The sequence below is a fragment of the Arthrobacter ipis genome (assembly GCF_014694315.1).
In the GTDB taxonomy this organism is placed as follows: Bacteria; Actinomycetota; Actinomycetes; order Actinomycetales; family Micrococcaceae; genus Arthrobacter; species Arthrobacter ipis.
The window spans coordinates 759831-816151 of record NZ_JAAOXD010000003.1 but is presented as its reverse complement, the minus strand read 5'-3'; the positions used below and the strand labels follow the sequence as shown (position 1 = coordinate 816151).

At 66.3% G+C, this 56321-nt stretch carries 50 protein-coding genes (2 of these 50 cut by a window edge); 12 read left to right on the top strand and 38 right to left on the bottom strand.

The genetic code is table 11. From position 1 onward, the window contains the following. From hisH to G9E11_RS10810, 4 genes are all read right to left on the bottom strand, one after another. Nucleotides 1–625: the 5' portion of an imidazole glycerol phosphate synthase subunit HisH gene (gene hisH, locus G9E11_RS10825; protein WP_190605473.1), read on the bottom strand. Its footprint begins 113 nt before the window's first position; 625 of the gene's 738 nt are visible here — the first part of the coding sequence; its start codon is at nt 623–625; its stop codon lies beyond the left edge, outside the window. Further along, the gene (gene hisB, locus G9E11_RS10820) at nt 622–1248 is read right to left on the bottom strand and encodes an imidazoleglycerol-phosphate dehydratase HisB (RefSeq protein WP_003798736.1); all 627 of its coding nucleotides are present in this window, start codon (nt 1246–1248) and stop codon (nt 622–624) included. Before hisB ends, hisH begins: the two co-directional genes overlap by 4 nt. 59 nt (nt 1249–1307) lie before the next feature. After that, on the bottom strand, nt 1308–2426 hold the full coding sequence (locus G9E11_RS10815; RefSeq protein WP_190605471.1) for a histidinol-phosphate transaminase: 1119 nt from the start codon (nt 2424–2426) through the stop codon (nt 1308–1310). Nucleotides 2427–2504: 78 nt separating this feature from the next. Next, nucleotides 2505–2870 (bottom strand): LysM peptidoglycan-binding domain-containing protein, encoded by a 366-nt coding sequence (locus tag G9E11_RS10810; RefSeq protein WP_190605469.1) that lies wholly within the window; start codon nt 2868–2870, stop codon nt 2505–2507. Between the two features lie 308 nt (nt 2871–3178). On the opposite strand from G9E11_RS10810, the gene lexA reads away from it, so the two are divergent. After that, on the top strand, nt 3179–3925 hold the full coding sequence (gene lexA / locus G9E11_RS10805; RefSeq protein ID WP_190605467.1) for a transcriptional repressor LexA: 747 nt from the start codon (nt 3179–3181) through the stop codon (nt 3923–3925). A 44-nt stretch (nt 3926–3969) separates the two neighbouring features. Here lexA and G9E11_RS10800 read toward each other — a convergent pair whose 3' ends face one another. Together G9E11_RS10800 and hflX are read right to left on the bottom strand one after the other, a co-directional pair. Further along, on the bottom strand, nt 3970–6030 hold the full coding sequence (locus G9E11_RS10800; protein ID WP_190605465.1) for an ATP-dependent DNA helicase: 2061 nt from the start codon (nt 6028–6030) through the stop codon (nt 3970–3972). Continuing rightward, nucleotides 6023–7600, bottom strand: a complete 1578-nt coding sequence (gene hflX / locus G9E11_RS10795; RefSeq protein WP_246468850.1) for a GTPase HflX — start codon at nt 7598–7600, stop codon at nt 6023–6025. Before hflX ends, G9E11_RS10800 begins: the two co-directional genes overlap by 8 nt. A 381-nt stretch (nt 7601–7981) precedes the next feature. Here hflX and G9E11_RS10790 point away from each other — a divergent pair, with 381 nt between their 5' ends. Next, on the top strand, nt 7982–8596 hold the full coding sequence (locus G9E11_RS10790; RefSeq protein ID WP_190605460.1) for a class I SAM-dependent methyltransferase: 615 nt from the start codon (nt 7982–7984) through the stop codon (nt 8594–8596). Here G9E11_RS10790 and dapF read toward each other — a convergent pair. Then, nucleotides 8577–9521, bottom strand: coding sequence for a diaminopimelate epimerase (gene dapF / locus G9E11_RS10785; protein ID WP_190605458.1), 945 nt, complete (start codon nt 9519–9521; stop codon nt 8577–8579). The two genes, G9E11_RS10790 and dapF, sit on opposite strands and share 20 nt — an antisense overlap. Between dapF and G9E11_RS10780 the strand changes: the two genes are divergently transcribed. Continuing rightward, nucleotides 9520–9723, top strand: coding sequence for a hypothetical protein (locus G9E11_RS10780; protein ID WP_190605456.1), 204 nt, complete (start codon nt 9520–9522; stop codon nt 9721–9723). The two genes, dapF and G9E11_RS10780, sit on opposite strands and share 2 nt — an antisense overlap. 16 nt (nt 9724–9739) lie before the next feature. Here the strand turns inward: G9E11_RS10780 and miaA are convergent, their stop codons facing one another. The 5 genes from miaA to G9E11_RS10755 form a co-directional block, all read right to left on the bottom strand. After that, a complete protein-coding gene (gene miaA, locus G9E11_RS10775) occupies nt 9740–10639 on the bottom strand; it encodes a tRNA (adenosine(37)-N6)-dimethylallyltransferase MiaA (protein ID WP_190605454.1) in 900 nt (299 codons plus the stop codon). Nucleotides 10640–10643: 4 nt separating this feature from the next. Beyond that, nucleotides 10644–12191, bottom strand: coding sequence for a tRNA (N6-isopentenyl adenosine(37)-C2)-methylthiotransferase MiaB (gene miaB, locus G9E11_RS10770; RefSeq protein WP_414635188.1), 1548 nt, complete (start codon nt 12189–12191; stop codon nt 10644–10646). 55 nt (nt 12192–12246) lie between these two features. Further along, a complete protein-coding gene (locus G9E11_RS10765) occupies nt 12247–12762 on the bottom strand; it encodes a regulatory protein RecX (protein WP_190606007.1) in 516 nt (171 codons plus the stop codon). Nucleotides 12763–12862: 100 nt separating this feature from the next. Then, a complete protein-coding gene (recA, locus tag G9E11_RS10760) occupies nt 12863–13915 on the bottom strand; it encodes a recombinase RecA (RefSeq protein WP_190605452.1) in 1053 nt (350 codons plus the stop codon). A 208-nt stretch (nt 13916–14123) separates the two neighbouring features. Then, nucleotides 14124–14363, bottom strand: coding sequence for a DUF3046 domain-containing protein (locus G9E11_RS10755; protein ID WP_190605450.1), 240 nt, complete (start codon nt 14361–14363; stop codon nt 14124–14126). A gap of 42 nt (nt 14364–14405) precedes the next feature. Between G9E11_RS10755 and G9E11_RS10750 the strand changes: the two genes are divergently transcribed. After that, nucleotides 14406–14912 carry a MarR family winged helix-turn-helix transcriptional regulator gene (locus G9E11_RS10750; protein WP_190605448.1) on the top strand — a complete coding sequence of 169 codons (507 nt, stop codon included), beginning with the start codon at nt 14406–14408 and terminating at the stop codon, nt 14910–14912. Between the two features lie 90 nt (nt 14913–15002). On the opposite strand, the gene G9E11_RS10745 is transcribed toward G9E11_RS10750, so the two are convergent. The 8 genes from G9E11_RS10745 to G9E11_RS21090 all read right to left on the bottom strand — a co-directional run bounded on the left by G9E11_RS10745 (nt 15003) and on the right by G9E11_RS21090 (nt 23751). Beyond that, nucleotides 15003–15455: a helix-turn-helix domain-containing protein gene (locus G9E11_RS10745; protein WP_003798764.1), complete on the bottom strand. Its 453-nt coding sequence runs from the start codon at nt 15453–15455 to the stop codon at nt 15003–15005. A gap of 191 nt (nt 15456–15646) precedes the next feature. Beyond that, on the bottom strand, nt 15647–16132 hold the full coding sequence (locus tag G9E11_RS10740) for a CinA family protein (RefSeq protein ID WP_190605446.1): 486 nt from the start codon (nt 16130–16132) through the stop codon (nt 15647–15649). Next, nucleotides 16129–16788, bottom strand: a complete 660-nt coding sequence (gene pgsA, locus G9E11_RS10735) for a CDP-diacylglycerol--glycerol-3-phosphate 3-phosphatidyltransferase (RefSeq protein ID WP_190605444.1) — start codon at nt 16786–16788, stop codon at nt 16129–16131. Before pgsA ends, G9E11_RS10740 begins: the two co-directional genes overlap by 4 nt. Before the next feature lie 54 nt (nt 16789–16842). Further along, on the bottom strand, nt 16843–19731 hold the full coding sequence (locus tag G9E11_RS10730) for an FtsK/SpoIIIE family DNA translocase (RefSeq protein ID WP_190605442.1): 2889 nt from the start codon (nt 19729–19731) through the stop codon (nt 16843–16845). A gap of 85 nt (nt 19732–19816) precedes the next feature. Then, nucleotides 19817–21508 (bottom strand): ribonuclease J, encoded by a 1692-nt coding sequence (locus tag G9E11_RS10725; protein ID WP_190605439.1) that lies wholly within the window; start codon nt 21506–21508, stop codon nt 19817–19819. Between the two features lie 42 nt (nt 21509–21550). After that, nucleotides 21551–22459 (bottom strand): 4-hydroxy-tetrahydrodipicolinate synthase, encoded by a 909-nt coding sequence (dapA, locus tag G9E11_RS10720; RefSeq protein ID WP_102970876.1) that lies wholly within the window; start codon nt 22457–22459, stop codon nt 21551–21553. Between the two features lie 98 nt (nt 22460–22557). After that, a complete protein-coding gene (locus G9E11_RS10715) occupies nt 22558–23322 on the bottom strand; it encodes a carbon-nitrogen hydrolase family protein (protein WP_190605438.1) in 765 nt (254 codons plus the stop codon). A 9-nt stretch (nt 23323–23331) separates the two neighbouring features. Continuing rightward, nucleotides 23332–23751: a hypothetical protein gene (locus G9E11_RS21090; RefSeq protein WP_246468849.1), complete on the bottom strand. Its 420-nt coding sequence runs from the start codon at nt 23749–23751 to the stop codon at nt 23332–23334. Nucleotides 23752–23917: 166 nt separating this feature from the next. On the opposite strand from G9E11_RS21090, the gene G9E11_RS10705 reads away from it, so the two are divergent. Next, nucleotides 23918–25102, top strand: a complete 1185-nt coding sequence (locus tag G9E11_RS10705) for an integrase catalytic domain-containing protein (protein ID WP_190605435.1) — start codon at nt 23918–23920, stop codon at nt 25100–25102. Nucleotides 25103–25349: 247 nt separating this feature from the next. On the opposite strand, the gene G9E11_RS10700 is transcribed toward G9E11_RS10705, so the two are convergent. Both G9E11_RS10700 and glgC read right to left on the bottom strand, forming a co-directional pair. After that, complete coding sequence (locus G9E11_RS10700; RefSeq protein WP_190605433.1) at nt 25350–26801, bottom strand: SDR family NAD(P)-dependent oxidoreductase; 1452 nt, start codon at nt 26799–26801, stop codon at nt 25350–25352. Nucleotides 26802–26864: 63 nt separating this feature from the next. Then, nucleotides 26865–28280 (bottom strand): glucose-1-phosphate adenylyltransferase, encoded by a 1416-nt coding sequence (glgC, locus tag G9E11_RS10695; RefSeq protein WP_190605431.1) that lies wholly within the window; start codon nt 28278–28280, stop codon nt 26865–26867. A gap of 99 nt (nt 28281–28379) precedes the next feature. Here glgC and glgA point away from each other — a divergent pair, with 99 nt between their 5' ends. Further along, nucleotides 28380–29576 carry a glycogen synthase gene (glgA, locus tag G9E11_RS10690; protein ID WP_311764344.1) on the top strand — a complete coding sequence of 399 codons (1197 nt, stop codon included), beginning with the start codon at nt 28380–28382 and terminating at the stop codon, nt 29574–29576. A 70-nt stretch (nt 29577–29646) separates the two neighbouring features. Here glgA and G9E11_RS10685 read toward each other — a convergent pair whose 3' ends face one another. Both G9E11_RS10685 and G9E11_RS10680 read right to left on the bottom strand, forming a co-directional pair. After that, nucleotides 29647–31743, bottom strand: coding sequence for an acyl-CoA dehydrogenase family protein (locus G9E11_RS10685; RefSeq protein WP_190605427.1), 2097 nt, complete (start codon nt 31741–31743; stop codon nt 29647–29649). Between the two features lie 69 nt (nt 31744–31812). After that, complete coding sequence (locus tag G9E11_RS10680; RefSeq protein WP_311764343.1) at nt 31813–32499, bottom strand: TetR family transcriptional regulator; 687 nt, start codon at nt 32497–32499, stop codon at nt 31813–31815. Nucleotides 32500–32560: 61 nt separating this feature from the next. Between G9E11_RS10680 and G9E11_RS10675 the strand changes: the two genes are divergently transcribed. The 3 genes from G9E11_RS10675 to G9E11_RS10665 are packed head-to-tail and all read left to right on the top strand — an operon-like array spanning nt 32561 to nt 36148. After that, nucleotides 32561–33913 carry an acetyl-CoA C-acetyltransferase gene (locus G9E11_RS10675; protein WP_190605424.1) on the top strand — a complete coding sequence of 451 codons (1353 nt, stop codon included), beginning with the start codon at nt 32561–32563 and terminating at the stop codon, nt 33911–33913. Further along, nucleotides 33906–35240, top strand: coding sequence for a 3-oxoacyl-ACP reductase (locus G9E11_RS10670; RefSeq protein WP_190605423.1), 1335 nt, complete (start codon nt 33906–33908; stop codon nt 35238–35240). Before G9E11_RS10675 ends, G9E11_RS10670 begins: the two co-directional genes overlap by 8 nt. Then, the gene (locus G9E11_RS10665) at nt 35237–36148 is read left to right on the top strand and encodes a MaoC/PaaZ C-terminal domain-containing protein (protein WP_190605421.1); all 912 of its coding nucleotides are present in this window, start codon (nt 35237–35239) and stop codon (nt 36146–36148) included. Before G9E11_RS10670 ends, G9E11_RS10665 begins: the two co-directional genes overlap by 4 nt. Nucleotides 36149–36202: 54 nt before the next feature. Here G9E11_RS10665 and G9E11_RS10660 read toward each other — a convergent pair whose 3' ends face one another. Genes G9E11_RS10660 through G9E11_RS10645 form a run of 4 tightly spaced genes read right to left on the bottom strand, consistent with a single transcriptional unit; the run spans nt 36203 to nt 39430 of the window. Then, the gene (locus tag G9E11_RS10660) at nt 36203–37297 is read right to left on the bottom strand and encodes an FUSC family protein (protein ID WP_190605419.1); all 1095 of its coding nucleotides are present in this window, start codon (nt 37295–37297) and stop codon (nt 36203–36205) included. 25 nt (nt 37298–37322) lie between these two features. Continuing rightward, entirely contained in the window at nt 37323–38459 is a 1137-nt protein-coding gene (locus tag G9E11_RS10655) for a glutathione S-transferase family protein (RefSeq protein ID WP_190605417.1), read from the bottom strand. A gap of 9 nt (nt 38460–38468) precedes the next feature. Then, nucleotides 38469–39233 (bottom strand): M50 family metallopeptidase, encoded by a 765-nt coding sequence (locus G9E11_RS10650; RefSeq protein ID WP_190605415.1) that lies wholly within the window; start codon nt 39231–39233, stop codon nt 38469–38471. Nucleotides 39234–39271: 38 nt separating this feature from the next. Beyond that, the gene (locus G9E11_RS10645; RefSeq protein ID WP_190243154.1) at nt 39272–39430 is read right to left on the bottom strand and encodes a hypothetical protein; all 159 of its coding nucleotides are present in this window, start codon (nt 39428–39430) and stop codon (nt 39272–39274) included. A gap of 191 nt (nt 39431–39621) precedes the next feature. Between G9E11_RS10645 and G9E11_RS10640 the strand changes: the two genes are divergently transcribed. Both G9E11_RS10640 and G9E11_RS10635 read left to right on the top strand, forming a co-directional pair. Beyond that, on the top strand, nt 39622–40086 hold the full coding sequence (locus G9E11_RS10640) for a GatB/YqeY domain-containing protein (RefSeq protein ID WP_190605413.1): 465 nt from the start codon (nt 39622–39624) through the stop codon (nt 40084–40086). A 140-nt stretch (nt 40087–40226) separates the two neighbouring features. Beyond that, nucleotides 40227–40418: a hypothetical protein gene (locus G9E11_RS10635; RefSeq protein ID WP_190605411.1), complete on the top strand. Its 192-nt coding sequence runs from the start codon at nt 40227–40229 to the stop codon at nt 40416–40418. 85 nt (nt 40419–40503) lie between these two features. Here G9E11_RS10635 and G9E11_RS10630 read toward each other — a convergent pair whose 3' ends face one another. From G9E11_RS10630 to G9E11_RS10615, 4 genes are all read right to left on the bottom strand, one after another. Beyond that, nucleotides 40504–41667 carry a glycerate kinase gene (locus tag G9E11_RS10630; RefSeq protein WP_190605409.1) on the bottom strand — a complete coding sequence of 388 codons (1164 nt, stop codon included), beginning with the start codon at nt 41665–41667 and terminating at the stop codon, nt 40504–40506. A 1-nt stretch (nt 41668) separates the two neighbouring features. Then, nucleotides 41669–43153: a C4-dicarboxylate transporter DctA gene (dctA, locus tag G9E11_RS10625; protein WP_190605408.1), complete on the bottom strand. Its 1485-nt coding sequence runs from the start codon at nt 43151–43153 to the stop codon at nt 41669–41671. A 210-nt stretch (nt 43154–43363) separates the two neighbouring features. Further along, nucleotides 43364–44461 (bottom strand): tartrate dehydrogenase, encoded by a 1098-nt coding sequence (locus G9E11_RS10620; protein WP_190605406.1) that lies wholly within the window; start codon nt 44459–44461, stop codon nt 43364–43366. Between the two features lie 136 nt (nt 44462–44597). After that, nucleotides 44598–45515, bottom strand: coding sequence for a LysR family transcriptional regulator (locus G9E11_RS10615; RefSeq protein ID WP_190605404.1), 918 nt, complete (start codon nt 45513–45515; stop codon nt 44598–44600). A 237-nt stretch (nt 45516–45752) separates the two neighbouring features. On the opposite strand from G9E11_RS10615, the gene G9E11_RS10610 reads away from it, so the two are divergent. Further along, the gene (locus tag G9E11_RS10610) at nt 45753–46208 is read left to right on the top strand and encodes an SRPBCC family protein (protein ID WP_190605402.1); all 456 of its coding nucleotides are present in this window, start codon (nt 45753–45755) and stop codon (nt 46206–46208) included. A gap of 30 nt (nt 46209–46238) precedes the next feature. On the opposite strand, the gene G9E11_RS10605 is transcribed toward G9E11_RS10610, so the two are convergent. From G9E11_RS10605 to G9E11_RS21480, 6 genes are all read right to left on the bottom strand, one after another. After that, entirely contained in the window at nt 46239–49388 is a 3150-nt protein-coding gene (locus G9E11_RS10605; protein WP_190605400.1) for an efflux RND transporter permease subunit, read from the bottom strand. Between the two features lies 1 nt (nt 49389). Further along, nucleotides 49390–49845, bottom strand: a complete 456-nt coding sequence (locus G9E11_RS10600) for an efflux RND transporter periplasmic adaptor subunit (protein WP_194717999.1) — start codon at nt 49843–49845, stop codon at nt 49390–49392. Nucleotides 49846–49860: 15 nt separating this feature from the next. After that, entirely contained in the window at nt 49861–53016 is a 3156-nt protein-coding gene (locus tag G9E11_RS10595; protein ID WP_246468848.1) for an efflux RND transporter permease subunit, read from the bottom strand. 357 nt (nt 53017–53373) lie between these two features. Continuing rightward, nucleotides 53374–54492, bottom strand: coding sequence for an aminotransferase class V-fold PLP-dependent enzyme (locus G9E11_RS10590; protein ID WP_190605398.1), 1119 nt, complete (start codon nt 54490–54492; stop codon nt 53374–53376). 19 nt (nt 54493–54511) lie between these two features. Further along, on the bottom strand, nt 54512–56188 hold the full coding sequence (gene mctP, locus G9E11_RS10585) for a monocarboxylate uptake permease MctP (protein WP_190605396.1): 1677 nt from the start codon (nt 56186–56188) through the stop codon (nt 54512–54514). Beyond that, on the bottom strand, nt 56185–56321 hold the final stretch of the coding sequence (locus tag G9E11_RS21480) for a DUF3311 domain-containing protein (RefSeq protein WP_311764342.1). Its footprint extends 235 nt past the window's final position; the window shows 137 of its 372 coding nt (coding positions 236–372); its start codon lies beyond the right edge, outside the window — the gene reads right to left on this strand; its stop codon occupies nt 56185–56187. The genes mctP and G9E11_RS21480 overlap by 4 nt, the downstream gene beginning before the upstream one ends.

The following is a 56321-nucleotide window of genomic DNA, read 5'->3' as shown; positions in this document are numbered from 1 at the left end:
GGGGGCCGTTTTCCACAGCGGCAATAAACGGGCCACCGTGCTCGGACCACGTGACCAGGGGCGCCGCCATCCGGGGCTGGATCACGTCGAAGTCCCAGTTCTGGACGCCATAGGAGTGCACAAAGTAGAACCGCTCGCCCTCGACGCCGTCGAAAAGCCTGGAGCCTTCCGGAACCTTGACGGTGTTCCACCCCATGTGCGGCACCACTTCGGCCGGGAGGAGCTCCACCTTGCCGGGCCACTCCCCCATGCCTTCGGCTTCGGTGCCGTGTTCGACGCCGGCTTCGAAGAGCACCTGCAGGCCGACGCAGATGCCCAGGACGGGACGTCCGCCGGCGACGCGGCGGCCGATCATCCGGATGCCGTCAACGGCCTTGAGTTCGCGCATGACCGTTTCGAAGGCGCCGACGCCGGGAACGACCAGCCCGTCGGCGTTCAGCACGTCCTCAGGTTTGGAGCTCAGGATGACCTCCGCGCCGGCACGCTCCAGGGCGCGAACGGCCGAACGGACGTTGCCGGACCCGTAGTCCAGGACGGTGACGGTGGGTTTACCCTCCGGGGATGCCGGCTTCAGCGTGGCCGAAGGATCGAGGATCGCGCCCTCGTGCAGTACTTTGCCGGTCACAGTGCTCCCTTGGTGGATGGAATGCCTTCGACGCGGGGATCCGGCTCGACGGCCGCGCGAAGGGCCCTGGCAAAAGCCTTGAACTGGGCTTCGACGATGTGGTGCGGGTCGCGGCCGGCGATGACGTTCATGTGCAGGCAGATGCCGGCGTGCAGCGTGATGGCCTCGAAGACGTGCCGGGTCAGCGATCCCGTGAAGTGGCCACCGATCAGGTGGTACTCCTGCCCGGCGGGCTCGCCGCCGTGCACCAGATAGGGCCGGCCGGACACGTCGACGACGGCGTGCGCGAGGGCCTCGTCCAGGGGCACGGTGGCCTCGCCGAAGCGGCGGATGCCCGCCTTGTTGCCCAGCGCGGTGCGCAGGACCTCGCCGAACGTGATGGCAACATCCTCGACAGTGTGGTGGACGTCAATGTGGGTGTCGCCGGTGGCCTTGACGGTCATGTCGATGAGTGAGTGCTTGCACAGCGCCGTCAGCATGTGGTCGTAGAACGGGACCGACGTGCTGATGTCCGACACTCCGGTGCCGTCGAGGTTGATCTCCACCAGCACGGAAGATTCGCTGGTGGCACGCTCCATGCGTGCAGTCCGTGCCTCGGCAGCCTTGATTCCGGTGTCGCTCATGGTGATAGATGTCCTTTAACGAAGGATGGGGGCGGACCTGACCTGGTCCATATCCAAGTTTAGGCCGGAAGTGCGGCCCGCCGGGCCAGGATGCTTTCCAGCGCTTCCAGGAAGGCTGTGGTTTCCGTCTCAGTACCGGCGGTGACCCGCAGGTGGCCGGCGATGCCGACGTCGCGGACGAGCACCCCTGCATCCAGCAGTTCCTGCCAAACTTCATGAGGGTTCTCCAGCCCGCCGAAGAAGACGTAGTTGGAATCAGACGCCGCGGGCCGCAGCCCCATCCGCGTCAGTTCCGCGACAATCCGGTCACGCTGCCCCTTGATGTCCTGGACATCGGCCATGAGCGCCTCGCGGTGCTGCAGGGCCGCGAGGGCGGTTGCCTGCGTGACGGCCGACAGGTGGTAGGGAAGGCGCACCAGCCGGAGGGCGTCGGTCACCTCCGGGGCCGCGGCCATGTAACCGACGCGGGCGCCGGCAAGGGCGAACGCCTTGCTCATGGTCCGGGAGACGATGAGCCGTTCCCGGCCGGGCAGCAGGGTGAGGGCGCTGGGCGTGCCGTCGTGGGCGAACTCGTGGTAGGCCTCGTCCACGACGACGACCGCCTGGCTGGCTTCGCCCGCCTCATAGACGGCTTCCACCACATCCAGGCCGAGGCCGGTGCCGGTGGGGTTGTTGGGTGAGCACAGGAAGACGATGCTGGGCTGGAGCTCGCGCACCTGGTTTGCGGCCGACTCGGCGCTGAGGCCATAGTCGTCGGCACGCTTGCCGGCGATGTAGGCGGTGTCCGTGCCGCTGGCGAGCAGCGGGTACATCGAGTAGGTCGGAGGGAAGCTCAGCAGCGACCGGCCCGGACCGCCGAAGGCCTGGAGGATCTGCTGCAGGACCTCGTTGGAGCCGTTGGCTGCCCAGAGGTTGTCCGCGCTAAGCCCGTGGCCGAGGTATTCGGCCAGGGCTTCGCGGAGTTCGGTGAATTCGCGGTCGGGGTACCGGTTGAGCCCGGCGGCGGCCTCGGTTACGGCCGCGGTGATGGCCGCCCGCACGTCGGCGGGCACGCCATGCGTGTTCTCGTTGACGTTGAGCAGGATCGGAACATCAAGCTGCGGGGCGCCGTAGGGGGACAACCCCCTCAGGTTGTTCCGCAGGGGCAGTCGGTTCAGTCGCTCAAGCTGGTCAGTCACTAGGACAGTTTAAGTAACCCGGAAGGCTGACCGGAAACTGTGACGGTTCCGGCCTCCTTGAGCTGCGCCCCGTCACGCCTACTTATTGGGCACAAACAGCTGCTGGCCCGGCATGACTTTCCCCGCCTGCAGGTCATTGAGCTGGACAATGTCCGCAATCACATCCCGGGGATCGCGGTCCGGGTCGACCTGTCCGGCGATGGCCCACAGTGATTCGCCGGGCTGCACCGTAACCGTCACCGTGGGCGTGACCGTCAGGCCACCTGCATTGTCCGCAGCCTTGGCCGGGGAGTTCAAGAGCCCGGTCAGGGACAGGATAACAGCGGCCAGCAGAACAAGCGGCAGACCGATCAGGACAATGCGGCCCCGTCTGGTGAGGCGAAGCCGCGGCGGCTTGCCGGGCCGGGACATTGCCGTTGAAGTTGATGCTGTTGAAGCTGACATGGCGTGAGCCCTCCTGGACCAAGTTGTACTGCCTCGCGTTCGAACAAACAGTTCGAACACCGGGCTGCCGAGCGGCCCTCACTAGAACACATGTTCGAACTTTGCTTTTCCTAGTTTTAGCACCTATCGACGAATTAAGTCGAGACTCGCTAGAACAAATGTTTGAAAAAGCACTATGGCTGGCCTACGTTGGAAATCACAGAACAACCACATCTGCAGTTGATCAGCAGGGTCTGACATTTTCAGGCCGGAAGTTCCCGGACACTGCAGCTACCGTGGCCGGGAGGAACGGAAAGGCGTTGGCGAACATGGCAGCACAGGCCTCTGACGGCAAGGCTCCCCAGCGCAGCCCGCGGTCTCAGCGGACCCCCAAGGGACTCACCGTCCGGCAGAAAAAGATCCTGGAAACCATCCAGCGCTCGGTCAACGACAACGGCTACCCGCCGTCCATGCGGGAAATCGGCGACACCGTCGGCCTGGCCAGTCTGTCCAGCGTGACCCATCAGCTCTCGCAGCTCGAAAAGCTTGGCTACCTCCGGCGCGACCCCAAACGGCCGCGCGCCATGGAGGTCCTGATGCCGCTCACCCTGGATGCAGGGACGGCAAAATCCGGCGGCGCAGACAAGGCCCCCGCCCTTAGCACCGCAGGCGCTTCCGTATCCGAACTGCCCAGCGCGATGGACACCGCTATGGTGCCGCTGGTCGGCCGGATCGCCGCCGGCGGCCCCATCCTCGCGGACCAGATGGTGGAGGACCTGATGCCCCTGCCCCGCCAGCTGGTGGGCCACGGCGAACTGTTCATGCTGAAGGTCGCCGGCGACTCCATGGTGGACGCCGCCATCTGCGACGGGGACTGGGTGGTGGTCCGGCGGCAAAGCGACGCGGTCAACGGCGACATCGTCGCGGCGCTGCTCGACGACGAAGCCACGGTCAAGACCTTCCGGCAGCGGGACGGCCACACGTGGCTGCTTCCGCAGAACACGCAGTACGAACCCATCCTCGGCGACCACGCCGTTGTCATGGGCAAGGTGGTTTCCGTACTCCGCTCGCTGTAGCCGCTGCTACCTTCTGCCCCGGGCTGTTATTGCCCGGGGCTTCCCTACGTCTGTGCGCCAGCGAGCCGTTCGAGTGCTGCGACGGCGGTCTTCTTGTCGGTCGTCGGCCAGAACGGCGGCAGGGCGGCCCGCAGGAACCCGCCATAGCGTTCTGTGGACAGCCGGGAATCCAGCACCGCCACCACGCCCTTGTCATTCGTGGACCGGATGAGCCGTCCTGCCCCCTGCGCCAGCCTGATGGCCGCGTGCGTGGCGGATACGGACATGAACCCGTTGCCGCCGGCCTGGGCAACGGCCCGGGACCGCGCGGTCATCAGCGGATCGTCCGGGCGCGGAAACGGGATCCTGTCAATTACCACCAGGCGGCATGATCCGCCTGGCACGTCGACGCCCTGCCAGAGTGACATCGTGCCGAACAGGCAAGTATCAGGCTCGTCGGCGAACTGCTTCACCAGTGCCGTCATGGTGGATTCGCCCTGGCAGAGAATGCTGACATCCAGCCGCGTGCGCAGGGCATCTGCCGCTTCCTCGGCGGCCCGCCGTGAGGAAAACAGGCAGAGCGCTCCCCCGCCGGAGGCGCGGATGAGGGATTCGAGTTCGTCCAGCGCCTCAGGCGAAGTGCCGCGCCCGGGTTTCGGCAGGTGTCCTGCCACGTAGAGGATCCCCTGCCGGGGGTAGTCGAATGGCGAACCCACGTCGACGCCGGTCCAGCTCGGCGCACCGTCCCCGACGAGGCCCAGTCCGCCCGCGGCGGGTTCGAAAGCAGAGCCGATGGCCAGTGTGGCCGACGTCAGCACCACTGTATGGCCGGCGAACAGGCCTTCCCGGAGCCGGCCTGCGACGCTCAGCGGGGCGATGTTGACCAGAGCCGGGGAGGTCTCGTCCGGCGCCGAGTATCCCTGCTGGGGATCAAACGTGCTGTTCCGGGAGAACCAGACCACCTCGCGGTTTTCGCGCGCCGCAATCAAACGTTCGCAAAGCTCCAAAATCGCCAGCAGGCGGGAGCGCGCGAGCTGCCGCCCGCCGTCGGCCGTTGTGTTGCTGTCCCCCTTGGAGTCCGACAGCGCCGCCCGGCAGGCCTCACGAAGCTGGTCCACACAATCCAGCTGCTCGTCATTCAGGCCGTTGGGCAGCAAGCCACTGGGAACGCCGGCGAGAGCCACCTCGAGGTTGGCGGCCGCTGTGTTGAGCGCGTCAACAGTGATCCCGGTGTGCTTGCGGGCGCCGGAGGCCGCGGCATGGACCATGGCCACCGACAGCTGCCCCGAAACCGCGCCGGTCACCCGGTCCTGGAGTTCGTGGGCCTCGTCCACCACCACGACGTCGTACTCCGGCAGCACCGCCAGGCCCTCGAAGGCGCTGACGGCCAGCATGGCGTGGTTGGTCACCACGACGTCGGCATCCGTGGCGTTATGACGGGCAAGTTCGCTGAAGCACTCTTCGGCGAGGGGGCATTTCTGCGCGCCGAGGCATTCCATGGATGTGACGGACACCTGCCGCCAGGCCCGGTCCGTGACGCCGGGAAGGAGCTCGTCCCGGTCGCCCGTGGTGGTCTGTTCCGCCCATTCCCGGAGCCTGACCACCTCCTTGCCGAGCTGCGACGAGGGACCGCCCATCGCCGCGGCGAAGTGCGGGACGCTGGTGTCCTCGCCCAGCGAGAAGAGCTGGCCCTCCGAGGGTTCCTCGGAGGGAAAGCCGCCTTCCAGCTTGTGCCTGCAGACGTAGTTCGCGCGGCCCTTGACCAGGGCCACCTTCACGGGCCGGTCGAGTGCCGGCTTGAGGCTCTCCAGCAGCCGCGGGAGGTCACGCCCCACGATCTGGGTCTGCAGCGCGAGGGTGGCGGTGGAGACGAGGGTCGGCTTATTGCTCTCCAGCGAGTGCGCGATGAGCGGGACCAGGTAGGCCAGCGACTTGCCGGTTCCCGTGCCGGCCTGCACCAGCAGGTGGTCTCCGGTTTCTATTGCGCGCGCCACCTGCCGGGCCATCTCGTGCTGGCCGCTGCGGCTTTGGCCGCCCATGCCAGCCACGGCACGATCGAGCAGGTCAAGTACAAGCTGCTCACCGGCCGTGGCCCCGGCGCCGGCGGCTGCCGCCCCGTCAGTCATCGGTGCTGAAGGATTCCAGTTCAGCCGCGAGGCTTTCCCGGACCATGACCACGGCGCGGGTGCCGCCCTCTTCGTGATCCAGGCTCAGGATCTCCGCGTCGGAGTCGTGCAGCTTGCTGATGAGATCGCCGCGGTGGTACGGCACGAGGAGCTGCATCTTGACGTTGGGCCGCGGGATGGCCTCGCTGATGGCCCTGAGCAGCTCGGCAATGCCCTCCCCCGTGCGTGCCGAAACCACCACGTGCCGCGGTTCGCGCTGCTTCAGCCGCTCCACCACAAACGGGTCGGCGGCGTCGGCCTTGTTCAGGACGATGATCTCGGGCACCTTGCGGGCGTCCACCTCGGCGAACACCGAGCGTACGGCAGCGATCTGGCCCTCCGGGTCCGGGTGCGACACGTCCACGACGTGCAGGATCAGGTCTGCATCCGCCACTTCCTCAAGGGTGGAACGGAAGGCCTCCACCAGCTGGGTGGGAAGGGACCGGACGAAGCCCACGGTGTCGGCCAGCGTGTACCCCATCCCGTCGGCGGTCTCGGCCTTACGGACGGTGGGATCCAGGGTGGCGAACAGGGCGTTCTCCACCAGGACGCCGGCGTCGGTGAGGCGGTTCAGCAGCGAGGACTTGCCGGCGTTGGTGTATCCGGCGATGGCCACGGACGGGACTTCGTTACGACGGCGGTTGGCCCGTTTGGTCTCCCGTGCAGGCTTCATCGCGGCGATCTCCCGCCGCAGCTTGGCCATCCGGGTGCGGATCCTTCGCCGGTCCAGCTCGATCTTGGTTTCACCGGGGCCACGGGAGCCCATGCCGGCGCCGGCGCCGCCCACCTGGCCACCGGCCTGGCGGGACATGGATTCACCCCAGCCGCGGAGGCGCGGGAGGAGGTACTCGAGCTGTGCCAGCTCCACCTGGGCCTTACCTTCGCGGCTCTTGGCGTGCTGGGCGAAGATGTCGAGAATGAGGGCCGTGCGGTCGATGACCTTCACCTTGACTATGTCTTCAAGGCCGCGCCGCTGGGACGGAGCGAGTTCAGCGTCCACCACGACGGTATCGGCGCCGGTGGACATCACCACGTCCTTGAGTTCCAGGGCCTTGCCGGAACCGAGGAAAGTGCCGGGGTCCGGCTTGGCGCGTCGCTGGACCAGTCCGTCGAGGACTTCCGAGCCCGCTGTTTCCGCCAGCGCGGCGAGTTCACGGAGGGAATTCTCGGCGTCGGCAAGCGTGCCTTCGGTCCAGAGGCCGGTGAGAACGACGCGTTCCAGGCGCAACTGCCGGTATTCGACTTCGGTGACGTCCTCGAGTTCGGTGGACAGCCCGGCCGTGCGTCGCAGTGCCCGGCGCTCCTCGAGGTCCTGCTGGTCGCCGTCGTAGGTGCTGTGCTCTTCGGCGAGTTGCGAGATGGCCTGCGCCTTGCCCAAGACGCCTTGGCTGTCGCCGCGGCTGCCGTTGGCAGGTGCGGCGTTCTTGGCCGGGACGTCCTTGGCGAGGATCCGGTCGATAACAGCCTGGATCTCCTCAGGACTCATGTCCTGGGCTGCTGGCTCGGATCCGGGATTTTGCTGATTGGTCATGGTCTCCTTTGAAGGTTCTGCATCTTCAGAATAGTGCTGATTGCCGCCCTTGGCAGCGGTATTCGCGCTGGGCTGACTACGAGGGGTCATGGAGGGTCTCCTGAAATGCCGGCAGACGTCGGGCATGGCCGGCGGGAAGCGGTCTGATTGAGTGCTGTTCGGGCTGCGCCCCCGCGGAAGGTCTGTGCCTGCAAAGGGCAATACCTGCGTCGCAGTGGAGGGGAGCCATGGGCCGGTGCCGGCGGCTCAAGGCCGCGGGCAAGAAAGAAGTGCCGGCTACTCAAAAATCAGGAACATGCGTTCAAGGATACCAGAACAGCCAGCCGGTTTTCCCGTCAGCCGGTTTCCCATCGGGCGGGCAGCCCACTAATCTGGCCAGTTATGGAGTCTGCCCACTATTTCAGCGCCTCACCCGCGGGGCCGTTTACCCGCAAGCCCCTCACAGTGGAACTGGCCGGTGAAACGCGGAAGCTGCAGACCTCGTCCGGCATCTTCAGTCCGGACGGGATCGACAAGGGGACGGCCATCCTGCTGGCCGAGGCTCCCGCGCCTGCGCCGCAGGGAAACCTGCTCGACATCGGCTGCGGGTGGGGACCCATCGCCCTGACCATGGCGCTGCGGGCACCGCACGCGCAGGTCTACGCCGTGGACGTCAATGAACGGTGCATCGCGCTCACCAACGGGAACGCCGAACTGCTTGGGCTGAACAATGTCACGGCCAGCACGCCGGAGAACGTGGATCCGGAAATCCGCTTCGACACCATCTGGTCCAATCCTCCGATCCGGATCGGCAAGGATGAACTGCACTCACTACTGCTGCTCTGGCTGCCGAGGCTGGCACCGGGCGGTTCGGCCTGGCTGGTGGTGCAGAAGAACCTGGGCTCGGACACGCTTCAGCGCTGGCTGGCGGAGGTTCTGGATGGCTCCTTCACGGTGACGCGGGAAAGCACGTCCAAATCCTTCAGGATCCTCCGGGTCAGGAAAGCGTCCCACTAGCAACGATCGTTGCCGGGCCGCTGAGCTCAACGTGCTCGCGGCCGCCGGCGACGGTGAAGAACTTCACGCCCACGACGCCGCCCGGCACCTTCACCTGCCAGGCGTCCGGGGCGCTTTGCCCGGCCCAGTGACGGATGGCCACCGCCGCGGCGCATGCGCCGGTGCCGCAAGACTGCGTTTCGCCGACGCCACGTTCGTGGACCCGCATGGTCACAGTGCCCACGCCGTCGTGCACCAGCGGCTCGGCCGGGACAACGAACTCGACGTTCGTGCCATTGGCGGGAGCCGGGTCGACGTGCGGGGCGGTAAAGAGCCGGGTGTCCCGGAGTTCGGACAGCTCGGCGAGGGCAACGACCGTGTGGGGGTTGCCCATGCTGACGGACAGTGCCGGCCGCGGCACCTCGAGTCCCTCGGCGCTGACCAGCGAATCCATGGCGCGGGCCGCTGCCTCGTCCGGGAAGATGAACTCCCAGGGGCCCATGTCGACGGCGTAGCCGTCACCTGTGCGGACGATGGTCTTGACGCCGCCGCGGGTGCCGATGGTCAGTGAGCCGCCGGCCGGCAGCTGAGCCAGGCCTTCGGCCAGGAGGAAGTGGACGAACACGCGCACGCCGTTGCCGCACATCTCCGACAGGGAACCGTCACCGTTGCGGTAATCCATGAACCACTCTGCGTCGGGGTTTTCGGCAAGAATCTGACGGCCCTCGTCAAGAAGCCGGGACGGGACGGCGCGGATGAGTCCGTCGCCGCCGATGCCGCGGTGGCGGTCGCACAGCTGGGTGACCTGCTCCGCGGAGATCGCGTGCACACCGTCGGGATCAGCGACCAGGACGAAGTCGTTGCCTGTTCCGTGGCCCTTGGAGAACCGCAGTCCGCTCAGTGTGGTGGCGGCGGGCCGGGCTGTTTCTGCAAGGGTTTCATTCATGGTTCAAGGTTACCCGTTTGCCGAGGGCGCCAGAAAAACGGTGGATGTGCCTGGCCGGCCGCGGGTGCTGGCCGGCAAGTGCGATCAGGACACCGCCAACTGCCCGGCCAGTCAGGCGTTCGCGCAGAAATACGGCAGCGGCCAACGTTATGAGTGCCGGGTCGAACGCATCGTCGAGAGGGTCATTGGGGTCCTTCTATAAGTGCGTGGCGCTTGGCTCAGCGGCAGAGCCCGGCTGCCTTGGCAGCGAGCTCAGGGTCCTGCCAGTCCAGCCAGCTGATGCGGGGGTCCGCCCGGAACCACGTCAGCTGCCGGCGGGCGAACTGCCTGGTGGCCACTATGGTTTCTTCGGCTGCCTGCGCTACATCCGCTTCGCCGTCGAGCACCTTGAGGAACTGTGCGTAGCCCAGTGCGCGGGGTGCGGTCTTGCCGCGGCGCAGGCCCTGGGCGTCCAGCCGTTCGACTTCGGCCAGCAGCCCGCGCTCCACCATCCGGTGCACGCGGACAGCGAGCCGGTCCCGTAACTGCTCCCGGTCCACCTCCAACCCGATCTGGAGGGCCGGCTGGTGGTACTCTCGGGTTGGCATGAAGGAGCTGAACGGGCGTCCCGTCAGTTCGAACACCTCCAGCGCGCGGATGATGCGGCGGGCGTCGCCGAGGCGCCCGGCGGAGACGGGATCGACCGCCCGCAGGCGGTCCAGCAGCACCTTAGTCCCTGCCTCGGCGTTCTCCTGTTCCAGCCGGCTGCGGATTTCCGGATCGGTTCCCGGAAAGTCCAGCACATCGAGGGCGGCGCGAACATACAGTCCCGACCCGCCGGCCAGGATGGCGCGCTTGCCGCGGCGATGGATGTCGGCGACGGCGTCCCTTGCCTGCTGCTGGAAGTCGGACACCGACGCTTCCTGCGTCACGTCCAGAATGTCCAGCAGGTGGTGCCGGACGCCCCGTTGTTCAGCCTCGGTGATCTTGGCGGTGCCGATGTCCATGCCGCGGTAGAACTGCATGGCGTCGGCGTTGATCACCTCACCGTTTAGGGCCAGGGCAAGGTCGACGGCGAGGTCGGACTTGCCCGAACCGGTGGGGCCGACAACCGCTATGACGGGGGGTTGGCCCGCCACCGGGTCAGCGGCTCCGCACCGGGAGCGAGGGCATGCCGAGGGACACGCCGCTCTTGCCCGACGACCCCGCGGCAGCAGGTGCCGGCACGCCGCAGGAATCGGCTTGCGCCCTGTCCCAGGCATCGCCGGCACGGGACCGGCGCAGGGAGTAGTCGCCTGCGGAAGCAGGATCGGCGACCAGATGGAAGGCGGCCGCTTCCGTAATGGTGACTGTCACCAGGTCTCCGGGACGCGGGGCAGGAGCACCCTCGGGAACCGTGAAGTGGACCAGGCGCTGGTCCTGCGACCGGCCTGAGAGGCGGTGCGTTTCCTCTGACTTGCGGCCGGACTGGGCGGTGACCATGACTTCGACGCGGCGTCCCAGCTGCTTGGCGTTCTCTTCCGCGGCGATGCGGTCCTGGAGCGCGGTGAGGCGCTCAAAGCGTTCCTGCACCACGGCCTTGGGCAGCTGGTCCGGCAGGTCCGCGGCCGGGGTGCCGGGCCGCTTGGAGTACTGAAAGGTAAAGGCCGTGGCGAAGCGTGACTTTTCGACGACGTCCAGGGTCGCCTGGAAATCCTCCTCCGTCTCCCCCGGGAAACCAACGATGATGTCCGTGGAGATCGCGGCATGCGGCATCCTGGCGCGGACCTTGTCCAGGATCCCCAGGAACTTCGCCGACCGGTAGGAACGCTTCATGTCACGCAGGACCTTGTCCGATCCCGACTGCAGCGGCATGTGCAGCTGCGGCATGACGTTGGGCGTCTCGGCCATGGCGTCGATGACGTCATCGGTGAACGCAGCCGGGTGGGGGCTCGTGAAGCGCACCCGTTCCAGGCCCGGGATCTCGCCGCAGGCGCGCAGCAGCTTGGAGAAGGCCTGGCGGTCGCCGAACTCCACCCCGTAGGAGTTCACGTTCTGGCCGAGGAGCGTCACTTCGATGGCGCCGTCGTCCACCAGCGCCTGGACCTCGGCAAGGATCTCCCCCGGCCGGCGGTCCTTTTCCTTGCCCCGCAGGGCAGGGACGATGCAGAAGGTGCAGGTGTTGTTGCAGCCGACCGAAATGGACACCCAGCCCGAATAGACAGAGTCGCGCTTGGTGGGCAACGTGGACGGGAAGACATCCAGCGACTCGAGGATTTCCAGCTGCGCCTCGTTGTTGTGGCGCGCCCGGTCCAGAAGGGCAGGCAGGGCTCCGACATTGTGCGTGCCGAAGACGGCATCCACCCAGGGTGCCTTCTTCAGGATGGTTTCGCGGTCCTTCTGGGCGAGGCAGCCGCCGACGGCGATCTGCATCCCCGGGTTGGCCGCCTTGATCGGCGCCAGCTGGCCGAGGTTGCCGTAGAGCTTGTTGTCGGCGTTTTCCCGCACCGCGCAGGTATTGAAGACGACGACGTCCGCCTGGGCGCCGTCAGCCGGCACATAGCCGGCCGCCTCCAGCATGCCCGCCATGCGCTCGGAGTCGTGAACGTTCATCTGGCAGCCGAAGGTACGCACCTGGTAGGTGCGGGGCACAACGGCGCTGCCGGTTGCGTTTTCGGTGCCGGGTGCGGGGGAAGGATAGGTCAGACTCACCCATTAAGGGTACCGGCTGCCAAGAGTACCCGCCGCGTTCACTCCCCGCGTCCGGTCAATCCCAGGACGCGGAGGCCCGGTAGGTGTCGTCGCCGGAGGCGGCGCCGCCGGCTGCAGCGTCCAGGACCTCCCCCACGATCCGGAAGGCCTGCGAGGGCTGGTACCCCTTGCGGGCGAGCATGGACGCGAGCCGCCGTGTGGTCTTGTCGCGTTCCGCCCGGTCAGCCAGGTCCGTCCCCGGCCGTAGCTTGCGCTCCACGAGGTGGCGGGCAGCGGCTTCCTCGTCCTCGTCGCTGACCTGCTCCAAAGCCGAGGCCGCCGTGTCAGGGTCAATGCCCTTGTCCGCGAGCTCCCGGCGCAGGGCTCCCCTGGCCAGCCTGCGCGACTGCGACCTGCTCCGCACCCACATGTCCGCGAATTCGGCGTCATCGACGAGCCGGACCTCTTCGAAGCGGTCCAGCACGGCTGCAGCGACGTCCTCCGGCACGTTGCGCTCGGCCAGCTTGCGTTCAAGCTGCTGCCGGCTCTTGGGCGATGCGGTCAGCTGGCGCAGTACGATGGCGCGCGCCACCGACGCCGGATCTGCGTCCCGGTCCTCATCCGGATCGGGGCCGGGTCCTGCTTGCCGGTCCCCTCCGGCCCTGGCGAGGGCCGAAGAGGACCGGCGTCTGCTAGAAGCCGTCAACGGCCTTCAGCTTCGGTGAAGCTTCGGCCTCGGCCGGGGCCTTCACGCCGACGCCGAGCTTTTCCTTGATCAGGCGCTCGAGCTCGGCCGCCAGTTCCGGGTTGTCGCGCAGGAAGCGGCGCGAGTTCTCCATGCCCTGGCCGAGCTGGTCGCCGTCGTAGGTGAACCAGGACCCGGACTTCTTGATGATGCCGTGCTCCACGCCCATGTCGATGATGCCACCCTCGCGGGAGATGCCCTGGCCGTAGATGATGTCGAATTCCGCGATCTTGAAGGGCGGGGCCATCTTGTTCTTGACGATCTTGGCCTTGGTCCGGTTGCCGACGGAATCGGCACCTTCCTTCAGGGTCTGGATGCGGCGGACGTCGATACGCACAGAGGCGTAGAACTTCAACGCCTTACCACCGGTGGTGGTTTCCGGGGACCCGAAGAACACGCCGATCTTTTCACGCAGCTGGTTGATGAAAATGGCGGTGGTCTTGGTCTGGCTCAGCCGGCCGGTGATCTTTCGCAGGGCCTGGCTCATGAGCCGTGCCTGCAGGCCGACGTGGCTGTCGCCCATGTCGCCTTCAATTTCCGCCCGCGGCACCAGGGCCGCTACGGAGTCGATGACCACGATGTCCAGTGAGCCGGAGCCCACCAGCATGTCCATGATTTCGAGGGCCTGCTCACCGGTGTCCGGCTGGGAGACCAGCAGGGCGTCCGTGTCCACGCCGAGCTTCGCGGCGTACTCAGGATCGAGGGCGTGCTCGGCGTCGATGAAGGCGGCGATGCCGCCGGCGCGCTGGGCGTTAGCTACAGCGTGCAGGGCCACGGTGGTCTTACCTGACGATTCCGGGCCATAGATCTCGACGACGCGGCCCCGCGGGAGACCTCCGATTCCCAGAGCGACGTCCAGTGCGATGGAGCCGGTGGGAATGACCTCGATGGGGGCGCGTGTTTCGTCGCCCAGCCGCATGATCGATCCCTTGCCGAACTGCTTGTCAATCTGCGCGAGCGCTGCTTCTAGCGCTTTTGCACGATCCGGGGCTGCCGCCATGGTTCACACCTCTAATGCTTTCTCGCTTTGGAGGGGCCTCTGCGGCCCTTTGTCTGTCATCACCGACGCTAGCGCCACCCGCTGACATTCTTGCCGGGCAGGCGTACGTATGTGGATAACCCGCTGCCAAAAAGCATAGTCGCACCCGAACAGATATTCGAACAATCGGGCGGCGTGTCAGCGGGTTCCCGGGCGAGTCGGGATTTGTTCAGACCAGGTCTGGCCCGTGCTGGCGCGGCTTGATATCGCGGCCGAGGCGGCGCTCCTCGGGGACGTCCTGCACGTCGCACACTGCCAGCCAGACGTCGCGCGGGCTGACGCCCGCGGCGAGGGCCTGGTCAGCTGTCCGGCCGCCGACTCCGGCAAGGACGAGGGAGCCGCCCAGCACACGCGAGTAGCCGGCCCCGAATTCGTCGTCCATCAGCCGCCAAAAATCACTAATCCTCACTCAACACAGTCTCTCACGGACCCTGACTCTAGAATGGTTGCCATGAGCAACCCCCCTGAAGCCGCCGGAACCACTGCCCCCTTCGAGGGCACTCTTGATGCGGCACTGACCAACGTGGAGCACCAGATCAGTCTTTTCTGGCGACGGGCCCGGTCCATTTCCCAGCAACTGTCGCGCGAGGTCCACCCGGACATGGAGCCGGCCGCCTACGGACTGCTCAGCGTGATCCGCAAAAGCGGCCCCATCCGCCTCACCGAACTTGCTTCCAGCATCGGCGTCGGCAAGCCGTCCGTCAGCAGGCAAATCGCATTCCTTGAAAGCGTCGGCCTGGTGCTCAAGGAGGCCGACCCGCTGGACGGCAGGGCGCAAACGATTCGGCTCACAGCTGAGGGCGAAGAGAAGATGCACCAGGTGCAGGATGCCCGGCGGCAGGTGTTCCGTGAGCGCCTGGGCGAATGGCCGGTGGAGGACCTCGACGCACTGGCCACCTACATGGCCAAGCTCAACGCCACCTACGAACGTGACGGATTCCCGCGGGACGACGCCTAGATCAGAGCTTGGTTCAGGGCACGACGAAGGCCCCCGGCGGATTGCCGGAGGCCTTCGCTGTAGTTATCTGGTCCGGATTACCGGATTCTGCTAGCGGGCGCCGGACAGCATTTCGGTGGCGAGTTCGTTGTTAAGCTCGCTGCTCAGGTCGCGCTCAAGGTCACGGCCGTAGCGCTGGGAGAATTCCTGCGGGACGGTGTCCGGCACGGCAACGCCTTCGGCGACAGCCACGCGGTCGCTGACCTCACGAAGCATGCTGGAAAGCGGAACATCCAGCGCCGAACAGATCGAGGACAGGAGTTCCGAGGAAGCTTCCTTCTGGCCGCGTTCCACTTCACTCAGGTAACCCAGGGAGACCCGGGCGCTGTGCGAAACTTCGCGGAGGGTACGCCCTTGCCGCTGGCGGACATCGCGCAGTACATCACCGATTTCGTGACGAAGTACAACCATCTTGCGCTCCTTCTGTTCGCTCTTGGCCTGATCGGCGAGGCCCACGTCCTTCCAGCGGACAACGCCGTTTACGGACACGGGCTGCTTTACCATCTGTATCGCCTTGCTCCCTCATGGTTCCGGTTCACTGTGACGTAAACCGCATATGTTCTCTTCATCCTAGGCGCCTCCCTCCAGGGGAGGCGACACAATGTGACAACTATTCGGACTCGCTTTTTGTTCCCGGCAACCTTACTCCGGGTAGCTTAGCGCGATCTGGGACCCACTTCAGCGAAGCCGGAAACTCAGCTTAACGCATCCAGTGCCTCCTGAAGCCGCTCCAAAGCAGCGCCACAGGCCAGCCCCCTGATTTCTGCCCGGGTGCCCTCAAAGCTGTAGGGAAAGGCCTGCACACCCTGCGCGGTGGCGACGCCCACGAACACCGTTCCCACGGCCTTGCCGTCGTGCGCGTCAGGTCCGGCCACGCCCGTGGTGGAGACGGCAAGGTCCGCGCCGCAGACCCGCCGGGCGCCGTCGGCCATGGCGGCAGCCACTGCTTCATCCACCGATCCGACGGCGTCCAGCAGGTCCTGGGAAACGCCAAGGACGTCCCGCTTCACGGCGTTGCTGTAGGAGACCACGCCCCCCTGCAGCATGGCGGAAGCCCCCGGGGTGTCGGCCAGTACCGCGGCGACCATGCCCGCGGTGAGTGATTCCGCGGTGGCGACGGTGACGCCGCGCCCAACGGCCGCAGCCACGGCCTCCCCGGCGATCCGGTGCAGATTTGTCACGGCTGGCCCTCCTCGCTCTCCTGCTGGCCGAGGTCCGCAGCCCGCCGGCGCAGCCCCTCCGACCTTACTTTCAGCGCCTGAATGACATATTCGACGCCGGTCCAGACGGTGATCAGCACGGCTGCCAGCATTACCGCGAAGGCCACCCAGGTCAGCCACGGTGCGATGGATGCCAGCGGAAGGAGGTAGAGGAAGATCGCGACGGTCTGGACAACCGTCTTAAGCTTGCCGCCGCGTGAGGCCGGGATGACGCCGTAGCGGATCACGAAGAACCGCAGCGCCGTGATCCCCCACTCACGGACCAGGATCACAATCGTGATCCACCAGGGCAGTTCATTCAAGACGCACAGCATGACCAGGGCGGATCCGGTCAGCAACTTGTCCGCGATCGGATCGGCAATCTTGCCGAAGTCGGTGACCAGTCCCCGGCTGCGGGCGATGTCGCCGTCGAGCTTGTCCGTGTAAATCGCGACGGCGAACGCAACCACGGCTGCCCAGCGCCACCCGCCGGACTCGCTCCGCAGGTCCGGGGCATCGGCGATCAGGAACCACACGAAGAACGGCACCAGCACGATGCGGAGCATGGTGAGGATGTTGGGAAGATTCCAGATCCCGGAGCTGTTGGAGCCGGCCGCGGTCGCTTCGGTGCTAGTCACCCTTCTAGGCTACCGTCTTCGGCGCTGCCGCTTCCTTGCTGATACCCATGAGGGCTACCGGCCGGTGAGGGACCAGGCGTCCTCGGAACCGTCCTCGTCGTCACCGGAACTGTCCGCGCCGTCGTAATACTCGACACTCTGGGTGCGGTTGTCCAGGTCGGCCGCAACGAGGTCCTCCGCGTAGCCGCCCTGCGCGATGTTAGCGTTGGCGTTGTCACTGAGCGCGGCCGTCTGAGAATCGGCCGTGGCCGGTGCCTCCTGCCCCTTCATCGCGGCCAGCACCGCGGCGAGGTCGTCCGGTTTGACCAGCACGTCGCGGGCCTTGGAGCCTTCCGATGGACCAACGACACCGCGCGACTCGAGCAGGTCCATGAGGCGGCCTGCCTTGGCGAACCCGACGCGGAGCTTGCGCTGCAGCATGGACGTCGAGCCGAACTGGGTTGTGACCACCAGCTCCGTGGCCTGCAGCAGCACTTCGAGGTCGTCCCCGATGTCGTCGTCGATCTGCTTCTTCTGCGCTTCGGGTGCGACGTCGTCACGGTAGACGGCCTGGAGCTGGCCCTTGACGTGCTCGACCACCTTGTGGATCTCGGATTCTGTGACCCAGGCGCCCTGGACACGCATCGCCTTGGAGGCACCCATGGGAAGGAACAGCGCGTCACCCTGGCCGATGAGTTTTTCGGCGCCCGGCTGGTCGAGGACCACGCGGGAGTCGGTCACGGATGAGGTGGCGAAGGCCATGCGGGAGGGCACGTTGGCCTTGATGAGGCCGGTGACCACGTCAACGGACGGCCGCTGCGTGGCCAGCACCAGGTGGATGCCGGCGGCGCGGGCCAGCTGCGTGATGCGGACGATGGAATCTTCCACGTCCCGCGGTGCCACCATCATCAGATCAGCGAGCTCGTCCACGATCACCAGCAGATACGGGTAGGGCCGGATGACGCGCTTGGAGTCCACCGGCGGCTGGACCTTGCCGGCGCGCACCGCCTTGTTGAAGTCGTCGACGTGCTTGAAGCCGTAGTTGGCGAGGTCGTCGTAGCGGGCGTCCATCTCCCGGACCACCCACTGCAGTGCCTCGGCCGCCTTCTTGGGGTTGGTGATGATGGGCGTGATGAGGTGCGGTACGCCTTCGTAGGCGGTGAGTTCCACGCGCTTGGGGTCCACCATGACCATGCGGACCTCGTCGGGGGTGGCCCGCATCAGCAGGGACGTGATCATGGAGTTCACGAACGAGGACTTACCGGCACCGGTGGCACCGGCCACCAGCAGGTGGGGCATCTTCGCCAGGTTGGCCACGACGTAGCCGCCCTCGACGTCCTTGCCGACGCCCATGACCATGGGGTGGTCCGTGCGGCGGGCGTTCTGGCTGCGCAGGACGTCGCCCAGCGACACGGTCTCGCGGTCCGTGTTGGGGATTTCGATGCCGATGGCCGACTTGCCGGGGATGGGGCTGAGGATGCGGACGTCGCTCGAGGCGACGGCGTAGGAGATGTTCTTGGACAGCGCGGTGACCCGCTCCACCTTGGTGCCCGGCGCCAGTTCGATCTCGTACCGGGTCACGGTGGGACCTCGGCTGAAACCGGTCACAGTGGCATCCACGTTGAACTGCTGGAGCGTGTCCGTCAGGGCGGCCACGACGGCGTCGTTGGCCTCCGTACGTTCCTTGGGAATGGAGCCGGGTGTGAGCACGTCGGACGACGGCAGCGTGTAGGTGACATCGCCGGCGAGGGACAGCTGCTCCGTGCGCTGGGGAATCGGTGTGGGCGGCGGCGCAGGCGCCACTGGCTTGGACGGAACCTGCACCGCAGCAGCGGGAGTCGCGCCGGGTGCATTCGCCGAACCGGCCAGGCCCGGGACCACGAGCGGAATGGCCTCGGTGGCGTTCTCGGCATCGGCGCCCTTGGCTCCGAGTCCCTGGGCTGCCTTGATCTTCTCGACGGCGATCTCCGCCTGGGTGGGCCGCCGGACTCCGGGGGCCACAGCAGGGCGTCCCTTGCCGGCCTCAGGCGACGGTTCGTCGTCGTCGACCACGGCATGCTCAAAGGCTTCGTCTCCGACGTAGCCTTCCAGCCGGGGATCGGCTTCCTCATCCTTGCCGAAGAGCCGCTTGCGCTTCTTCTTCGGGGCGGGAGGGCTGTTCTCGTACAGGTAACTGCGGTCGTGGGCGTCGCCGTCGTTCTCCTGAAGGTCGATGCCCATCAGGTGCTCATAGGCGCCGCGCAGCCGCCGCGGTATGGCGCCGAACGGCGTGGCCGTGACGATGAGGACAGACACGAAGGCCAGCAGCCCGTACAGGACCACCGGGACCGCAGGGTGAATGGCGGCCAACGGCGAGGCCGCCAGGAAGCCCAGCATGCCGCCGGCCTGCCGCAGCCCGTCGAAGCCCTCGCTGACCGTCGGCTGGCCGCCCACGATGTGCGCGATGCCGCACCCAGCGAACGTCATGATGAGGAACCCGATGCCCACGCGGTTGTTTCCGCGGCCGTCCACGGGCTGCCGGAACAGCCTGCAGGCGCACACGAAGAGCATGAGCGGCAGGACCAGCGACATCCAGCCGAAGGTGCCGTTGACCACGGCGTAGACAGCGTCCGGGAACCAGCCACGGAAACCCCACCAGGCGAAGGTGGCGATGAAGACTGCCAGGGCCAGGTTGAACAGGGCGGCCCCGTCGCGGCGGTCTTCGGGAGCCAGGTCGCTGACGTCCTGGCCGATCCGGCGCACCCCCCCGCCCACCAGGTGGCCGATGCCCAGCCAGGCCCCGCCGGCGACCCGCAGCAGCCAGGGCTGCCGGTGTTCGACGGCGGGAAGCTGGCGCGTGCGGGCGCTGCCGGCGGACGATCCGGCACGGCCGGATTTGGCCGCCGAAGAGCCGCTGCGGCCTGCGGATGCGCCCGTTTTACTGCTGGGGGTACGTTTTGGCGCGGGGGAAGTACGTGTGGCCATATCTGCCACGGTACTCCACTGCGGCCGCGGAGCCGCGGATTTCCGGGCCTTCCGGGGGCTGTGTTCAGCCCCCGGGCACCGGCGGTTAGGCCTCCAGGACCACCGGAATGATCATGGGACGCCGGCGCAGCTTGCGGTTGACCCACGTGCCGACCACCCGGCGGACGATCTGTTGCATCTGGTGATTGGTGTGGTCAGCGTTGCTGAGCACGGCCTCCTCCAGTGCGGCGTTGATCTTGGGAATGATGTCGTCGAAGACCGAGTCGTCCTCAGCGACGCCGCGGGCGTGGATCTCGGGCCCGGAGACAACCTTGCCGGTGGCCCTGTTGACGACCGTGATGATGGAGATGAAGCCTTCATCGCCCAGGACGCGGCGGTCTTTGAGGTCTGCATCCGTGATTTCGCCGACGCTGGAGCCATCCACGTACACGAAGCCAACCTCGACCTGGCCTACGATGTCGGCCTGGTGGTCCCGCAGGTCAATCACCGTGCCGTTGTCGGCAAGCAGGATGCTGGCCGCCGGAACGCCCGATTCCTCCGCGATCTTGCCATTGGCGATCAGGTGGCGCGTCTCACCGTGAACCGGCATGGCGTTGAGCGGCTCAAGGATGTTGTAGCAGTAAAGGAGCTCCCCTGCCGCGGCATGGCCGGACACATGGACCTTGGCGTTGCCCTTGTGGATCACGTCGGCGCCGAGCTTCAGCAGGCCGTTGATGATGCGGAAGACGGCGTTCTCGTTGCCGGGAATGAGGCTGGATGCCAGGATGACGGTGTCGCCCTGGCCCACCACCACGCGGTGGTCGCCGTTGGCCATGCGCGAAAGCGCGGCCATGGGTTCGCCCTGGGACCCGGTGGACATCAGCACCACCCGGTTGTCGGGCAGTGAGTCGATGTTCTTCAGGTCCACCAGGATGCCGTCCGGCACGTGCAGGTAGCCAAGTTTGGCTGCGATGGCCATGTTCCGCACCATGGAACGCCCCACGAAGGCGACGTTGCGGCCGTGCTTGGCGGCGGCGTCCAGGACCTGCTGCACCCTGTGCACGTGGGATGAGAACGACGCCACGATGATGCGCTTGCTGGCCTGCCCGAAGAGCCGGTCCAGGGTGGGGCCGATCTCCTTCTCCGCGGTGGTGAATCCCGGGACGTCGGCGTTGGTGGAGTCGGACATGAACAGGTCCACGCCTTCTTCGCCCAGCTTGGCGAAATGCCGGAGATCGGTGATGCGGCCGTCGAGCGGCAGCTGGTCCATCTTGAAGTCGCCCGTGTGCAGCACCGTGCCGCCGGCTGTGCGGATGAAGACCGCCAGGGCGTCCGGGATGGAGTGGTTGACCGCAACAAACTCGCACTGGAACGGGCCGAACTGCTCCACCTGCCCCTCGGTGACGGACAGCGTGTAGGGCCTGATCCGGTGCTCCTGGAGCTTGGCTTCAATCAGCGCCAGGGTCAGCTGCGATCCCACGAGCGGAATGTCGTTGCGGAGCCGCAGCAGGTAGGGAACGGCTCCGATGTGGTCCTCGTGGCCGTGCGTGAGCACCACGGCAACGATGTCGTCGATCCGGTCCTCGATGTAGGAGAAATCGGGCAGGATCAGGTCAACGCCGGGCTGGGTTTCCTCGGGGAAGAGGACGCCGCAGTCGACGACCAGCAGCTTGCCGTCGATTTCGAACACAGCCATGTTCCGGCCGATTTCGCCGAGCCCGCCCAGCGGGACAATCCGCAGGGTGCCCTGGGGAAGGCGGGGAGGCGTAACGAGGCCGGGGAGGGCTACTTGGGTCATAATGCACTTCTTTCCAGACGGAAGAGTGCCGGTCTCAGTCCGTCAGGAAAAGACCAGCCCTCCTTTCGCCAAGTCCTCGCGGATGGTTTCGATCTCGGCTTCGTCCGGCTCCACGAGGGGCAAGCGGACAATCGAGTTGGGCAGGACTCCCTGCCATTTAAGAATCTGCTTGGCTGCAACGGCGCCCTGGACGCGGGTCATGGTGGCGCGAACTACCGGCTCAAGCTCGAAGTTGATCTTGCGGGCCGTGCCGAGGTCACTCGCGTTGATCGCGTCGATGAGCTCCCGGAAACGGCGGGTGGCGACGTGCGTGGTGACCCCCACGAGGCCCACGGCGCCCAGGGCCATCCACTGCAGGGTCAGGCCGTCGTCGCCGGAGTAGAAGGCAAGGTCAGTCTCTGCCAGAACGCGGGTTGCCGCGGCGAAGTCGGCCTTGGCGTCCTTGACGGCAACGATGTTCGGGTGCTGGGCGAGGCGGATCATGGTGTCCGGCGCGATCTCAATGGAGGACCGTCCGGGGATGTCGTACAGCATGACGGGCAGGTCCGTGGCGGATGCGACCGTCTCGAAGTGCGCCCGGACGCCGGCCTGACTGGGCTTGTTGTAATAGGGCGTGACGATCAGCAGACCGTCGACGCCCAGCTTTGCGGCTTCCTGGGACAGGTGCACCGAGTGGGCGGTGTCGTTGGTTCCGGTGCCGGCGATAACCGCGGCACGCCCGCCAACGGCTTCCATCACGGCGCGGAACATTCCGAGGTTTTCCTCGTCGGTGAGGGTGGACGTCTCGCCGGTGGTTCCGGTGACAACCAGGCCGTCGCAGCCGTCGTCAACGAGCTTGCTGGCCAGTTCCGCTGCCTGCTGGTAATCGACCTTGCCGTCCGTCGTGAACGGGGTGACCATGGCGGTCAGGAGGGTGCCCAGGGCAGGAAGGTTCGCGGAAGTGTCAGCCATGGGAAAAACGTTACCCTGTCACGTGCAGGTTAGGACAATGGCCACCGCGTGATGATCGTCAAATTCCGGTGCGCAAGCTGGCCGCGGTGCCACTCCGGCTACCGGTACCTCTCGAGGGGACCCCGCAGCAGCACAGCTGTGACCACTTCCGTTCCGGTACCGCCCGCCCGCCGCATCGGCAGCCCGTCCGGTCCCCAGAAACCGCTCAGGCCGCAGGACGGACCCAGCGGTGTTCGGCCACCCAGGTTGGCAAGGACGCCATACATGCGGTTGTCCATGGCCCGCGCTCCGAGATGCAGCCCGAGCCGGTGTCCTTCCTCCTGCGTGTAGAGCGCCGAGACGGCGTACACGTCAGCTCCCGCCGCGGCAGCAGCGCCGGAGTGCGCGGGATGGGCAGCATCCAAGCAGATGGCCAGTGCAATCTTCCAGCCGTCCACGTCCAGCAGGAGCGGTTCCTGCCCTGCCTCGAAAAGGGACTGCTCGTCGTCGTGAAGGTGAGTCTTAAAGCCAGCATCTTCTGTGCCGTTCGGGTGAACGGCCATGGATGCGAGCCGCGGAGTGCCGTCCCGCTCCCGGAACGGTGCACCAACGACGGCGGTGATCCCGGTTCTGCGGCAAATCTCCCGGATGGGGTCCAAACGGCGGTCCCCTGGCGCCACCCACTGGTCCCCCGCATCAAACTGGTGCCCGCTGCGAAGCAGGGGCAGGTCGTACCCGGTGAGCGAGAGCTCGGGGAACACCACGAGCCGGGCACCGTGCGAGTCGGCGTCCTCGATGAGGCGTACATGCTCCGGCGCGTTGGCATCGATGCCGCCGGCCAAGGCCGCGTATTGGATGACGGAGACTGTCAGGGGTGCTGTCACGAGCCCATCCTAGGCGGGCTCTGCGCCCGTGCAGTAACGTTCCACGGCCACCTCCCGCAATGACTCTGCCCACTGGGAAAGGCGCTGTGCGGCGCGGACATAGTGGAACAGCTCCGTGGGCGTCAGCGCATCAAGGTCCGTTTCGGACAGCCGCCGCGCCAGCTCCGGCCCCGGCGCCTGCGCAGAAAGCGCAACGCCTTCCCGGCTCCACTGGACGTCCTCGGGCGGCTCCCCTGCCACGAGTTGCCGGAAGAGATAGTCCACCACTCCGGGGCTCATGGCCTTCAGGGGATCACGCTTGGGCGCATCACTCCCGCGCGCATGATCCTGGAGGGCATCACCCCTGAACTGGCGGGCACCAAGCGCATGCCCGCCCGCTTGGTGACCGGCCGACTGTTGACCCGCCGAACGCCGTGATGACTTCTTCATGCCGAAATCTTATTCGAATATATATTCGAATACAAGAGTGCGCGTTGACTCATAGAAAACCTCCGCGTAGCCGGATACGTTGCCTCGTTTGAAAACCTCCGCGTAGCGGCGTGGTTGAGGGTGTTGGCAGCGGATGCGGGCTATGCCCGTTTTCATGGAGCTAACGATGGCCCAGCGGCAAGCTGTGACGAAGAAGAAGGCCCTCGCCTACCAGAGCGCTGATCGTGCAGGGAAGTCCCGGATTCTGGACGAGCTTATCGATCTGACCGGTTGGCACCGCGACTATGCCAGAGCTGCTCTTAGGGACGCGCTGGTGCTGAAAATCGTCAGGCCCAGGCCGGGCAGATCCCCGGTCTACGGGCCGGATCTGCTACCTGGGCTGATCAAGTGCTGGGCCGTGCTGCGCGCCCCTGCCGGCCGGCTCCTGGCCCCGATGCTGCCGGTGCTCGTGCCGCTGCTGCGCCGGGACCGGGAGCTTGAGCTCACCGATGAACAGGCCGCGCTGCTGATGCGGATGAGCGCGGCAACGATCGACCGCAAGCTCACCGCGGAGCGGGCGAAGCTCATGCCAAGGGGACGCTCACACACCAAGCCCGGCACGCTGCTGAAGGCCCAGATCCCGGTCCGCACCTGGGCCGAGTGGGACGACGCCGTTCCGGGATTTGTGGAGATCGATCTGGTCGGCCACGAAGGAGGCAACAGCTTCGGCGAGTTCTGCTTCACGCTGACCGTGACCGATGTCTGCACGGGCTGGACGGTGAACCGGTCCGTGCGGAACAAGGCAGCCAAATGGGTCTTTGAAGCCCTCGAGCACGTCACCGCCGTGTTCCCGTTCCCCATCATCGGCATCGATTCGGACAACGGTTCCGAGTTCATCAACGAGCACCTGCTGGCCTACTGCCACGCTCAGCAGATCACCTTCACCCGCTCCCGGCCCGGCAACAAAAACGACGGAGCGCACGTCGAGCAAAAGAACTGGGCCCGGGTCCGGGAACTGGTCGGGTACCTGCGCTACGACACCGCCGCGGAGCTGGAGAAGCTCAACGAGATCTGGGAGCTGGACCGTGTCTTCACCAACTATCTACTGCCGCAGCAGAAGCTGCTCTTCAAGCAGCGGCACGGAGCGAAGATCACCAAGAAGCACGACGCGCCGGCCACACCCCACCAGCGCGCTGCCAGGCACGAACGGATGCACAAACGCCCGGTCATCCAGATGAACGCTGCTTTCAAACGCATCAAGCCCGGCACGCTCTCACGCCGGATCCTGGCCCTGACCGCCGAGCTGGAAACACTGGCCCTGGCCAAAAAACCAGCCCCTCTCAAGCCCGTCAACCGTGCCTGGAACGGCTAGCCTGCCGGAGGTTTTTCAACGAGGCAACGATCACGACCAACCGGAGGTTTTCAAATGAGGCAACGTATTTACCTTCCCGGAGGTATTGCTATGACGCAACAGGGAGTCAGGGCAGCCTGCCACTGCAGGGTGCCCTTCGGGAGCGGCTGCCTACTCGCATCGTAGCCGGCGATCTCAATCGCCGCGGGTGTCTCCTTGCCGGAATGCCAAAGCTTGGTGCCGCCGGCTGTGCAGCAGCCGCGAGCATTTACCAGGGGCTGGGCTTGTAGTCCTTCAGGAACACCCCGTACTGGTCTTCGCCCTTTTCGCCCATGACGATCGGATCGTAGACGCGGGCTGCACCGTCCACCAGGTCCAGCGGCGCGTGGAAGCCTTCCTCCATCAGCCGGACCTTGGTGAAGTGCGGGCGTTCGTCCGTGATCCAGCCGGTATCGACGGCGGTCATGAGTATGCCGTCAGAGTCCAGCATCTCCTGGGCGCTGGTCCGGGTCATCATGTTCAGGGCCGCCTTCGCCATGTTGGTGTGCGGGTGGCCCGGCCCCTTGTAGGCCCGGGAGAACTGGCCCTCCATGGCAGAAACGTTGACGATGTACTTGCGGTGCGCAGTGGACCGCTTCATGGCATCCCGCAGCCGGCTGACCAGCAGGAACGGCGCGGTGACGTTGCACAGCTGCACCTCGAGCATCTCCAGCGGGTCCACCTCGTCCACCACCTGCGTCCAACTGTTGATGGTGGCAAGGTCCGGAACCAGGCCGCCGGCGTCGATGGCCGTACCGGCGGCGATCCGCTCCAGGGACGCCGAACCGGTAGACAAGGCAAGGGACGTGACGGCGTCGCCGGCCAGGACCGGATGTTCGGTGACGCTGCTGGCAATCGCGAGGGGATGCTTGTCATGCGCATGGCCGAAGGTGACCAGTTCCGGACCCCCGTTGGCTGCCTCCAAGGCAGCAGGGAGCGGCTCGTCCTCGGCGTCCACCAGCGGCTTGTACGCATTGCCGGAGCGGCGCACCGTCTGGGCCGCGTTGTTGATGATGATGTCCAGCGGCCCCGCGGCACTGAGGTTATCCGTGAGGGCCATGACCTGCGAGGGGTCGCGGAGGTCGATGCCCACGATCTTCAGCCGGTGCAGCCATTCCCCGCTGTCCTCCATGGCCGCGAAACGGCGGGCAGCGTCCTTGGGGAAACGCGTGGTGATGGTGGTGTGCGCGCCGTCGCGCAGCAGCCGCAGGGCGATGTACATGCCGATCTTGGCGCGGCCGCCGGTCAACAGGGCACGCCGGCCCGTGAGGTCGGTGCGGGCATCGCGCTTGGAGTGGCTGAACGCCGCGCACTCGGGGCACAGTTGGTGGTAGAAGGCGTCCACCTGGGTGTAGTGCTGCTTGCAGATGTAGCAGGGCCGGGACCTGATGAGGTGGCCGGCGACCTTCCCCGTAGCGGACGTGGCGAGTTTGTTGCCGCGCGTCTCGTCGTCGATCCGGTCCGGCGCAGCGGTGGCGGTCTGGGCCAGCACGGCGCGGTCCGCTTCGGCGACCAGGTCGCGCTTGGTGACGCGGCGGTGCCGCTTGACGGCCTTGAACATTTTGCCTGTGGCGCGGCGCACCGAGACGTAGTCAGGGTGCTCCTCGTCGTAGACGTGGATGGTGTTCAAAACCTTGAGGCAGGCCTGAATCTCTTCAGGCGTCAGATCGGCGGAGCTCATTGATCTGATTTTACAGCCTGTGGAGGGTCAGACCTGCCTCAAGGGAGTTGCTTGAACAGGGGATCAGGAACGGACGGCCTGCTGGGGCGGGGAGTTCACACCAGCGGCGGCGGCCTGAACCTTGCCCACGTGCTCGGCAGAGCTGCGGATCTCGGGCCAGTTCTCGGTTGCGGCCTTCACAGCATCCGGGACCAGGTGCAGGTTTGCCGCGGACAGCGCACGCTCGGCGTCGTCCGGTTCCGGCACGGTCTGGTGCTTGGAGAGCACCGTGATGCCCGAGTCGGTCACCTTGAAGCCGCGGGCGCGGTCGAGGTCCGGATCCAGGCCGATGGCCGCTCCTGCGGGGACCTTGACGTTCTTGTCGATGATGGCCCGGCGCACCACGGCGCCCTTGCCGATCGTCACCTTGTCCATGAGCACCGAGTCAATGACGCGGCTGGCAGAGTCGACGTAGACGTCGTTGGACAGCACAGAGCCTTCCACGATGCCGCCAGAGATGACCACGCCGCTGGCCACGATTGAATCGAGGGCCGTTCCCACGGTGTTGTTGTCGCCGCGCACGAACTTGGCAGGCGGGGAAATGCTCTGGCGGGTGTAGATGGGCCACTCGGAGTTGTACAGGTTGAACACCGGCAGCGGCGAGATCAGGTCCATGTGGGCGTCGTAGAAGGAGTCGATGGTGCCTACGTCACGCCAGTACGTCCGGTCCCGTTCGGTGGAGCCGGGAATGTCGTTGAGGGTGAAGTCGTAGACGCCGGCCTGACCCTGGTTGACGAAGTAGGGGATGATGTCCCCGCCCATGTCGTGCTTGGTGTCCAGGCGCTCGGCGTCAACGTGGAGCGCATCCACCAGGGCGTCGGCGTCGAAGACGTAGTTGCCCATGGAGGCCAGGAACTGGGTGGGGTCAGCGGCCAGCCCGGGGGTGGACGCGGGCTTTTCCACGAACGCCGCGATCTTCTGGGGGTCTTCGGGGTCCACCTCGATGACGCCGAACTGGTTGGCCATGTTGAGCGGCTGGCGGACGGCCGCCACGGTGGCCTTGGCACCGCTCTTGACATGCTGCTCGACCATCTGGAAGAAGTCCATGCGGTACACGTGGTCCGCGCCCACCACGACGACGATGTCGGGGTTGGCATCGTGGATCAGGTTCAGGGATTGGTAGATCGCGTTGGCACTGCCCAGGAACCAGCTCTTGCCGACGCGCTGCTGGGCCGGAACCGAGGCGACATAGTTGCCGAGCTGGGTGGACATGCGCCAGGTCTCGGAAATGTGGCGGTCAAGGCTGTGGGACTTGTACTGCGTCAGGACCACGATCTGGAGGTACCGGGAGTTGACGAGGTTGGACAGCGCGAAATCGATAAGCCGGTAACTGCCGGCAAAGGGCACGCCTGGTTTGGCCCTGTCTGCCGTCAGCGGCATGAGTCGGTTTCCCTCGCCCCCGGCGAGGACTATGGCCAGGACTTTCTTAGTTGACGGCATGGTCGCTCCTGTACGCCTTCGTATCTCCCCAAAAAATCCGGTTTGTCCGGACTTTCTTCACACTAGAACAGTTCAACCGTAACGACTACCTTGGGTAACGTGCGAATAGACATTGTGACTAAAGAATTCCCGCCTGAAATCTATGGGGGCGCGGGCGTCCACGTGGCTGAGCTAAGCCGGGTCCTGGCCCAGCATGTCGACCTTCAGGTGCGCGCTTTTGGTGCGCCCCGGGATGCCGACTATCATGGCGCCGCCGTGACCTCCTACTCGGTGCCCGAGGATCTGGGTTCGGCGAACGCCGCCGTGCAGACACTCGGTGTGGACCTGCGAATCGTTCCGGACGTTGCCGGCGCGGACCTGGTGCACTCGCACACGTGGTATGCCAACATGGCCGGCCACCTGGCATCGCTGCTGCACGGCATCCCGCATGTGCTCAGCGCCCACAGCCTGGAACCGCTGCGGCCCTGGAAGGCTGAGCAACTGGGCGGCGGTTACGCGCTGTCCTCGTGGGTGGAGAAGACCGCCTATGAGGCGGCTGCCGCAATCATCGCCGTGTCCGAGGGCATGCGCCAGGACATCCTGCGCAGCTACCCGGAGGTGGACCCGGAGAAAGTCAAGGTGGTGCACAACGGCATCGACGTCAGCCTGTGGAACCGCGACGAAAACGATGACGTCATCCGGACCCTGGGCATCGACCCCGCCCGCCCCAGCGTGGTGTTCGTTGGGCGCAACACCCGGCAGAAGGGTGTCCCGTACCTGCTGCGGGCCGCCGCTAAGCTCCCCGCGGACGTCCAGCTGGTCCTCTGCCTCGGCGCGGCGGATACGCCGGAACTCGCGGCGGAGACCGCCCGCCTGATCGAGGAGCTGCAGAGCCAGCGAAGCGGCGTGGTGCTGATCGAGCGCATGCTTCCCCGCAATGAGCTGATCCAGGTGCTGAGCCACGCCACCGCTTTCGCCTGCCCCTCCATCTACGAGCCGCTCGGCATCGTGAACCTTGAAGCGATGGCCTGCGGAGCTGCCGTGGTGGCCAGTGCAACCGGCGGCATCCCCGAGGTGGTCAACCACCGCGAGACCGGCCTGCTGGTGGAGCTCGAGCAGGTGACCGACGGCACGGGCACGCCGCTGGATCCGGAGAAATTCGTCACTGAGTTCGCCGCGGCCCTGACCGAGGTCGTGTCGGACCCGTCCCGTGCACGCGAAATGGGCCGGGCCGGCCGCAAGCGTGCCGAGGAGCACTTCTCCTGGGAGTCGATCACCCAGACCACGCTGGACGTCTACCGGTCAGTGCTCAAGTAGTACAACGCCATAAACGCCCGACGGCGGAGACCTCCTTTGGTGGGTCCCCGCCGTCGGGCGTTGAGCTCAACTAGCGGCGCGGCGTAAGTGACTTCTCCGGCACGGGGGCCGTTCCGCTGGCGCGCTGCACGCGGTAGTAATCCCGTGCCTCGTCCTGGCGGACCTTTTCGGCGCCGGTGGCGATAGCGGCGCGGAGGTGCGCCGGGCCGTAGCCGAAGGCATCCACAAGGTCCAGCGCGTGCGGGCGCAGCTTGACCAGGAGCCGGTTTATGTACCCGCCTACGGTCCGTGCGCGCTGCATCGAGAGCCTGCCGTTCATCAGGTACCACGCGAGGTTGTCCTCGATGAGGGACAGCCCAAAAAGATCGCGGAGCCAGGTCAGCACAGTCCTGGTTCCCGGGTCGGTGACCTTGCCCAGCGCCTCGGTGAAGGCTTCCCACTGCAGGAGTTCGGCGTGCGCCCGGGCGGCGTCGATGAGCTCGTCCTGGTGCTGGTTGAACACCGCGGACGCTTCGCGCTGCGGAAGCCGGTTGGCGCCCCTGAGGGCAGCGGCCGCTTCGGCAACCATCGTCTGGACCCGGTCCGTGAGCAATGCGCGCTGGCTTTCCTCCTCACGGAGGGCAATGGCGGCCTTCTGGACGGAGCCGTTGTCCGCCACGAACTGTGCCACCTGGCGCAGGCCGGTGCGGTGGACGGCGGTGCCGGCGGCCTGGTTGACCACATACCGTGCCAGCACACCGAACGTGGCGCTGCGGAATTCCTTGGCGTAGTCGGCCAGCAGCCGCTTGGCCACGAGCTGCAGCAGGACGGTGTTGTCGCCCTCGAACGTGACGTAGACGTCCAGGTCGGCGCGGAGGGACGCGAAGCGGTTCTCAATAAGGAACCCGGCACCGCCGCAGGCTTCGCGGCATTCCTGCAGCGTATCCAGTGCGTGCCAGGTACTCAGCGGCTTCAGCGCCGCGGCCAAGGTTTCCAGGTCCTGGCGGTCCTCGTCGGAATCGTGGGCGCCGGAAAAGACGTCGTCCAGCTTTCCCAGCAGCTGCTCGTGCGCGAAGCCCGCGGCGTACGTGGTGGCCAGCCGGGTGAAGAGCCGGCGCTGGTGCCGCTGGTAGTCCAGCAGCACCTCTTCCTCGACGGGGGATGAGGCATTGAACTGCCGCCGTTCGGTTGCATAGGTGATGGCCGTTTTCAGAGCCAGCTTGGATGCGGCGACGGCGGCACCGTCCAGGCTCACGCGGCCCTGCACCAGCGTGCCCAACATGGTGAAGAAGCGCCGTCCGGGGCTCGGGATGGGCGAGGTGTAGTTGCCCTCGGCGTCCACGTCGCCGTAGCGGTTGAGCAGGTTGGTGCGGGGGATGCGGACGTGCTCGAAGTGCAGGCGGCCGTTGTCGATGCCGTTGAGCCCGCCCTTCACGCCGTCGTCCTCGCCGCCGATCCCCGGCAGGAAAGCCTTGGTGACGGGGTCGCGCAGGTCCACGTAGAACGCGTGCACGCCGTGGTTGACCCCGCGCGTCACCAGCTGGGCGAACACCACGGCGCCGAGCCCGTCGATGGCCGCGTTCCCGATGTAGTCCTTCCAGGCCGCGCGGAACGGGGTGTGGATCACGAACTCCTGCGCGTCCGGATCATACGTTGCCGTGGTGGCGATGCTGGCGACGTCTGATCCGTGTCCGGTTTCGGTCATGGCAAAGCATCCCGGGATGTCCAGGTTCATGATGCCCGGCAGCCACTTCCGGTGGTGTTCGGCCGTGCCGAGGTGCATGACGGCCGAGCCGAACAAGCCCCACTGGACGCCCGCCTTGATCTGCAGGGACGGATCGGCGGTGACCAGTTCCTCAAAGCCGGCGATGTTGCCGCCGTGGTCGTCCGACCCGCCGAAGCCGGCGGGGAAGGCGCGGTGCACGGCGCCGCTGTCCACCAGGTGCTTCAGCTGGCCGAAGGTGCGTTGACGGTGCTCCGCGTGCGTGAGCCCTTCCGCCTTGTGCAGCTCCTCGCGTGCCGCCAGCTCACGCGCCTGCCGGCGGACGTCGGCCCACCTGCCCAGCAGCAGCTCACCCAGGGCAGCGACGTCGACGGCGGGCAACGGCCCTGCCGTCGCCGGGACCCCCGGCCGGCCGGACGCTGCATGGGTGGTGGTGCCCGCCGGGCGGTCCGCTACTTCAGTCATGTCGATCCCTTCGTTGGTACTGGACCTTCGTTGGTTCTGGTCCCTCGTTGGTTCTGGCAGCTTCCGGTGCTATTGAATGTCCGTGAGTTCCGGCGCGATGCCGACGCACAGCCAGTCGGTGATCTGCCGTGCCATGGTGTCCTGGTCCGGTTTGGCGGGGGAGTCCGGACTGGCCAGCCACTGCTCGCCGGCGTTGCGCACCAGGCCGATGGCGGCGTTGGGCCAGTAGCCGATCACGGACTCCTTGCCTTCGCCGAGGTGGGTGCGCATGGGCGTGGCGATCATGTCCGCAATAGCCTCAAAGAAGTGGCCGAGAGCGCCCGCCGTCGTGATAGTGGTGGGACCGCCGTCGGACTCCGCAGCGGAGTATCGGGTGACAAAGACGTAGACGTTGGGGCTAGTTTCAGCCATCTGGAGGTAGGCCGAGACCATGGCGAACAAGCCCTGCCGGGGCGTCTGCGCGCTTAGCGCCGCTTCCTTGATGCGCTGCTGCATCTTCCCCAGCACCACTTCCCCCACCGCCTGCTGCAGGCCGGCCTTGTCACCGAAGTACCGGTAGAACACCGATTTCGACGTGCCGGCCGCCGCGGCAATGTCCTCCATGGAGGCATCGCTGCCGAGCGCGTGGACCGCCCGCCGGGCGGCCTTGATGAGTTCCCGCCTGCGTTCTTCGCGGTGCCCCTGCCATCGGGAGGCGCGGCCGTCCACCGGTTCTGCGGGTGAGTGCGGAGACGCGGGCGGAGGAATCGAGTTCACGATACCCAGCGTATCAGGTACGCTGGGTATCGATAACCAGCCGGATCAAAGGAGATAGCACATGCCCATGGATGGACAGCCTCAACCCGTGCGAAAGGCCGTGGTGGTCGGCGGCAACCGGATCCCGTTCGCCCGGACGGGCGGCGCCTACACCAAGTCGTCCAACCAGGACATGCTCACCGCTGCCCTGGACGGCCTGATCGCCCGCTTTGGCCTGCAGGAGGAACGCATCGGCGAGGTCGCCGCAGGCGCCGTCCTCAAGCACTCCCGGGACTTCAACCTGACACGCGAAGCCGTCCTGGGCTCTGCGCTGTCACCGGAAACTCCCGCCTATGACCTCCAGCAGGCCTGCGCCACCGGCCTGGAAACAGTGCTGGGCCTGGCCAACAAGATCAGGCTCGGCCAGCTGGACTCGGCCATCGCGGGCGGCGTGGACTCCGCCTCCGACGCCCCCATTGCCGTCAGCGAAGGCCTCCGCGAGGTGCTGCTGGACCTCAGCCGCGCCAAGACACTCCCGCAGCGGCTCCAGATCCTGGCCCGGCTGCGCCCCAAGGACCTCGCCCCGGACGCGCCGAACACCGGAGAGCCCCGCACCGGACTGTCGATGGGTGAGCACCAGGCCCTGACCACGGCCCAGTGGAACATCTCCCGCGAGGCGCAGGACGAGCTTGCCCTCAACAGCCACCGGAACCTCGCCGCCGCCTACGAAGCCGGGTTCTTCGACGATCTCCTCACGCCCTACCGGGGGCTCACCCGGGACTCCAACCTCAGGCCGGACACGAGCCCCGAGAAGCTGGCGTCGCTGAAGCCTGTGTTCGGCCGGAACCTGGGCTCGGAAGCCACCATGACGGCCGGCAACTCCACGCCGCTGACGGACGGCGCTTCCACGGTGCTGCTCGCTTCGGAGGAGTGGGCGGACGGGCACGACCTGCCCAAGCTCGCCACCGTCCTGGACGGCGAGGCAGCCGCCGTCGATTTCGTCCACGGCAAGGACGGGCTGCTGATGGCGCCGGTGTTCGCCGTCCCGCGCCTGCTGGCACGCAACGGCCTCACCTTGGACGACATCGACTACTTCGAGATCCATGAAGCCTTTGCCGGGACGGTGCTGAGCACGCTCGCCGCCTGGGAGGACGACAAGTTCGGCCGCGAGCGCCTCGGGCTGGACGGTGCCTTCGGCAAGGTCGACCGGTCCAAGCTGAACGTCAACGGATCGTCCCTGGCCGCCGGACACCCGTTCGCTGCGACGGGCGGGCGGATCGTCGCCACGCTGGCGAAAATGCTGCATGAAAAGGGCACTACCGGCGGGCGTCCCGCCCTGGGACTCGTGTCCGTCTGTGCCGCCGGCGGCCAGGGCGTCGTCGCGCTGCTCGAGGCGTACTCGGAAGGAACCACACCGGGGGACATCCATGACTGACACCTACGCAAGGCTGGTTAACCAGGGCCTCGGACGGGATCTGGCCCGGAAGCTCGGCCTGCCGCAGCCGGCCGAGCTTCGGCGCTACCGGCCCGGGCAGCCACTGATCGACGGGCCGGTCCTGGTCGGCGGCTCCGGACCCGGCGCTGACGGGATCGCGGCGGCACTGCTTTCCTGGGGCCTCGACGTCCGCCGCCACGCTGTTCCCAGGGAAAAGCTTGGCGGAATCGTGCTGGTCCTTGATGCCGTCGAAGCGCCCGTCGACCTGGAGCAGCCGGTCCTGGCGGCAGCGCCGTCACTTCGCGATCTCGCCCCCGGCGGACGCGTGGTGACTGTATCGCGCGTGCCCGGCGGAACGCCGTCCACGGCCGCCGCCAGGCAAGGCGTGGACGGGCTGCTGCGCTCCTTGGCCAAGGAACTGCGCGCGGGCGCCACCGGCAACGGCATCCTCTTGGCAGAGGACATCAGTCCCACCGCCCCGTCAGCCCTGGGGGCGCTGCGCTTCTTCCTCTCCGGCCGGTCAGCGTTCGTGGACGGCCAGTTCGTCCGCGTCAGTTCCGCGGACGGCAGGATGCCCGACGACGCCGGCGCACCGCTCGCCGGGAAGGTCGCCGTGGTGACCGGCGCCGCCCGGGGGATCGGCGCGGCCATCGCCCGGACACTGCACCGCGACGGCGCCACCGTTGTGGCGGTGGACGTTCCCGCGGCCGGGGACCACCTGGCCGAGGTCGCCAACGGGATCCGCGGGACCGCGCTGCAGCTGGACATCACCCGCGGCGACGCCGGGCAACGAATCGTTGACCATGCCGTGCAGCGCCACGGCCGGCTCGACGTCGTGGTCCACAATGCCGGCATCACCCGGGACAAACTGCTGGTCAACATGGACCAGTCCCGCTGGGGTTCGGTCATTGATGTGAACATCACCGCCCAGCTGCGCATCAACGAGGCTCTCCTTGCCTCCGAGCACTTCCGTTCCGCGCCGCGCATCGTTTCGGTTGCCTCCACGAGCGGCATCGCCGGCAACCGCGGACAGACCAACTATGCGGCGTCCAAGGGCGGGGTGATGGGCATGGTCCGGGCCACCGCACCGCTGCTGGCGGAATACGGCGGTTCGATTAATGCCGTGGCGCCTGGATTCATCGAGACAGAGATGACCGCGCGGATTCCCTTCGCCACCCGGGAGATTGCCCGGCGGCTGAATTCCCTGCAGCAGGGCGGGCATCCGGGGGACGTCGCCGAGGCTATTTCCTTCCTCGCGGGCGATTCCGCCGGGGGCATTTCCGGAGAGGTGCTGAGGGTGTGCGGACAAAACCTGGTGGGGGCATGACCGGCGGCCAGCCCCTCATCCTGGGGGAGATGCCGTCCCTCTCCAAGCTGTATGTGAACGCGGCGGCCACGGCGGCCCGCCGCAGGATTATGGGCTCGCATGCCGCCGACGTGCTGCCCGCCGTGAGCCACGAGGTCCGGGATGTCCGTCCCGACGTCGAAAACCTCACGGCGTACCAGCACCTGCTGGGCGAGACTGCCAGTGACGTGCTGCCGGCGGGGTTCATCCATGCCCTGGCGTTTCCTGTGGCCATGAGCGTCATGAACCGCGACGACTTCCCGCTGCCCCTGCTGGGGATGTTCCACCTGCGGAACGTGATTGAGTACCGCAGGCCGGTCAGGTTCACTGAACTGCTGGACATTGTGGCCAGGGCGGAGACGCTCCGGGCACACCGCGCGGGGACACAGCTGGACATCGTGGCGGAGGTACGCACTTCCGGTGGCGGCGACATCTGCTGGACCGGCGTGTCCACCTACCTGGCCAAGGGGGTGTTCCTGCCCGGCATCGACAAGGCCTCGGCAGCAGTCGCGCCGCAGGGTTTTTCGGCTCCGGACCCCACGGCCCTCTGGCAGCTTGGCGTGGACACCGGCCGTGCCTACGCTGCCGTGTCCGGGGACTTCAACCCGATCCACCTGAGCGTACTTTCCGCCAAGGCACTGGGCCTGCGCCGGTCCATTGCCCATGGTATGTACCTGGCGTCGAGGGCGCTGGCGGACGTGGGCGCGGCCAAAGGCGACTCGTTCCGCTGGGAGGTGGGGTTCGAGGCCCCGGTTTTCCTTCCCGCACGGGTGGCGTTGGACATTTCGACGGCGGAGGCCGGGGACGGCGGCTGGCTGCGGTCCGGCTACGTGGCCTGGAATCCGCGGTCCGGCCGCAAGCACTTCAGCGGATCGGTGGCGGCGCTGTAGCACGGGCGTGCTGTGGCGCGTGGCTGCGGCACGGGGGCGGTGCTGCGGCGGGGGCTACCTGCTGCTCGGGTTAGCCACGCGCAGGATGCGGTGCAGGCTCAAGAGGATTGATCCTGCGGCGCTCGGAGTGCCGGCCTCACTGTCCTCGGAGGCGGTGCGGTCCTCGAGTGCGGCGACCGCCGAGCGAGCTGCCTGGTAGAGCTCTGCCTGCCGGTCGTCGTCGTCCTCCTCCGCCGACCTGAGCACCTCGCCCACCGCGGCGATGGCCTCCGCGAGCGGTTCGCTGTGGGGCAGCGGGATGGTGAAGGGCATGTCTTCGTTCCAGATGACGTCGGCGAGTACTTCGGTCATGTCCTGGATGTGGAAGGTGATCTGCTCCAGCTGGCGGACGGTGCGGTAGTCCTTGTCCACGTCCCGGGGATGGAACCGACGGCGCGGGTTGGCCTCCCGGCTGGCGTCAGCCTTCTGGACCGCTGCCCGGACCGAGCGGGCTGACTGGGCCAGATCTTCGGAGCGGCGCGACCAGTCCTCGTGTTCGGGCGGCCATTTTTCGTGCATCGCCTCTGCCATGTCCTGCAGCTGGCGGGCCAGCGAGAGGCGGAACTCCGCGAGGCTGAGTGCTGCAGCGTTGAAGTGCAGCGGGGGAAACACCAGCAGGTTGACGGCGATGCCGACGGCGACGCCCACGCCCATCTGGAGCAGGTAGCCGAAGGAAAAATCGTCCGGGTTCTGTCGGCCCACCAGCAGCACCAGCAGGGCCGCCGTCGGAATCCAGTCACGGCCAGCGGCCAGGCGCGGCAGCCCGGCCAGCAGGATGCCCAGTGCCATGACAAAACCCACGCTGAGCGGCGTGGCGCCAAAACTGAGCAGGAGAAATGCCAGGGCGATGCCCGCACCCAGCCCCACAAGGGTCTGGAGACCCTGACGCATCGAACCGGCCACGTTCTCGTACATCACCACCAGGGCGCCGAGCGGGGCGTAGTATGCGTAGTGGGCGGCGGCCCCGGGCATGAAGGGCGCCACCCAGAACGCGATGCCCGCCGCAAGACCTGCCTTTGCAGCGAGTTGAACGCGCGGTGCAGCCAGGGCGCGGGCAACCCTGGTGGACACTGACCGCCAGACCCTGCGCGGCAGGATATCTTGTGCCATCTTTTTTCCAGCCATGGCCGCGCCGCTAGGCGGCTCCGTGGCCGGCGGCCACTTCCTCGCCGGCCTTCACCGGTCCCGGCGGAGTGCCTTGGCCGAAGGGGCTTCCTCCCAGGGACTCCCGCCCGTGGGCGGTCAGCCACCCGGACAGCTCGGGGCCGGCGGGGACGATCTGGGTGGGATTAATGTCCTCGTGCACTATGCAGTAGTGCTGCTTTATCTGCACGAAGTCGATGGTGTCACCGAAGCCGGGCGACTGAAACAGGTCCCGGGCATAACCCCACAGCGCGGGCATTTCGCTGAGCTTGTTCCGGTTGCACTTGAAGTGGCCGTTGTAGACGGCATCGAAGCGCGCGAGGGTGGTGAAGAGCCGGACGTCCGCCTCTGTGATGGAGTCGCCCACCAGGTATCGCTGGCCGGCGAGCCGTTCCTCGAGCCAGTCCATCGCGTGCCACAGCCGGGTGTAGGCAGCATCGTAGGCCTCCTGGGACCCGGCGAAACCGCACCTGTAAACACCGTTGTTGACCTCAGTGAAAACGCGCTTGTTAACACTGTCGATTTCCCCGCGCAGGTGCTCCGGGTACAGCTGCGGCGCACCCGGGCGGTGGAAGTCGGTCCATTCCGTGGAGAAGTCCAGCGTGATCTGGGGGTAGTTGTTGGTCACCACCGCGCCGCTGGCAACGTCCACCACAGCGGGAACGGTGATGCCGCGGGGGTAGTCCGGGAACCGGCGGAAGTAGGCTTCCTGCAGCCGCTCGATGCCCAGCACGGGGTCCTTGCCGTCGGCGTCCAGGTCAAAGGTCCAGGACCGGGCGTCGTGGGTGGGGCCGGGCTGGCCCAGGCTGATGACGTCCTCGAGCCCCAGGAGCCTGCGGACGATGACGGTGCGGTTGGCCCACGGGCATGCCCGCGCGGCAATCAGCCGGTAGCGCCCCGGTTCCACGGGCCAGCCTGGTTCACCGTTCGGGCCGGGCGTGCCGTCCCGGGTGATCCGGTCCTCGATGTAGTTGGTGTCCCGGTTGAACTCGCCGCCGGTGACGTACGCGCCCTTGGTGCTGTGTGGTTCTCGGCTGTGGGGCTCGGCGCTGTGAAATTCGGTGCCTTGCGGTTCCCCCGCGTGGCGTCCCTTGCCGTGTGCTTCGACTGTGCTGGTCTTCTCACTCATGGCTCCAGACTATGTTGCCGCTCCAAAGACCCGCGACATCGGCTGCCAGGCAACCAGCCAGCAGGCCGCCACCACCAGGGAGAAGAGGGCGATCCAGACGCCGGAGGGCACTGCTGTGGCGCGGTAGAGGATGTAGGCGTCGGAGGACCGCAGCTGGTCGCGGCGGCGGAGGTGCACATTGGTCAGCTTCAGCAGGTCCCGGACGGCGGCAACGAGAAGGGCCACGCCCAGGATGATGGCCACGTGGCCGGTGAACGCGGCGGGCACATTGATGATCATGGCCGCCACCGCCGCCACCGCCCCAAGGAGGATGAGCACGCCGGCGGCGTTGCGGATGAAGATCAGCGACGCCAGCAGGATCAGCAGTCCGGCAGACATGGCGGCCGGGCCCCAGCCGCTGAAGCCCGCCCATACCAGCGAGGCGCCGGTAACGCCTGGAACGGGATAGCCCCAAAAACCTGACCATATGGCGGCGGCGCGCCCACGGGTATAGGACGTGGTGGTGCCGCCGTGATTCAGGTGCAGCCGGATGCCGCCCAAACGCTGGCCGCTGGTCAGGGCAGCAAAAGCGTGCCCCAGTTCATGGGTCACCGTGGCGAGCAGGCCGAAATATCGCCATGTGACATTGGGGACGGACAGCGCCGCCGCGATGAGCACAACCGCCAGGAGCTCAGTGACGGAGACCGCGGGAACAGCCGTCTGGGTGAATCCGGCAGCCACCCGGTCCCACCATTGTTCGGGCAGGGACGGGCCGGGGACTTGCACATAAATCATAGGAATCAAGGCTACAGGGGCATTGGCTTTGGACCCGCTCACAGCCCGGGCAGGGTCGGCGGATCCTCCATCAACGATGAGGCGTCATCAGGGACCACCAGATGCAGCATGCTTTCCACGGGGGCTTCGCCCATCGCGATAAGGAGCTCATTGATAGACATCTGCCCGGCAAGTTCACCGGGATGTTCCTCTTCCATACATAGAACATATGTGCGAAGACCGCCGGCAGCGGAGAAGGACACGCGGCAACACCCGATCCTGGGCGGTACCCGTCCCTTGCAGTGCGGGTTTCTGCACGGTGCGGGGTCCTGGGCAGCGCTGTGTGCTGGTCGCTACAGGCCAGCGGGTCCACGATTGAGGTACACACCCCTGTCGAGAGAAGGAAGTCATGGCCACGCTGAAGGAACGCCTGCACGGGGACGTCGTTGCACATCTGAAGGAGCACAACAAGGTAGCCCTGGGCACCGTGCGCAGCGTCCTGGGCGAGATCGAGACCCGCGAGAAGTCCGGCAAGACGCCAGTGGAGCTCGACGACTCGCAGGTGACGGCATTGCTGCAAAAGGAGGCGGCGAAACGGCGCGACACCGCCCGCATCTACACCGAAGCGGGGGAAATGGAGCGGGCCGCCGCGGAAGTCGCCGAAGCGGAGGTTATTGAGGCGTACCTGCCGAAGGCCCTCACCGCCGCCCAGGTGGAGGGCATCGTGGACGAGGTCATCGACGGTTTGCGGGCGGACGGCACGGAGCTGTCCGTACGGCACATGGGCGCGGTGATGAAGCCGGTGACGGCCCGGGTGGCAGGCCGCTTCGACGGCAAGGCCGTGAGCGATATCGTCCGCCAGCGGCTGACCTGAGCCGGGTGGGGCGGGGGGACCTTCAAGTTATCGACACTGCCCGGCGATGGACACTGCCTGCCAATCGGCACTGGACGGCGATCGACACTGCCCGGCAATGGGAGGACGATAAAAGTACACCAACTGTTAGGAGGTCGGTGATGTGCTACTCATCGTGTGAAGGATGGCGGAATTACAGGAAGGAAGCGGCCAAGGAGGCCGAGGGACGCCCGGAAGCAAGGCCGGCCGAGACCCCCGAGCCCCAGGTGCAGGCAGAGGAAAGCAGGATGTGGGCCTACCTCGCCCGGCTGGAGGAAACCGCTGACCGTGACCGCATCCGCGAGAACGCGTAGGCACAGCAAAGAAAGGCCCCGCCGCTGCGGGGCCTTTCCTTCTGCCTGCGGCCATACTTCAGGAGGCCGGATGGCAAGTGCTTTGCTACCGAAGTCCCGCTGCTATGTCCTGTCCGATCCGGTGCAGCAGCGCGGCGGAAAGTTTGGGGTCTTTGGAGGAGTCCCTGTCCGTGTACTCCGCCAGCGTGTACACCCGGTTCAACGACATCTCGGACCAGCGCTCCTGCGGGAGCAGTGACCGTCCGGCCACTGCGATGATCGGGCGGCCGCCCGAGCGGCGGGCGACCGCGGCGGGAAGCTTGCCGGCCAGCGTCTGTTCGTCGATGCTGCCCTCGCCGGTGATGACGACGTCGCAACTGTCCTTGCGGGTGTCGAAGTCCAGCAGGTCAAGGAAGTAATCGGCACCTGACACCTGCCTTGCCCCGAGCAGCAGGCAGGCGTAGCCCAGTCCGCCTGCGCTTCCGGCACCTTCGTGCCCTGCCAGGGCCGCGGCGTCGGGGATGCCTGCCTCTGACAGCCTGGCCACGAGGTGCGCCAGGCCGGCGTCGAGGGCCGCGATCTCCGTGGACCCGGCGCCTTTCTGCGGTCCGAAGACGGCGGGGGCGCCGGTGGGACCGAGCAGCGGATTGTGCACATCGCTGGCCACGATGAGCTCTGTATCAGCGAGTTCCGGCAGAACTGCGCGGTGGATGGAGTGGATCTGGCCCAGGGTCCTGCCGTTGCCGTCCAGCTGCCGCCCGTTGGCGTCGAGGAAGCTGTAGCCCAGGGCGGTGAGCATTCCCATGCCGCCGTCGGTGCTGGCGCTTCCGCCCAGTGCCAGGACGATCCTTGCAGGACGAAGGCTGAGGGCGAACAGGACGGCTTCGCCGAAGCCGCGGCTGGAGGCGTTCAGCGGCTCCAGCTGCTGCCCTTCCGGAAGCAGTGCCAGTCCGCAGGTGTTGGCCACCTCGACCACTGCCGTGTCGCCGTCGAAAGCGATGCTGGACTGGACCGGCTGGCCGGTGGGGCCGGCCACGGTGTAGCTGCGGCGGGTGAAGCCGGCGGCGACGGCGGCGTCGACGCTGCCGTCGCCGCCGTCGGCCAGGGGAAGCAGCTCGCACTGCACCGCTCCGGCCGTGCCGGGCACATCAGCTGCGGAGCGCAGCCCCGCGGCCAGCGCCTGCGCGACCTCGGCCGCGGTGAGGCTGCCTTTAAACTTGTCGGGGGCGATGAGGGTCCGGACGGTTTTCGGGGCGGTGGTGCTGGTCATGTTAGACGTTTTCCGAGTAGGCGGGGCGGCGGTCAGCAGACGGTGAAAGTTCGACGTCGGCAGCATGCTTGGGTGCCGGATCCCCGGATGCGTGGTGCTTGGGGTCGTGGTGGCCGTATTCGGTCAGGTCGTCGTCGATGTCAGTGACGTCGTCGACGTGCACGGGGTCCTCTGCGGGCATCGGTTCGACGGTTTCTCCGGCGAAGACGCGGCGTGCGCGGTCGGCGTCGAGGGTGCGGTCCCACCAAGCGATGAAGAGCGTGGCGACGGCGTTGCCGGTGAAGTTCACGATGGCGCGGCATTCGGACATGAACTTGTCGATGCCGAAGATGAGCATGATGCCGGCGGCCGGGATGGTGCCGATGGTGGTCAGGGTGGCGGTCAGGGCGATGAAGCCGCCGCCGGCGACGCCTGCTGCGCCCTTGGAGGTGAGCAGCATGACGGCGAGCAGGCCAAGCTGCTGGCCGATGGTCAGGTCCGTGTTGGTGGCCTGGGCGATGTAGAGGGCTGCCAGGGAGAGGTAGATGGCGGCGCCGTCGAGGTTGAAACTGTAGCCGGTGGGCACGACGAGGCCGACGGTTTCCTTCTTCACGCCGGCGTGCTCGAGCTTGCGCATCAGGCCGGGGAGGGCCGGTTCGGCGGTGGAGGTGCCCAGGATGAGCATGTATTCCTCTTTGAGGTGCCGGATCATCGTGAAGATGTTCAGCTTCAGGAACGCCATGACGGAGCCGAGGACCACCACGATGAACAGGATGGACGTGGCGTAGAAGAGGGCGATGAGTCCGCCCATGCTGGTCAGCGAGGACACGCCGTACTTACCGACAGCGAAGGCCATGGCGCCGAATGCACCCAGCGGAGCGGCCTTCATGATGAAGCTGAGGATCTTGAACATCACCGCGGTCAGGCGCTGCACGCCGTCCAGGACGGGGGCTCCGACCTTGCCCATGGCGTTCAGGGCGATGCCGAAGACGACGGCGATGAAGATGATCTGCAGGATGTCGCCCTCAACGAACGGGCCCACGATGCTGTTGGGGATGATGTGGGTGAGGAACTGCCACCATTCCTGGTGGGCGCCGGCGTCGATGAGCTTCGCGGCGGACTCGGAGGTTTTGATGGTGGACGCGTCGGCGTTGACGCCGTCACCGAGGCGGAAGACGTTGATGGCCACCAGGCCAAAGACCATGGCGCAGATGGTTCCGATCTGGAAGTAGGTCAGGGCCTTCAGGCCCGTCGTGCCGACCTTCTTCAGGTCCGCGACGCTGGCGATGCCGCCCACGATCGTGAGGAACACGATGGGGCCTATGAGCATCTTCATCGAGTTCACGAAGGTAGTGCCGATGGGCTCCATGGCAATGCCTGTGGACGGCGCGAGCCAGCCGACCAGGATGCCGATGAGAATGGCGGTCAGTACCCAGAAGTACAGCTGCCTGTACCAGCGGGTTTTGCGGGCAGGCGCTGCCTGACCGGCGGTGGTGATGTGGTCCATGATTCCTACCTCATTGTGGAACGTCTTTGGAGAAAGTTAGGGGGATAGCTCAGCGGCGTAAGCGGCGTAAGCGGCGTCCCGAGGGCCCCGACGCGAGCCTGCGAGCGTTGGGAAGGGACCTCCGCGGGGTCCCAACACGAGCCTGCGAGTGTCGGGAAGGGACCTCCGCGGGCGGCCGGCTGGCCGCCGTCGTCCGTTTAAGTCAGCCGGCTAGACGGTTGCCAGGGTGCTGGTCAGGGCCTTGATGATGGCCTCGGTGACGTCTTCGGTGTTGGCTTCGCCGCCGATGTCGCGGGTCAGGTACCCGGCGCCGGTGGTCTGCTCGATGGCGGCCTCCACCTTGCGGGCTTCCTCGTGCAGGCCGAAGTGGTCCAGCATCAGGGCGGCGCTGGCGATCGCACCGATCGGGTTGCTGATGCCCTTGCCGGCGATGTCCGGGGCGGAGCCGTGGACCGGTTCGAACATGGACGGGAAGCGGCGTTCCGGGTTCAGGTTGGCGCTGGCGGCCAGGCCCAGGCTGCCGGCCAGTGCCGAGCCCAGGTCCGACAGGATGTCGGCGTTCAGGTTCGAGGCCACGACGACGGAGAGGTCCTCGGGCTTGAGGATGAACTTCGCGCTCATGGCGTCGACCAGGACGCTCTCGGTCTGCACGTCCGGGTAGTCCAGGGCCACGCGGTTGAAGACTTCATCCCAGAGGACCATGCCGTACTGCTGGGCGTTGGACTTGGTGACCGAGGAAACCTTCTTCACAGTGCGGGTGCGCGCCAGGTCGAAGGCGAAGCGCATGATGCGTTCGCAGCCCTTCTCGGTGAACAGTGCGGTCTGCAGGGCCACTTCGTTGCCGGGGCCGCGGCCGCTGAGGTTCCGGCCGCCGAGGCCCGCGTACTCGCCTTCGCTGTTCTCGCGGACAACGATCCAGTCGAGTTCGGTGTTGTCCGCCTTCCGGAGCGGGGACTCGACGCCGGGGAGGAACTTGACCGGGCGGATGTTGGCCCACTGGTCGAAGTTCTGGGTGATGTTCAGGCGCAGGCCCCACAGGCTGATGTGGTCCGGGACGTTCTCCCAGCCGACGGCGCCGAAGTAGATGGCGTCAAAGTCCTTCAGGGCATCCAGGCCGTTGGGGTCCATCATCTGGCCGGTCTTTTCGTAGTAGCCGCAGCCCCAGGGGAACTCGGTCCAGTCGAAGGCGAACTTGCCGCCGGAGTTCTCTGCCAGGGCGTCGAGGACGCGGCGGCCGGCGGAGACGACTTCCTTGCCGACGCCGTCTGCGGGGATTGAAGCGATGCTGAATTTCTGGGTGGCGCTCATGTGCCTACCTCCTCGTTGAGTTTGATGGCAGCGTGGTCCTGTTAGCGGGGTCACACTGTTTTCTTCCTCTTCAAGTAGACGGCCCGGCGGCTATTCGCGTCCAAGACTTAGTTTCGATACGGCAGATAGGTTCTGCCTATCCTTCCAGCGACTGGTCGGCGTCTGGTTCCTTGACCACGTGCAGCTCAGCAACTTTCAGAAATGCACGGGCAGCGGGTGTCAGGCCGTCCTTCCGGCTCAGGATGGCCACGTCCAGGTGGAAAACGGGCTCGATCTGAACGGTGCGCAGTCCAGCCTTGTGCGCCGTCGGCGCCCAGGATGATGGCATGACGGCGTGTCCGACGCCCGCCAGCACCAAGGGCAGAATCGAGGTCCGGTGCGCGACTTCGACGACGATTTCAGCTTTGACGCCATGGGCAAGGGCGTCGTCCACGAGCCACCGCATCAGTGATCCGCGCTGGCTGGCGATCAGCCGGTGCCCGTCCAGGTCCTCCCGCTGGATGGTGCTCCCGGCGGTGAACGTGTCCGCCTGGGGGTTGACGATGAGGATGAGCGGCTGGCGTTCCAGGTCCAGGACGTTGACTCCCGGGACCCGGATGGGACTGGAGGAACCGGCCAAGCCAATTTCGGTGCTGCCGCTGCGGACCGACTCGACAACCTCCTCCGGAGTGAAGGCGGCGCTGACGTTGAGGCGGACCTCCGGGTGCAGCCTGGTGAACTCGGCGGTCATGGAGGTCAGCGGCTCGATGCCGGGGGAGGGCATGGTGATGATGTCCAGGCGCCCGCTCCGCAGGCCGCGGAGCGCCTGCACGGCGGACTGGGCAGCGTCCAAGTCCCGCATCACCAGCCGGGCGGGGCCCACCAGTTCCTTTCCGGCCTCGCTGAGGACAGCCCGGCGCCCGATGCGGTGGAACAGCGGCACGCCCAGGTCCTTCTCCAGGCTGGCGATGGTCTGGGACAGGGACGGCTGCGCAATGAGCAGGTGCTCAGCCGCGCGGTTGAATCCGTCGTGGTCAACCACCGCCAGGAAATACTTCAGCTTCCGGGTGTCCACGCCAGCTCCTTCCCGGTCCGCTCTGCTGTTTGGCCCGGACCCGGCCCCGCCCCTTCGTGGCGGAGGCCTGCCGGGGCTCTGATAGCTTACGCCTATCAGCGGCCGCGGACGTGATGGACTGGCCGCCGACAAGTACGGAGTCGGCCAGGACAAGGCCGGTGGCCGGTGCGCTGGCAAGGAGCTGGTCCAGTTTGGCCCGGTTCAACGCGCCGGTGAAACTGTTGGCATACTCTGAGCATGGCCGTCACCTTCGAATGCACCTCGCGGACAACCATCGGGATGACCGAGCTGTTCGACCTCTCCCGGAGCATAGACGCCCACAAGGACTCGATGGCCCGTTCCCGGGAGCAAGCCGTTGGAGGCGTCACGTCGGGGCTGATCGCCTTGGGGCAGGAGGTCACTTGGCGCGCCTGGCACTTCGGGCTGCCGATACGCATGACGAGCCGGATTACGGAGATGCAGGCACCTCACTACTTCGTCGATGAACAGGTCCGGGGGCCGTTCCTTCGCTTTCGCCACGTCCATGAATTCAGTGAGGTCCCGGCCGGAACTGTCATGGTGGACCGGATCGACTTCGCGGCGCCGTTCGGGCTTTTGGGACGCCTGGCGGAAAAACTCGTCCTGGCGCGCTATCTCCGGAAACTCATTGAGACGCGCAACCAGCACCTGACCGCCGGAGTACGGGCTGAATGATGCTCCGGCGGTCAAGCAAAGGGACCCTGCCTACTGAACTGGGAGTTTCTGCAGGGCGAGCTCCTGTTCCGCCGCCTTGCGGGACTTCCTCGACTGGGCGAACCGAAGGTAGAGCGACGGCACAATAAACAGGTTGAGCAGCGTGGAGGTCAGGAGTCCGCCGAGGATGACCACGGCCATCGGGTACTCGATCTCATGCCCCGGCACATCCCCCATGAAGACCAGTGGCACTAGGGCAAGCCCGGTGGCAAGGGTGGTCATGAGGATCGGGGAAAGCCGTTCACCGGCGCCCCGCAGGACGAGTGACCCGCTGAACGGAACCCCCTCGATCCTTTCCAGATGCTGGCAGTGGCTGATGAGCAGGATGCCGTTCCGGGCCGCGATTCCCATGACGGTCAGGAACCCCACGAGCGAACCCAGTGACAGTACCCCGCCGGTGAAGTACGCGGCCAGGACCCCTCCTACGAGCGCGATGGGCAGCGTCAGGAGGGCCAGGACGGCCAGCCGCCAGCTGCGGAAGGACGCCTGGAGGAGCACGAGGATCAGAATCAGCGCAGCAACCGCGAAAATCATGAGTCGATCAGTGGCTGCCTGCCGTTCCGTGTATTCGCCCAATAGCTGGACGCTGTAGCCGGCGGGCAGGTTGAGGGACTCCAGGCGTTCCTGCAGCTGTGTGACAACCCGGCCAAGGTCCGCTCCGGAGTCGATAAAGGATCCCACCTCGACCCTGCGGGAACCGTTCGTGCGGTCGATGAGGTTCGGGGTGGCCTGAACGCTGACGGCGGCGACGTCGGAGAGGCGCACGCGCTTCCCGCTTGGCGTATCGATGGGCAGGTCCTGGATAGTGGTGACGCTTGCCCGGGTTTCCGGTGTACTCCAGACCTGGACGTCGTAGGCTATTCCATCCCGGAAGACGTCGCCCACCTCTTCCCCGGCCACGAGTGTCGCAGCAGCGCGCCGCACGTCTCCGGGCTTGAGGCCATACTTCTCCGCCGCGGCCAGGTTCACCTTTACCGCGATCTGCGGGACCTCGACTTCAAGGGAGATGTGTGGATCGTCGGTCCCGTCTATTTCACTGAGGACTTGCTTGACCCTCTGGGCCTGCTCGCGCAGCACGTCAAGGTCGTCGCCGTAGACGCGGACGAGAATTGGTTCGCTAGCACCTGTCAGGACCTCTTCGATCCTTTCCTTCAGATAGGTCTGCACGTCGCGGTGAAGGCCCGGGTATCCGTCCACGACTTCCTGGACGGCTGCGACTGTCTTCTCGTAGTCGGCGTGGCGGTCGATGCTGATCCAGTGTTCGCCGGCGTTGACGCCAACGATCTCGTCAGCCTGGAAGGCCTGGCCGATGTGCGTTCCGCAATTGAGGACGCCGGGTACCTTGAGGAACGCCGCGCAACCCCGCTGGGCAATGCGGTATTCCTCTGCCGCCGACGTGCCGGGTTCCGACACCCAGTGCATCAGGAAGTCGCGTTCCTTGAACGTGGGAAACAAGGACTGCCCAAGCAGCGGGGCGATCGCCAGGCCGACCAGCGCGAGAGCCCCGAACCCGACGTAGCCATAGCGCGGCCGGTTCATGATGCGGGACAGGACCGCGTGGTACCCGCGCTTGAGCACCCGGACCAGCGGTGGATCGCGTTGCTCCAGCTTTGCCCTGGCCAGCAGGATCAGGGCAAGTGCCGGCGTTACCGTCAGGGCCACGAGCATTGATGCCAGGACGGCCAGTGTGTAGGACACGGCGAGCGGCCTGAAGAACACTCCCGTCAGCCCGTCCAGGAAGAAGATGGGAAGGGCAGCCACCACGATGATCAAGGTGGCATAAACGATGGGGCTCCGCATTTCCAGGGAGGCCTTAAGCACCACAGAGGCCGTCGATTCGCCGCCGCCGCGGCTGCGGTGCTGGCGCAAGCGGCGCATGATGTTTTCGACGTCGATGATTGCGTCGTCGACGACGACCCCCACCGCAATGACCAGCCCGGCCAGGATCATGGTGTTGACCGATCCACCGGTTAAGTACAGCACCATGATGGCGGTGAGGAGGGAGAGCGGAATGGCGATCAGGCTGATGAGTGCTGTCCGCCACTGGAACAGGAACGCGCTGAGGATCATGACCACCAGCAGGCAGCCCAGGAGGAGGGCAAGGCTCAGGTTGGAAATGGCCTCCTCGATGAAGCTCGCCGGACGGAAGATGGTGGTGTCGAAGGTGATGCCGCTCATGCCCGGCTGCAGTTGGTGAAGGGCTTCCTCAACGCCCTTCGTCACCTCGAGCGTGTTGCCCCAGGGGAGCTTCTCGACAATAAGCATCAGCCCATGGCCGTTGTTGATGACGGCATCACCAATCAGCGGCTGATGGTCCTCGACCACCCGCGCAACGTCGCCCAGGTGCAGTGCGGTGCCGTGGTCTTCGCGGATGGTGACACGGGCCAGGTCCGCAGGGCTGGTGATGGGCTGGACGTGGCGGATGCTCATCTGCTGGTTCGGGCTGCCGACGAAGCCGCCGGTACCGATGAATTTTCCGGGTGAGTACTGGAGCAGGCCTGCGTCCACAGCCCCGGCCGTTACTTCCATGACCTGGTTGAGCGAGACATTCTTGGCTTTGAGCTGCTCCGGCTGAACCTGGACCTGCAGCATCTGGAGCCTCTCGCCCCAGATGGCCACGTTGGCCACGCCGGGGACCCGCAACAGGCGGGCCCGGATGGTCCAGTACGAAAGCATGGACATCTCGATCATGGACCGGCTGGACGACGTCATGCCGATTTTCATGACGCGGCTGGTCGAGGACAGCGGTTGCAGCATCACCGGGGGAGCGGCCCACGTGGGCAGGGCCGCCGTCACGGCGGCCATCCGTTCGGATACCTGCTGCCGCGCGTTGAGCAGGTCAGTGCCCTGTTTGAAGATCAGGATGATCGAGGACAGCTGGGGAACTGATTTTGACCTCAGCTCATCCAGGCCCGGCATTCCGGAAATGGACGCCTCGATCGGCACGGAAACGAGTTCCTCCACTTCCTGGGCCGTTAGCCCCAGGCACGCAGTCTGGATCTCGACCTGCGGGGGCGCGAACTCCGGAAAAACATCCAAGGATGCCCTACTGAGCTGGACGGATCCCAGCAGCATCACCACGCAGGCGAGGGCGACAACTATCGTCCTGAACCTGAGGCTGACTCCTACTATCCACCGCATGTCAGCTCGCCACATCCAGCTCAGCGCCGAATAGCTCCTCGGCCCCCAGGGTCACCACAGTCGTGCCCGGGGCCGGACCGTCGCTCAACGTGGCCTGTTCGCCGTCGATCCGCTCCACCGTGATGGACCGGCGGACGTAGACCTGCGGGCCAGCAATCGTATAGACCCAGGTTTTTCCTTCGCTGTCGTAGAGGACCGCCAGGTAGGGCACGGTGAGTTTCCCGCTCTTGGCATCCAGTTTGGTCGTCGACGTCTCAAGGCCGATGTTCCTGGCGGCGTGTTCGTTCAGTGTGATGCGCTTCAGGTCGGTCCCGGGCACCTCTTCAAGGCTCGCCGCAGCGTCGCCGGCGGACGCAGTCTCCGTCGAGTGCTGGCTGCAGGCCGGCAATGCGGGTGTGAGGAGACCCAGGACGATAAGAACCATCAGGCCGCGCATCCGCGGCGAGGTCGTTGTCATGATGCATCCCGGCTTTCAGGCGCCCGTCCGGGCTTCGGTGACTTCGGCATGTGTCGTTGCTGTTCGTGTCCCTGCCTGGCTGCCTTCGAAGCGGAGCAGGATTGCGGGAAGCACGAACAGCACGAAAAGGGTGGTCGTCAGCAGGCCGCCCCAGATGATAATGGCGATCGGCTGGAGGACCTCGGTGCCTGTGATACCGCCCAGAAGCACGAGCGGAATCAGGGCGACGGCGGTAGTCACCACGGAGGCGAGGGTTGGCTTGAGCCTGTCTCGTGCGGCGCGGATAACCAGGGCGGGTCCCGTGGCTTCGCTTTGCCTGGTGCGGAGGTTCCTGACCTCGCCGGCGAGCAGCAGACAGCTGCGGACAGCGATGCCCAGGACGGCCGAGAACGCGACAAACGCCGTCAGGTAGTTCGCCCCGCCGTCGGCCAGGGCGGCAAAGACTCCACCCGACAGGCAAGCGATCAGGCCAACGAAAACGGCAGCTGCAAGCCGCCAGCCGCCCAGCGCCGTCTGCAGCAGCACCAGAATGCCGAAAGCAGCTACGGCTGCCAGCAGCCACAGCCACTGGAAGGCGGACTGCAGCTGGCCAAACTGTGTGAGGATCTCCGCGTGGTAGGCCACCGGGAACTGGATCTGCTGCAGACCCCTTTCGATGTCCTGCTGCACATCTGTCAGCCCGCGGCCCTGGATATCCGCCTTTACATCGACGCGCCGCGACGTGTCGTCATGAACAATGACAGCATCGTTTGGAACGATACTGACCTCGGCGACGTCGCCAAGACGCACATGCCCGCCTTTAGGGGTGTCGATCAGCAGCTCACGGACGCTGGTGAGGCTGTTCCGGGTGGCGGGAGTTCCCTTGACCACCACTGAGAAGACCTTCTGCTGCTCGTAGACGTTACCCACTTCGATGCCCTGCAGCAGCGCAGCGGCCGCACGCCGGACATCGCCGGGTATGACGCCCGCCTTCTGTGCCTTCGCCAGGTCCACCTTGACCTGGACGGTCGGCTGTTCGACGGGGGCATCGACGCGGGGATTCACCACACCGGCCGTGTGCGCGAGAACCTGCCGCACTTCCTCCGCCTTTGCCCGGAGGATGGCCATGTCCACGCCGTAGACCCGGACGCCGAATCCGGAATCGGCAGCTTCCCGGATCTGGTCGATTTTCTGCTGCGGGTACGTGGAGACCGTTGCGCTCAGCCCCGGATACCCGGCCACGACCCTTTGTACGTCCTCAAGGGTGCTGGCGTACGAGGCATCCTTTGCCACGCCCACCCACAGCTCCCCGGAACTGATGTCTCCCACATGGTCGGACGTAATGGCGCGCCCGACCTCGGCGGCCACATTGGAGACGCCCTGCACCGCCCGCAGTTCGCGGGCCGCAGTATCCGTGATCCGGACCATTTCCTGGTCCGAGGTGCCAGGCGCGGCACTCCACTGGACCACCAGCGTGTTGTCTGCCAGCACCGGCACCACAGGGTGGTTGGGGACCAGCTGCGGCGCCAGCGCCAGGGCGGCGAGCGCCATGACCGCCGCGGCGGCAAAGACCAACGCGGGCCTGCCGGGCCGGCGGGACAGCGTCCGCCCATACCGGATACGGAGGCGCTGCATGGCCTGGCGCTCGCGGCCCGGGGCCGCTGATGCCGGCGGCAGCAAGAACACCAGGGCCGCTGTCACTGTGAGCGCCACGACCATGGCAACCGCCAGGGCGAGCAGATATGCAATTACCAGAGGCCCGAACATGGCGCCGTTTTCGCCAGGGACAAAGAGCATGGGGAGCACGCTCAGCGCCATGATCAGCAGCGCGTAGAACAGGGAAGTGCGGACAGGCCGTAACGCAGCCGCCAGCAGGGCGATCCTCGAATCTCCGACGTCGGTTGCCTTGGATGTCCGGTAGGCCCTGGCGGCGCAGTTCAGGTCTTCCGCAACATCCCCGATGATGACGCTCAGGGCGAGGATCATGCCTGCGAAGACCATAGTGTTCAGCCCGGCCCCGCGCAGGGTGAGCAGCAGGGCCGCAGCCATGAGGGAGAGCGGTAAGGTGATCAGGGTGATCAGTGCACTGCGCCAGGACCGGAAGACCACTCCGAACGCCGCCGCCACCAGCAGCAGCGTGACAAGCAGCGCGACACCAAGGGTGCCCATTTCCTGCTCTACGAACGACTCCTGCCGGTACACGGTGGTGTCGACCGCCACGCCGGGTAGCCCGGCCTGGAGCTCGCGCATGGTCTCGTCGAGCCCCTTGGTGACGTCCGCGGTGTTTGTCTCGGGGAATTTTTCAATCACCAGCAACAGCTCAGCGTCCTGGCCAGGCTGCGCATCACCGATCAACGGCTGATGATCAGTCTGGACCTGTGCGATGTCCCCCAGGAGCAATTTGTCGGTGCTGCCCTGGACGCTGACTTTTCCGAGGTCCTCGGGCGTGGTGATGGGAAGGACGTGCTGGACGCCCAGCCGCTGATGTCCCGTCTCCAGGAACCCGCCCGTGCCCGGCGTTGAGGCCTCAAGGTAGCTCAACGGGGACACCCACACAGAGTTGCCGGTGGTCCTGATGACCTGGTCCAGTGTCACGCCCTTGGCTTGCAGCTGCCTGGGGTCCACAAGCACCTGCAGCTGCTGGTCACGCTGGCCCCAGATGGAGATATTCGCCACACCGGGAACGGCCAGGAGCGCGGGCTTCATGGTCCACCGCGCCAGCACGGACATGTCGATGGGGGACATGTCCTTGGATGTGAGCCTGACCATCATCACCCGGCTCGTGGAGGACAGTGGTTGCATGAGCACGGGTGCTGCCGACACGTTGGGCAGCGCCCTGGCCTGGGTCAGGCGCTCAGCGACGAGCTGGCGTGCCCGGAACATGTCCGTACCCGGCTGGAAGACCAGCTGGACCGATGACAGGCCGGGAAGCGACTTGGAACGGATCGCCTCCACCCATGCCACACCATTAAGCAGGTCGGCCTCCATGGGTGAGGTGATGAGCTGTTCGACTTCAGCGGCAGAGAGCCCCAGGGCCTCGGTCTGTATTTCGACCTGCGGCGGTGCGAACTCGGGGAAGGCGTCCACCGGCATGGAGGGCAGAGCGGTGAAGCCATACCCGAGGACGCCAGCCGCCACAACCAGGACAAGGATCCGGAACTGCAGAACCCAGCCGAGAATGGCGCCCATCATGGCCTGTTCACCGCCAACGTCGTCCCCGCTGACTTCACGGGCAACGCAAATTGGCGGGTGCGGCCGGGCCGCCGGCGATGTCGGTGTTCACCGGGGCGTTCAGCAATTGTTTGCGCTTCGGTGGGCCTGGCGTGCGGATTCACGGCCAGATCTTCTCTGAGGTGACCGGGGAAGAAAGTCTCAACTGCCAAACAGATGTTCACGGCGCGGCTCCATTGCTACTGCCTTCGCGCCCCCCAAACGTCTAGCAGTATGCTGACCCTCGCGGGTGGCCAAGTCAATGCTTCAGGCAACCTATTTTCGGCAGGTCAAGCTTATGCGCCCACAGTCCGCCGACATACGGACGCATTGGCTCGCTCAACGGCCCGCAATGAGCTCTGCGACCCGAACCAGCTCTTCCTCGAGATTATAGAAATGGGTCGCCAGCCGGATCCTGCCGGCGCGGAGGGACACAACCGCGTTCGCACCGCGCAGCCGGGACATGACCTCGTCCGGGGCGCTCACCGGAACGGAAATGATGGTGGAGCGGTGTTCTGCGGGGAAGGACCGGAAGCTGACGCCTGCCGCTTGCAGCGCGTTCTGCAGGCGGAGCGCCAGCCGTGCGTTCCGCTCCAGGACCGCGCCCATACCGAACCGGCGAAGGACAGCGAGCCCCGCTTCGTCGGCCATCGCCGGAAACCACGCCAATGAAGCGTCCAGCTTCGACGCCGTCGGCGACAGGTCCATGTCCGGGCCAAGGAAGCTTTCGAACGGCAGGCGGGCGGCCTTCCAGCCCGGCACGATGGGTTGAAGGCGGTCGAGCAGCCCGGGGCGGACGTAGAGATAACCCATGCCCCGCGACCCGAGAAGGAATTTGTGACTGGCTGTGGCCAGGAAATCCACGCCGTCGCGCGCCACGTCAAGGGGAACGGCACCGGCCGCCTGGCAGGCGTCAACGAAAAACCAGGCTCCTGAGCCGGCCGCGATGCGGCTGATCGCCCCCAGATTTGCCCGGAATCCGGTGACGGGATGAACGGCGCTGACAGCGATCAGGCGGGTTCCGCCGTCGGCCACCCGGCCGAGGGCTTCGGCCGACACCACATCCCCGTCTGCAGCGACGGCCCGCACGTCGTAGCCACGCTCCCTCAGCAAGAGCCACGGGTAGTAGTTCGAGGCGAATTCGTTCTCAGCCACCACGATGTTCTCGCCGCGCCTGGCGGGTGGAAAATTGGCGGCCACAATCCCCGCCGCAGTGCTGACGGCCGGGACGATGGCGATGTCTGCCGCCGTGGCTCCAATGATCTCCGCGAACATGCCGCGGGCATGCTCACCGGCCTGCTCGGCCTCCATCCAGTCGAACCGCCCGGCGGACCAGCGCCCGGCAGCCAGTTCGTATGCTTCCCTGGCAGGTGCGCAGCCGACGCACATGGTGGCGGTGTTCAGGTAGATGGTGTCTTCGAGCCCGGGGAAAAGCCCTCGGATGTCGCTGACGTTCATGGCATGGGCCGTCCTTCATCTAAGCCACGGGTGACGGTCCTCCCGGTTCCACGAAACGCTGGGTCCGTTCGATCTCGGCAACCTTCGGGTCCGTTTCATCAGCGCCATAGTCAGACGGGCGTGTCTTGTCTTCTCCCCGGGGCACCTTCAGTGCCCTCAGCACCAGGGTCAGCACGACGGCGACAAGCAGGTTGAGCACGAAGGCCGACACGGCGATATACACGGTGAAGTCGGTCCCCGGGAGGGGAGCAATGGAGCCACCAAAGTGTGCGTGCGTGACGGGATTGATGACGTTGTAAGCCGAGGCGGTGCCAAAGGCGATTCCCACCGCCCATCCAACCAGCAGTGCCCAGCGGTCGAACCACCGCGTATAGAGGCCTGCGACGACAGCGGGGAACGTCTGCAGAATCCAGATGCCGCCCAGCAGCTGCATGTTGATGGCCGCGGACTGGTCCATGGCGATGACGAAAATCAGCGCACCGACCTTCACCACGAGCGAGACAATCTTGGACACCTTCGCCTCGGTCTTTGGATCCACGTCGGGCCGGAGGAAGTCCCGGTAGATATTGCGCGTAAACATGTTGGCCGCCGCAATGGACATGATGGCTGCCGGTACCAGCGCCCCGATGGCGATGGCGGCCAGGGCCACCCCCGCAAACCAGGCAGGGAAGTGGTCCAGGAACAGCTGCGGCACCACGAGCTGGGGGTTGACCGCCCCGTTCAGGTCGATCGGCTTGGTGCCGGCCTTGATGGCCACGAAGCCCAGCAGCGCGAGGAATCCGAGCATGAGGGAGTAGAGCGGCAGAATCGCGGCGTTGCGCCGGATGGTGTTGCGTGCCTTGGACGCGAGCACGCCGGTGATGGAGTGCGGGTACATGAACAGTGCCATGGCCGATCCGAGCGCCAGCGTCCAGTAGGCCGAGTAATTGGCGCCCGACGGGATGAACACCCCAGAGGGCTTCCCGGTCGCTTCGTTAACGGTGTCCAGCTTCGTTTTCGCCGCCCCGAAGATCGCGTCCCACCCGCCGAACTTGATCGGCAGGTAGATAACCGCGACGATCACTGCGAGATAGATGAGCAGGTCCTTGACAACGGCGATCATCGCCGGTGCCCGCAGCCCCGAGGTGTAGGTGTACGCGGCCAGCACGACGAACGCCAGAATCAGCGGCAGGTCCGTCAGCAGCACATTTTCAGCGCTGCCCAGGCCGAGGACGGTGAGGACAGCCTTGATGCCCACGAGCTGGAGGGCGATGTACGGCATGGTTGCCACAATGCCGGTGACGGCGACGGCAAGGGACAGCCAGCGGCTCCCGTAGCGGCCGCCCACGAAGTCCGCCGAGGTGACGTAGCCGTGCCGGTGGGACACGGACCAGAGCCGGCTCATGATGATGAAGATGATCGGGTAGAGGACGATCGTGTACGGCACCGCGAAGAAGCCGCTGACGGCCCCCGTGGCCCACATCGCGGCGGGAACGGCAACGAACGTGTAGGCGGTGTAGAGGTCACCGCCCAGCAGGAACCACGTGATCCATGTCCCGAAGCCTCGTCCGCCCAGCCCCCACTCGTCGAGGCTGTGCAGGCCCTCGGTCTCCGCCGACCTGCGCCACCGGGCGGCCAGGAAGCCCATGACGGCAACGACGACGAAGAGCAGCACCACGATCATGAGGGCGACCCAGTTAATTTCGCGCCCGTTCATGGCCGTTCATCTCCGACCGCTGCTTCACCGTCGAGCCCGGTAGTGCCCGCTCGGGCCGCTGCCCGCCGTCGTCGGTCCTCCGTGTTCACGAGCCAGTACGCCACGCCGCTCAAGGCAGCGGAAATGGGAACCC

Excerpts from the sequence above, each read along its gene's own strand:
- G9E11_RS10700 (WP_190605433.1), bottom strand. The coding sequence starts at position 26,801 with ATGAGCTCCGCCGATCTGACGCCTGAAGAGATTCAGGCCTGCCTCAAG.
- G9E11_RS10705 (WP_190605435.1), top strand. The coding sequence starts at position 23,918 with ATGGCCCAGCGGCAAGCTGTGACGAAGAAGAAGGCCCTCGCCTACCAG.
- G9E11_RS21090 (WP_246468849.1), bottom strand. The coding sequence starts at position 23,751 with ATGAAGAAGTCATCACGGCGTTCGGCGGGTCAACAGTCGGCCGGTCAC.
- hisB (WP_003798736.1), bottom strand. The coding sequence starts at position 1,248 with ATGAGCGACACCGGAATCAAGGCTGCCGAGGCACGGACTGCACGCATG.
- G9E11_RS10780 (WP_190605456.1), top strand. The coding sequence starts at position 9,520 with ATGGTTCAAGGTTACCCGTTTGCCGAGGGCGCCAGAAAAACGGTGGAT.
- G9E11_RS10600 (WP_194717999.1), bottom strand. The coding sequence starts at position 49,845 with ATGACAACGACCTCGCCGCGGATGCGCGGCCTGATGGTTCTTATCGTC.
- G9E11_RS10730 (WP_190605442.1), bottom strand. The coding sequence starts at position 19,731 with ATGGCCACACGTACTTCCCCCGCGCCAAAACGTACCCCCAGCAGTAAA.
- G9E11_RS10640 (WP_190605413.1), top strand. The coding sequence starts at position 39,622 with ATGGCCACGCTGAAGGAACGCCTGCACGGGGACGTCGTTGCACATCTG.
- G9E11_RS10665 (WP_190605421.1), top strand. The coding sequence starts at position 35,237 with ATGACCGGCGGCCAGCCCCTCATCCTGGGGGAGATGCCGTCCCTCTCC.
- glgC (WP_190605431.1), bottom strand. The coding sequence starts at position 28,280 with ATGCCGTCAACTAAGAAAGTCCTGGCCATAGTCCTCGCCGGGGGCGAG.
- G9E11_RS10790 (WP_190605460.1), top strand. The coding sequence starts at position 7,982 with ATGGAGTCTGCCCACTATTTCAGCGCCTCACCCGCGGGGCCGTTTACC.
- dapA (WP_102970876.1), bottom strand. The coding sequence starts at position 22,459 with ATGGCTGACACTTCCGCGAACCTTCCTGCCCTGGGCACCCTCCTGACC.
- recA (WP_190605452.1), bottom strand. The coding sequence starts at position 13,915 with ATGGCGGCAGCCCCGGATCGTGCAAAAGCGCTAGAAGCAGCGCTCGCG.
- G9E11_RS10810 (WP_190605469.1), bottom strand. The coding sequence starts at position 2,870 with ATGTCAGCTTCAACAGCATCAACTTCAACGGCAATGTCCCGGCCCGGC.
- G9E11_RS10635 (WP_190605411.1), top strand. The coding sequence starts at position 40,227 with ATGTGCTACTCATCGTGTGAAGGATGGCGGAATTACAGGAAGGAAGCG.
- dapF (WP_190605458.1), bottom strand. The coding sequence starts at position 9,521 with ATGAATGAAACCCTTGCAGAAACAGCCCGGCCCGCCGCCACCACACTG.
- G9E11_RS10660 (WP_190605419.1), bottom strand. The coding sequence starts at position 37,297 with ATGGCACAAGATATCCTGCCGCGCAGGGTCTGGCGGTCAGTGTCCACC.
- G9E11_RS10605 (WP_190605400.1), bottom strand. The coding sequence starts at position 49,388 with ATGCGGTGGATAGTAGGAGTCAGCCTCAGGTTCAGGACGATAGTTGTC.
- G9E11_RS10725 (WP_190605439.1), bottom strand. The coding sequence starts at position 21,508 with ATGACCCAAGTAGCCCTCCCCGGCCTCGTTACGCCTCCCCGCCTTCCC.
- hflX (WP_246468850.1), bottom strand. The coding sequence starts at position 7,600 with ATGACCAATCAGCAAAATCCCGGATCCGAGCCAGCAGCCCAGGACATG.
- G9E11_RS10800 (WP_190605465.1), bottom strand. The coding sequence starts at position 6,030 with ATGACTGACGGGGCGGCAGCCGCCGGCGCCGGGGCCACGGCCGGTGAG.
- G9E11_RS10745 (WP_003798764.1), bottom strand. The coding sequence starts at position 15,455 with ATGGTAAAGCAGCCCGTGTCCGTAAACGGCGTTGTCCGCTGGAAGGAC.
- G9E11_RS10595 (WP_246468848.1), bottom strand. The coding sequence starts at position 53,016 with ATGATGGGCGCCATTCTCGGCTGGGTTCTGCAGTTCCGGATCCTTGTC.
- G9E11_RS10750 (WP_190605448.1), top strand. The coding sequence starts at position 14,406 with ATGAGCAACCCCCCTGAAGCCGCCGGAACCACTGCCCCCTTCGAGGGC.
- G9E11_RS10675 (WP_190605424.1), top strand. The coding sequence starts at position 32,561 with ATGCCCATGGATGGACAGCCTCAACCCGTGCGAAAGGCCGTGGTGGTC.
- G9E11_RS10670 (WP_190605423.1), top strand. The coding sequence starts at position 33,906 with ATGACTGACACCTACGCAAGGCTGGTTAACCAGGGCCTCGGACGGGAT.
- G9E11_RS10620 (WP_190605406.1), bottom strand. The coding sequence starts at position 44,461 with ATGAGCGCCACCCAGAAATTCAGCATCGCTTCAATCCCCGCAGACGGC.
- G9E11_RS10685 (WP_190605427.1), bottom strand. The coding sequence starts at position 31,743 with ATGACTGAAGTAGCGGACCGCCCGGCGGGCACCACCACCCATGCAGCG.
- dctA (WP_190605408.1), bottom strand. The coding sequence starts at position 43,153 with ATGGACCACATCACCACCGCCGGTCAGGCAGCGCCTGCCCGCAAAACC.
- G9E11_RS10630 (WP_190605409.1), bottom strand. The coding sequence starts at position 41,667 with ATGACCAGCACCACCGCCCCGAAAACCGTCCGGACCCTCATCGCCCCC.
- G9E11_RS10645 (WP_190243154.1), bottom strand. The coding sequence starts at position 39,430 with ATGGAAGAGGAACATCCCGGTGAACTTGCCGGGCAGATGTCTATCAAT.
- G9E11_RS10655 (WP_190605417.1), bottom strand. The coding sequence starts at position 38,459 with ATGAGTGAGAAGACCAGCACAGTCGAAGCACACGGCAAGGGACGCCAC.
- G9E11_RS10590 (WP_190605398.1), bottom strand. The coding sequence starts at position 54,492 with ATGAACGTCAGCGACATCCGAGGGCTTTTCCCCGGGCTCGAAGACACC.
- G9E11_RS10610 (WP_190605402.1), top strand. The coding sequence starts at position 45,753 with ATGGCCGTCACCTTCGAATGCACCTCGCGGACAACCATCGGGATGACC.
- mctP (WP_190605396.1), bottom strand. The coding sequence starts at position 56,188 with ATGAACGGGCGCGAAATTAACTGGGTCGCCCTCATGATCGTGGTGCTG.
- G9E11_RS10650 (WP_190605415.1), bottom strand. The coding sequence starts at position 39,233 with ATGATTTATGTGCAAGTCCCCGGCCCGTCCCTGCCCGAACAATGGTGG.
- lexA (WP_190605467.1), top strand. The coding sequence starts at position 3,179 with ATGGCAGCACAGGCCTCTGACGGCAAGGCTCCCCAGCGCAGCCCGCGG.